Source organism: Polyangium sp. 15x6 (genome assembly GCF_029960785.1).
Classification (GTDB): Bacteria; Myxococcota_A; Polyangia; order Polyangiales; family Polyangiaceae; genus Polyangium.
Genome location: NZ_JASBQE010000042.1, coordinates 57672 through 103841 on the forward strand (window position 1 = coordinate 57672; position 46170 = coordinate 103841).

Annotated in this window: 32 protein-coding genes and 1 pseudogene (1 of these 33 cut by a window edge); 25 read left to right on the top strand and 8 right to left on the bottom strand. The window is 69.2% G+C overall.

The genetic code is table 11. From position 1 onward, the window contains the following. The 3 genes and pseudogenes from QHF83_RS27920 to QHF83_RS53510 all read left to right on the top strand — a co-directional run. Positions 1-1058 carry the 3' portion of a DHA2 family efflux MFS transporter permease subunit gene (locus QHF83_RS27920; protein WP_282421003.1) on the top strand. Its footprint begins 526 nt before the window's first position, so the window shows 1058 of its 1584 coding nt (coding positions 527-1584); its start codon lies off the left edge, out of view; it ends in the stop codon at positions 1056-1058. Beyond that, complete coding sequence (locus QHF83_RS27925; RefSeq protein WP_282421004.1) at positions 1055-1843, top strand: sigma-70 family RNA polymerase sigma factor; 789 nt, start codon at positions 1055-1057, stop codon at positions 1841-1843. Before QHF83_RS27920 ends, QHF83_RS27925 begins: the two co-directional genes overlap by 4 nt. A gap of 83 nt (positions 1844-1926) precedes the next feature. Then, a pseudogene (locus QHF83_RS53510) lies at positions 1927-2070 on the top strand (FAD-dependent oxidoreductase); the annotation flags it as partial. A 40-nt stretch (positions 2071-2110) separates the two neighbouring features. Here QHF83_RS53510 and QHF83_RS27930 read toward each other — a convergent pair. Both QHF83_RS27930 and QHF83_RS27935 read right to left on the bottom strand, forming a co-directional pair. Further along, positions 2111-2671: a sterol desaturase family protein gene (locus tag QHF83_RS27930; protein ID WP_282421005.1), complete on the bottom strand. Its 561-nt coding sequence runs from the start codon at positions 2669-2671 to the stop codon at positions 2111-2113. 186 nt (positions 2672-2857) lie between these two features. Continuing rightward, positions 2858-3214, bottom strand: a complete 357-nt coding sequence (locus tag QHF83_RS27935) for a hypothetical protein (protein ID WP_282421006.1) — start codon at positions 3212-3214, stop codon at positions 2858-2860. Positions 3215-3774: 560 nt separating this feature from the next. On the opposite strand from QHF83_RS27935, the gene QHF83_RS27940 reads away from it, so the two are divergent. The 10 genes from QHF83_RS27940 to QHF83_RS27985 are packed head-to-tail and all read left to right on the top strand — an operon-like array spanning position 3775 to position 21105. Beyond that, positions 3775-6408, top strand: coding sequence for a hypothetical protein (locus QHF83_RS27940; RefSeq protein WP_282421007.1), 2634 nt, complete (start codon positions 3775-3777; stop codon positions 6406-6408). 60 nt (positions 6409-6468) lie between these two features. Next, positions 6469-7557, top strand: coding sequence for a DUF2169 domain-containing protein (locus QHF83_RS27945; RefSeq protein WP_282421008.1), 1089 nt, complete (start codon positions 6469-6471; stop codon positions 7555-7557). Between the two features lie 3 nt (positions 7558-7560). Next, the gene (gene tssI, locus QHF83_RS27950; RefSeq protein WP_282421009.1) at positions 7561-9774 is read left to right on the top strand and encodes a type VI secretion system tip protein TssI/VgrG; all 2214 of its coding nucleotides are present in this window, start codon (positions 7561-7563) and stop codon (positions 9772-9774) included. Between the two features lie 12 nt (positions 9775-9786). Then, on the top strand, positions 9787-11967 hold the full coding sequence (tssI, locus tag QHF83_RS27955) for a type VI secretion system tip protein TssI/VgrG (RefSeq protein ID WP_282421010.1): 2181 nt from the start codon (positions 9787-9789) through the stop codon (positions 11965-11967). 11 nt (positions 11968-11978) lie between these two features. Then, on the top strand, positions 11979-14189 hold the full coding sequence (gene tssI, locus QHF83_RS27960; RefSeq protein ID WP_282421011.1) for a type VI secretion system tip protein TssI/VgrG: 2211 nt from the start codon (positions 11979-11981) through the stop codon (positions 14187-14189). Between the two features lie 9 nt (positions 14190-14198). Continuing rightward, positions 14199-14972 (top strand): hypothetical protein, encoded by a 774-nt coding sequence (locus QHF83_RS27965; RefSeq protein ID WP_282421012.1) that lies wholly within the window; start codon positions 14199-14201, stop codon positions 14970-14972. 25 nt (positions 14973-14997) lie between these two features. Then, complete coding sequence (locus QHF83_RS27970) at positions 14998-16782, top strand: PAAR-like domain-containing protein (RefSeq protein WP_282421013.1); 1785 nt, start codon at positions 14998-15000, stop codon at positions 16780-16782. Then, positions 16782-18302: a hypothetical protein gene (locus QHF83_RS27975; protein ID WP_282421014.1), complete on the top strand. Its 1521-nt coding sequence runs from the start codon at positions 16782-16784 to the stop codon at positions 18300-18302. The genes QHF83_RS27970 and QHF83_RS27975 overlap by 1 nt, the downstream gene beginning before the upstream one ends. Then, positions 18299-19333 carry a hypothetical protein gene (locus QHF83_RS27980; protein ID WP_282421015.1) on the top strand — a complete coding sequence of 345 codons (1035 nt, stop codon included), beginning with the start codon at positions 18299-18301 and terminating at the stop codon, positions 19331-19333. Before QHF83_RS27975 ends, QHF83_RS27980 begins: the two co-directional genes overlap by 4 nt. Beyond that, positions 19330-21105: a HEAT repeat domain-containing protein gene (locus QHF83_RS27985; protein ID WP_282421016.1), complete on the top strand. Its 1776-nt coding sequence runs from the start codon at positions 19330-19332 to the stop codon at positions 21103-21105. The genes QHF83_RS27980 and QHF83_RS27985 overlap by 4 nt, the downstream gene beginning before the upstream one ends. A 326-nt stretch (positions 21106-21431) precedes the next feature. On the opposite strand, the gene QHF83_RS27990 is transcribed toward QHF83_RS27985, so the two are convergent. Beyond that, positions 21432-21929, bottom strand: coding sequence for a hypothetical protein (locus tag QHF83_RS27990; protein ID WP_282421017.1), 498 nt, complete (start codon positions 21927-21929; stop codon positions 21432-21434). 73 nt (positions 21930-22002) lie between these two features. Next, positions 22003-24201, bottom strand: coding sequence for a DUF2169 domain-containing protein (locus QHF83_RS27995; protein WP_282421018.1), 2199 nt, complete (start codon positions 24199-24201; stop codon positions 22003-22005). 123 nt (positions 24202-24324) lie between these two features. Here QHF83_RS27995 and QHF83_RS28000 point away from each other — a divergent pair, with 123 nt between their 5' ends. From QHF83_RS28000 to QHF83_RS28010, 3 genes are all read left to right on the top strand, one after another. Then, on the top strand, positions 24325-25875 hold the full coding sequence (locus tag QHF83_RS28000; RefSeq protein ID WP_282421019.1) for a lysine 5,6-aminomutase subunit alpha: 1551 nt from the start codon (positions 24325-24327) through the stop codon (positions 25873-25875). A 2-nt stretch (positions 25876-25877) separates the two neighbouring features. After that, the gene (locus tag QHF83_RS28005) at positions 25878-26633 is read left to right on the top strand and encodes an OAM dimerization domain-containing protein (protein WP_282421020.1); all 756 of its coding nucleotides are present in this window, start codon (positions 25878-25880) and stop codon (positions 26631-26633) included. A gap of 202 nt (positions 26634-26835) precedes the next feature. Next, a complete protein-coding gene (locus QHF83_RS28010) occupies positions 26836-27843 on the top strand; it encodes a hypothetical protein (RefSeq protein ID WP_282421021.1) in 1008 nt (335 codons plus the stop codon). 24 nt (positions 27844-27867) lie between these two features. On the opposite strand, the gene fghA is transcribed toward QHF83_RS28010, so the two are convergent. The 3 genes from fghA to QHF83_RS28025 are packed head-to-tail and all read right to left on the bottom strand — an operon-like array spanning position 27868 to position 30594. After that, positions 27868-28746, bottom strand: coding sequence for an S-formylglutathione hydrolase (gene fghA, locus QHF83_RS28015; protein WP_282421022.1), 879 nt, complete (start codon positions 28744-28746; stop codon positions 27868-27870). A gap of 41 nt (positions 28747-28787) precedes the next feature. Further along, positions 28788-29876: an aldo/keto reductase gene (locus QHF83_RS28020; RefSeq protein ID WP_282421023.1), complete on the bottom strand. Its 1089-nt coding sequence runs from the start codon at positions 29874-29876 to the stop codon at positions 28788-28790. A gap of 58 nt (positions 29877-29934) precedes the next feature. After that, positions 29935-30594, bottom strand: coding sequence for a class I SAM-dependent methyltransferase (locus tag QHF83_RS28025; protein ID WP_282421024.1), 660 nt, complete (start codon positions 30592-30594; stop codon positions 29935-29937). Positions 30595-30782: 188 nt separating this feature from the next. On the opposite strand from QHF83_RS28025, the gene QHF83_RS28030 reads away from it, so the two are divergent. From QHF83_RS28030 to QHF83_RS28070, 9 genes are all read left to right on the top strand, one after another. After that, the gene (locus tag QHF83_RS28030) at positions 30783-31712 is read left to right on the top strand and encodes a hypothetical protein (protein ID WP_282421025.1); all 930 of its coding nucleotides are present in this window, start codon (positions 30783-30785) and stop codon (positions 31710-31712) included. A gap of 93 nt (positions 31713-31805) precedes the next feature. After that, a complete protein-coding gene (locus QHF83_RS28035; protein WP_282421026.1) occupies positions 31806-33083 on the top strand; it encodes a DUF1552 domain-containing protein in 1278 nt (425 codons plus the stop codon). Beyond that, complete coding sequence (locus QHF83_RS28040) at positions 33080-35488, top strand: DUF1592 domain-containing protein (protein ID WP_282421027.1); 2409 nt, start codon at positions 33080-33082, stop codon at positions 35486-35488. Before QHF83_RS28035 ends, QHF83_RS28040 begins: the two co-directional genes overlap by 4 nt. Positions 35489-35546: 58 nt before the next feature. After that, positions 35547-37097, top strand: a complete 1551-nt coding sequence (locus tag QHF83_RS28045; protein WP_282421028.1) for a hypothetical protein — start codon at positions 35547-35549, stop codon at positions 37095-37097. Positions 37098-37260: 163 nt separating this feature from the next. Beyond that, on the top strand, positions 37261-39198 hold the full coding sequence (locus tag QHF83_RS28050) for an MEDS domain-containing protein (RefSeq protein ID WP_282421029.1): 1938 nt from the start codon (positions 37261-37263) through the stop codon (positions 39196-39198). Positions 39199-39219: 21 nt separating this feature from the next. Continuing rightward, complete coding sequence (locus QHF83_RS28055) at positions 39220-40014, top strand: PhzF family phenazine biosynthesis protein (protein ID WP_282421030.1); 795 nt, start codon at positions 39220-39222, stop codon at positions 40012-40014. A 46-nt stretch (positions 40015-40060) separates the two neighbouring features. Next, on the top strand, positions 40061-42187 hold the full coding sequence (locus QHF83_RS28060) for a hypothetical protein (RefSeq protein ID WP_282421031.1): 2127 nt from the start codon (positions 40061-40063) through the stop codon (positions 42185-42187). Positions 42188-42356: 169 nt separating this feature from the next. Then, the gene (locus tag QHF83_RS28065; RefSeq protein WP_282421032.1) at positions 42357-43286 is read left to right on the top strand and encodes a PAS domain S-box protein; all 930 of its coding nucleotides are present in this window, start codon (positions 42357-42359) and stop codon (positions 43284-43286) included. 140 nt (positions 43287-43426) lie between these two features. After that, entirely contained in the window at positions 43427-44701 is a 1275-nt protein-coding gene (locus tag QHF83_RS28070; RefSeq protein ID WP_348980474.1) for an MFS transporter, read from the top strand. A gap of 110 nt (positions 44702-44811) precedes the next feature. Here QHF83_RS28070 and QHF83_RS28075 read toward each other — a convergent pair. After that, the coding region (locus tag QHF83_RS28075) for a hypothetical protein (RefSeq protein WP_282421034.1) at positions 44812-46170 on the bottom strand (1359 nt) is incomplete at its 5' end.

Here is a 46170-nt window from a genome sequence, read left to right on the forward strand (position 1 = left end):
GGTGGATCTTCTTCATCAACCTGCCGCTCGGCGTGCTCGCCGTGATCCTCTGCCTCTCGGCGCTCCCGCCCGACGAGCCGCACGTGACGCCTCCGAAGAGCATCGATTGGACGTCCATCGCCATGCTGGCCCTCGGGCTCGGTTGCCTGCAGACGTTCCTCGAGGAGGGAAACTCCCACGACTGGTTCGATGAGCCGCTGATCGTCGTCCTGTGCGTCACGTCGATCGTGTCGCTCGTGCTCTTCGTGCGTCGCGCGCTCGCCTCGGACGAGCCCGTCGTGGACCTGCGCGTGCTCCGGTACCGCTCGTTATGGGCAGGCAGCATCCTCTCGGTGGTCGTGGGCATGGCCCTGTACGGCGGGCTCTTCGCCGTGCCGATCTTCGCGCAATCGATCCTGCGTTACACGTCGCAACAGACGGGCCTCATGATGCTGCCTGGCGCGCTGGCCACGGCGGCGATGATGCAGGTCGCGGGGAGGCTGGCGCGCAAGATGGACCCGCGGCTCATGCTGGTAATCGGAGCGCTCGTCCTGGCGGGCTCGCTCGTGATGTTCTCCACGATGAACCCGATGACGAGCGGCGACGATCTCTTCTGGCCGCTCATCGTGCGCTCCCTGGGCACCGTGTTCATGTTCTTGCCGCTCTCGATGGCCTCGCTCGGCCCCATTCCGCGCAAGGACGTCGCCTCCGCGACGGGGTTCTTCAATCTGACGCGAATGCTCGGGGGCAGCGTCGGCGTCGCGCTGCTCTCGATGATGCTGACCCGGCGGCAGGCCTTTCACATGGCCGTGGTCGCGGAGAAGCTCGTGTCGAACGATCCCGCGACGATCGAGCGGGTCAACATGCTGACGGGCGCGATGATGGCCAAAGGCGCGTCCGCCGCGGAGGCGAAGCAACGCGCGCTTTCGCTGCTCTCCGGGACGGTGTCGCAGCAGGGCTCGATCATGTCGTTCGCGGACACGTTCTGGCTCGCCGGCATGCTCATCGTGCTGTTTTTGCCCCTGGTGATGCTGCTCGGAAAACCGCAGCAAGGGGTCAAGGTGGAGGCAGGGCATTGAGCGCACGACCCGACGCGCTGTCGATGTACCGCGCGGAGATCGCGAGGCGGCGGATCCTCTCCGCGGAGGTCGAGCGGGAGCTCGCGATCCGCTGGAAAGCGGGCGAGCGCGAGGCCGGGCGGCTGCTCGTCGAGGCGTGCCTGTCGTACGTGATGACGATCGCCCGCGAATACCGGCAGTGGGGCGCGCCGTTCGAGGACCTCGTGCAGCAGGGCAACATCGGCCTGCTGCAGGCGGCCGAGCGCTTCGATCCGACGCGCGGATACAGGCTCGCGACGTTCGCGAATTACTGGATCCGCGCGGAGATCCGCGATTACGTGACGCGGAATTACCGGATCGTGCGCCTCGGCACGTCGAAGGCGGAGCGGCGCGCGGTGCGCTTCTTTCGCCGGGCGTTCGCGAGGGATGCGGCGACGCTCGCCGAGAGGACGGGGTTGTCCGAGCAGCGCGCCCACGAATTGATCCCGCTCCTCGCAGGGCCCGACGCGCCGATCGACACCGGGGCCCAGAGCGACGGTCCGGCGGACAGCGCGCTCTCTCCCGAGGCGGAGGTTTGTCGGGCCGACGAGCACGCGCAGATCACGCGCGCCGTGAAGGCAGCGCTTTCGGAGCTCTCGCCCCGGGAGCAGCAGGTGCTCGAGCGCCGCATCATGTCGGACGAACCCGCGACGCTGGCGGAGCTCGGGGCGGCGTTCGGCGTGAGCAAGGAGCGCGTTCGCCAGGTCGAGGAGCAAGCCAAAAAGCGCATGCGTGGTCACCTGCGCACGCTCGCGGGGAGCCTCTGAGCTTCCGCATCATTCGAAGGTGATCGCAGCATCGAGCTGACCCCCCGGAATCCCGGGCGCACGGAGAGAGGAGCGTCGCGGCCATGGAAGAGCGCATCGTCATCGTGGGAGCCGGCCAGGCCGGTGGCGAGCTTGCGGCTGGATTACGAAAGCAGGGCTATGGGGGACGCATCCTCCTCTTGGGAGACGAGACGCATCCGCCCTACCAAAGGCCTCCGCTCTCGAAAGGATTTTTGCTTGGCAAAGTGGCGCTTTCGGACCTCTACCTCAAACCCCTCGCGACCTACGAGCGCTTCGAGTGTCCTCGTTCATCGAGCAGCTCCACCGCGAGCCGAAGTTCCACCAATAGAGCCGACGCGAGCTGTGGTGCACCGAGTGCACGCGCCACAAGGGGGCCCAGATATGCTCGAGTCGGTGGATCCAATACCAGGGCAGCTCGAACACCACCACGGCGAGCAGCGCTTGCAGCGGGAGGGGCCAACCGTGCGGCCAGAGGCGTGTGCCGAGCCGAGATGAAAGCGCCTCTCCGAGCGGGCCGAACACGCCGACGGCGACGAGCGTGCCGACGTCGAAGGCGCGATTGGAGAAGACGAGGTGCCAGAAATCGGTGAGCCGGTCACCGTGCGGCTTCGCCCAAACTCGCGAATACGGGATGATCCACTCGAGCAAGGTGACGAGCACCGCGGCCACCAACACGACCACAACGCCGACAGCCCAGGCTGGCCAATGCCGCGCGACGGCCCAGAGGCCAAACGCGACCGCTCCGCAGGTCATCGCCGGATATGCGAGATACGAGAGCGAGAGCCGCAATGTGTTCGTGAGCAACATCTTCTCGGAACCCCTTCACCCGGAGGAAAGAAGTCCCGGTAGCCGGCGCCCTTCAGCGACGCCCGTTCGAGCAGCCATACCCTGGGCAGCGAGTAGAACATGCGCACGGGGAGTGCGTCAAGCGACCTCTTCACCCATTGCGCCTGCGGATTGGTCATGTAATCGGCATGAATCCATGAACGACGATCAGGGCAGCAGGTAGCACACCTTGTCGACTCCGATGAGAGGATCACCGAAGGTATCGTTGTTGCAAGCAGCGCCGTCGGTCAACCATCGATAGACGAACGTGGGATATCTGCCGTAAGCCACCCTTCGCGTCCCCCGGAAACCGCAATATCTGTACTCGTTCGCGCACCACGTCCACGCCGGGAAGGCATCGAGCGGATCGGCCGGGCTGCGGGCATACGTCGTCTCCGCGCGGGTCACCGCGTGCGCGGAGGCGGCCGATGATTCCAGCGAATCCGAGGGCGGCCCGGCAACGCCGCCGTTCAGCATGGATAGGGAGGCGAATCCGAGGACGATCCCAATGCTCGCTCCGTACATGACGACCTCCTGCTTGTCTTTGGCTCCCAGCGCTCGCGCCGCGAGATCGCGATAACCGCGATTCGTTGCTCACGGCGGAGCGGATGATCGACGTCGATGAGCAAGGGGCGTACCGTCCGCGTTGCGCGCCGTCCGCACACCCGCCAAGCCGATCTCCACGTGGAATCCGAAAAGCTTCGCGTGAGCCGCGTCTTCAGGCGCTCGGGATGGCGCGACGTTCGGGGGTGCCGATGGCCGTACCGGTGCACGACTTCTTTTCGCAATGCCGTGGCGGCGCCATCGCGTGCGCCGTGCCAAACGAAGCCCGCGCGGGTCGCCGAGCGCTTCATCGATCATCCAGACGCTCACCATCCTCCGCCATCGCGGCCGCCGCACCTGGCAAGGCCCATGGCCCCTCTGGCGCTCGCCTCCGCGCGGGTCGCCGGGGAGCTCTCCCGGCCGACAAACCGCGCGGAGACGCGTCGCGAAGGTGATCTACCCCGCTCCCGCTCTCACGTCCGCTTCCTGCCCGTCCACCACTTCCTACCTCTCCGGCGTCCGCTTCCGGTACACTCGCGCCCATGGTGGCCCCCTCCCCGCAGCCCGCCGTCGAGGCCGCGATTTGGCTCGCTTTCGCTCCCGGCGGCGGCCACTTCACCGCCGTCGCGATCGGCCCCCACCACCTCCTCACCGTCGCGCGCGTCTGCGAGAACGCGCCTTACGTAAAACTCCTCCGCGCCAGCGAGCAGGTCCGCACCGCCGAGGTCGTGCAGATCCTGCCGCCCGAAGAAGGCGACCTCGCCATCCTCCGTTGCGCCGAGGAGCTGCCGCACGTCCTGCGGCTCATGCCGCCCGACGAGTTCAAGGACTTCGACCTCGACACCCCGGTCACCCTCGTCGGCTTCCGCGACAGCGTCGAGAACGCCCTCGCCAAGCGCGCCGTCGTCCTGCACTGGAGCAACGTCTCGCTCATCGCCGGCGAGCCCGAAGAGCCGCCGCCTCGCAAGTCCCAGCCCGACATCCTCCCGCCCCTCCCGCGCCTCCTCCAGGTCGTCCACGAGAACGAGGCCGGCGGGCCCATCCTCGACAGCCGCCAGCGCCTCATCGGCATCGCGGGCCGCCACGAGGCCGAGGGCGGCACCGAGGGCGTCGTCACCACCGTCGACCGCTTCTACGAGCGCAACCGCAAGTGGAAGATCCTCATCGGCCCGCCGACCGCCACGCGCGTCGCGAAGGCGCCGACCATGGCGCAGTCGTTCGTCCTCATGCACCTCGTCGCGGCCCAGCACGAGGAGCACGAAGGAACGAACCCCGGAACCCTCGTCGAGCATTACCGCGCCGCCCTCCGCCTCGACGCCTCCTCCGGCGCCGCGCACCTCGGCCTCGCTCACGCCAAGAGCGTCGCCGGCGAGATCGACGAGGACGTCTTCCGCAGCATCGGCCGCGCCTGCGAGCTCCTCCCGCCCTCCGAGTGGTCGCCCGAGTGCGCCGACGCGCGCCTCGCGAACCTCCTGCGCTCCTCGAAGCACCTGCACGGCGTCGTCACCGCCCTCCGCGCCGACCTCAAGAAAGGCCGTCCCCTCGCCGAGTGGGCCGCCCTCGGTCGCGCCGTCGCCGACCACGTCCACGCCCCGCCGCCCGACTCCGAGGACCCGAACCGCCCGCGCCCGCCCGAAAAAGCCGCCGGTCGCCTCCTCCTCTGGGCCGGCCAGCCTCGCAGCGTCATCGCCATCCCCTCGCGCGAACAGCCGGACATCTTGCGCGCCGCCGCCTTCCTCCTCGTCAACCACGCCGAGCAGGCCCTCTTCTGGCTCGACGATCCTCAGGAGGACGGGGAGGTCGAGTCGAGCCGCATGGAGACGACCCAGCAGCTCGTCCTCGCGCTCCGCTGGATCGCTCGCTGCCGCGAAGGCACGTACGACGGGCTCCTCTCGCGCGAGGTCGCCGAGAAGCATGGCGCCATCCTCGGCAAGCTCATGCCCGGCGGCGACGTCTTCTCCTGGCACGCCCACGCCGTCGCCAAGGCGTACCACGGCGAGATCGAGAGCGGCCTCGAGGACCTCGACCGCGCCATGCGCCTCCTCTCGCCGATGGCCCTGCCGGGCCGCTGGTCGCGCGAGTTCCCCGGCCTCCTGCCCACGCCCGCGCAGCTCGCCGCCGTCTTCGGCCGCGTCGTGCTCGATCAAGGCAAGCCCGAGCTCGCCCGCAAGGCGCTCGAAAAGCTGCCGATGCCGGGCTCGGACGACGCCCACGGCGCCGAGCTCATCAGCATCGAGAAGAAGCTCCGCGCCCTCGCCGGCGTCAGCGCCGACGTCGAGGTCTCACCCGACCGCGCCCTCCTCAAGGCCAGCCGCCAGGATCCACGCGCGGTGCGCCTCGCCCGCGTGCTCGCGTTCTTCGCCGAGGCGGACCTGCCGCGCGAGCGCCTCGGCGATCTCGGCGAGGCGCTGCCCATCCTGCTCAAGCTCGGCTTCTTGCGCGAGGAGGCCGACGTCGTCTCCTACGAGCCCGCGTTCCGGGCGCGCGTGCGCGACCTCCTCTCGCCCGATCAGCGCACGGCGGCCCTGCACGAGGCGCTCGACCTCCTGCTCATGGCCTACCTCGACGCGAGCGCGCGCGAGCGCACCGAGCTCTGGCCGCACGTCCAGGAGACCACGAAGACCGCCGTCGAGCACCAGGTCGAGTTCGTCCCCGCGGCCGAGCTCCTCGCCCGTGTGGGCAACCAGCGCGCGCGCGAACTGTCGTATGCCGAGGCGCGCGAGCTGCTCGAGAAAGCCCACGATCTCGGAAGCCGCGGCTCGGCGCCGGCCGATCTATGCGCCGAGATCGACATGGATCTCGGCTGGGTCGAGGTCCTCTCGGGCACGACGCCGCACTCGCAGGAGCGGCTCGAGCGGGCATTGAACTTCTACAACGAAATGGCCATGACCTCGACCGGTGCGACCCCGCACCGTCGAATGGCGCGTATCCATTACAGCCTCGCGCGACTCGCCGTCACCAAGAGCGATCGCGACGCCGCATACATGAACGCGTGCCGCGCGCTGGAAGAGGCCGATCGCGGCTTCGAGCCGGGCACGCGCAAGGCCGCGCAGCTCTACACGAGCCTGGCCCACCTCTTCCTCGACCTCGGCGATCACCTGCGCGCGCGCAAAGCCACGGCGCGTATCGCGCCGCGTGAGCGCGAGACCCGGACCGATCTCGCGTTCGATTCCTGATTCGTTCACGCCCGGAACGCTTGTGGCGCGGTGGCATCCGCGTTTACCATCCGTTCCGCAATGAATTTCGAGGCGCTCGTCGAGAACATCAGCTGGGCGAGCGTCTCTGGCGAGACGATGCTGGACCGTCACGGCCGTGACGTCGCCGTCGTCGTTGCCAAGGTCGCCTACAAGGTGAGCCGCGAGGGCGCGCCGAGGCTCGCGCTCGCGCCGGTGCGTCGCGTGGACGAGGGGGACGGCGGCGGGGGCGTGCGTTTTCCCGCGGATCTCGTGGCCGACGAGAAACCCGGCACCGACGTCGGCCTCGTGGGCCTCGCGTATCCGCCGCCGCGCTCGGCCGGGACCAAGGGGCGCGTCTATGCGTGGCTCCAGGTCGGCACGCTGCGCAAGGTCGTCGTGGTGCACGGGCCGCGCGTGTACGTGAAGAACTGGCGCGGCGCCGTCGCGCCCTCGGATCCCGCGCCGTTCGTCGAGCCCGTGCCGCTCCGCTTCGACAAGTGCCAGGGCGGCCTCGACCCCATCACCGGCGCGTTCGAGCCTGCGAACCCGATCGGGATGGGTTTTTCCAGCCAGCCCACCCGCCTCCTCGGCGAGCCCGCGCCGCCCCTCGAGCCGGCTTCGATCGAGGAAGGCGGCGCCCCGTCACACGCCTCGTATGGCGCCTTCGCGCCGATCCCGGCGCACTGGGAGCCGCGGCGCTCGCGCATCGGCACGCACGACGCGGCGTGGTCGAAGAGCCGCGCGCCCGTGCGGCCGCGCGATTTCGATCCGATGCACCACGCCTGGTCGGTCCCGGGTTTGCACAGCGCAGCGCCGCTCCTCGGGGACGAACCGGTCGAGGTGGGCGGCGTCTTGCCGGACGGCGTCTGGCGCTTCCGTTTGCCCCGGTACGCCGTGCAGTTCGGCAGCCAGATCGACGGCAAGAAGGTCGCGTACGAGACGCACCTCGACGGGTTTCTGATCGATACCGAGACCCGCGCCGTGGAGCTCACGTGGCGGGCGTCGATCGTGCTGCCGCGAAAATGGGAGCGGCTCGAGCGGATTTACGTGCTCGGGGTGGGCACGCTCCCGGAGGACGTGATCCGCGACCCGAGCCGGAGCGTAGGGGCGGGACGGGCCGCGGATCCGGCGCGCGCGAGGAGTGTGTAGGCCATGAGCAAGAAAGCGTTGCGGATCGAAGTCTTCTTGAGCATCGGCGACGCCTCCTGGCCGGCGCTCCGGCTGCGCGTCGAGGAGGGCATGAGCGAGCTCGGCGGGGCCTGGGTCGAGGTCGCGGTGGGCTCGGATCTCGACGTCGAGGGGCTGCTCGAAGAGCCGGCGACGGTCGAGATCTACTGGGACGGGCAGGAGAAGCGGCGGTTCTCCATGCAGCTCGCGCGGGGCCGCTTCCTCGACGAGAAGGACGGCCACCTGCACTACGAGCTCGAGCTCCGGCCCTCGCTCTGGTTCCTCGGCCTCGACAAGAACACGCGCAAGTGGCGCGACCAGCCCGCCGAGCCGATCGTCTCGAAGGTCCTCGACGAGGGCTCGGTGAAGCACGCATGGCGCACGACGCGGCAATCGGCGTCGCAGCCGTACTGCGTGCAGTATCGCGAGACGAACCTCGCATTCGTCTCACGGATGCTGGAGTTCGAGGGTTTTTATTACACGTTCGATCCCGACGGCACGATGGTCCTCGGCGACGCGTCCTCGGCCTCGCCCGAGGTCGAGGGCGGCGCGGAGTTCGAGCTCATCGATTCGGCGGGCGCGCTCTCGCACGGCGACTTCGGCGTCACCTCGTTCGAGCGCGGCGCGGTCGTGGGATCCGGCAAGGCCACGGTCAACGATCACAACTGGAAGACGCCGGCCTTGTCGCTCCTCGCCTCGGCCACGGGCGCGAAGGACACGCACCTCGAGGTGTACGATTACCCCGTCGGGTATCGTGATCCGGCGGCCGGCGAGGTGCTGGCCAAGCTCCGCGTCGAGGCGCTCTGCGCGGAGAAGCGCTTCGTGGAGGGCACGAGCACGGTCTTCTCGTTCGCGCCGGCGCGCATCTTCTCGTTCACGCACGAGGAGGGCGCGAGCTTCAGCGGCCGCTACCTGCTCGTGCACGTGGAGCACGAGTATCGGGAGGAGGCGGGCGTCGCGCACTACGAGAACCGGTTCCGCGCGATCCCCGCGGACGTCCCGTTCCGCCCGGCGGTCCGCACGGAGCGGCCCGAGATCCAGGGCAACCACACCGTGATGGTGCGTGGCCCCGCGGGCGAGGAGATCCACACGGACGCGTACGGACGCGCGAAGGTGCAGTTCCACTGGGATCGCGAGGCCAAGGGCACGGACGAGGATTCGCGCTGGATCCGCATGACGCAGGAGATCTCGACCTCGATCGCGCTCGCGCGTGTCGGCTGGGAGATCAGCGTCGCCTACATCGACGGCGACCCGACACGCCCCATCGGCCTCGCGCGGCAGATCAACGGGCAGATGGTCCCGATGTACAACCAGCCCTCGTTCCGCAACCGGATGACGATCCGCACGGAGACGTACCCGGGCAAGGCCGGGTTCAACGAGCTGCGCATGGAGGACTCGTCCGGCTCGATGCACATGGACTGGCACGCCCAGAAGGACTGGAAGAACGTCATCCGCCACGATCGCAACGAGACGATCGGCAACAACCTCACGGTCTACATCGAGACCGAGTCGAGCCGTACCGTCGAGAAAAACCAGACGATCGACATCGGCGCCGATCAGACGCGCACCATCGGCGGCGACGTCGTGGGCAAGGTGGAGCTCGACCGGAACCACTCGATCGGAGGCAACGAGACCATCACCGTCACCTCGGGCGGCGATCTCTCGGTGACGGGCAACAACGTGGAGAACGTGGGCGGCTCGCGCATCACGCGGGCAGGCAACGACGAGAACGGCGCGATCGATCGAGCCGTGCAGCTCTCGTTCACGCGCATCGTGGGCGGCGCGCACATCGCCATGGCGGGCGCCTCGATCGCCCACGAAGGCGGCGAGCTGCTCGTCGAGGCGGCGAGCGGCTCGAAGCTCACGATCGCCACGGAGCAGGGCATCAAGCAGGCCGTCACCGGGCGCCTCGGCACGTTCGTGAGCGGGTTCGTCCTGCGCAAATCGCTGAACGACATGAGCGTGTCGGCCAAGAAGACCACGGTCGACGTCGGCGCCTCCGCGACCTTCCGCTCCGCCGAGCGCATGGAGCTCCGGAGCCGTCACATCGAGCTCGTCTCGTCGGCCGCGATCACGCTCCGCGCCGGCGCGCTCTCCATCGAGATGACCCCGAGCAGCGTGACGATCAACGGGCCGGTGAAGCAGGAGAGCGGCACGAAGATCACCGTGCGGGGCAACCCCGAGAAGCTCACGCCGTAAGGAGATCGGGCCATGGAACTAGCATTCGCCGAGCTCGTCGTTTCGGGGATCGAGGTGCGCCGCGTGCTCACGGCGCGCGGAGAGGAGGCGCTCTCGACGTTGTTCCGGTACGACGTCGAGGCCGAGATCGAGCTGCCGCTGCCCGACGTCGACGTCGTGATCGGCGCCGAGGCGATCCTCACGCTGCGGGATCAGGCGCACAAGGAGCGCGTGGTCACGGGCGTCGTGGCCGAGGCGAGCGCGCGGGCGTTCGACAACGAGCGCGGGCGCATCGCCGTCGTCCTCCGGCCCATGATGTGGCGGCAATCGCTCGGGCGTGATTGTTATGCACTGCAGGACGTCGACGTGCAGAAGATCGTCGACGACGTCCTCGCCGACTACACGGGCAAGTACCGCTGGGCTCTCACGCGGAGCTACCCCGAATATCCGTACCGCGCGCAGTACCGCGAGGACGACTGGACCTACGTGAGCCGCGTCCTCGAAGAGGAGGGCATCCACTACTGGTTCGATCACGAAGCCGCGTCGATCGCCGTGTTCGCGGACGACTCGACCACCGCGCCCGACATGCCCGGCGGCGCGCTCCTTCCGTGGGTGCGCGAGAGCGCGCTCCAGCCGAAGCAGGACGCCGTGACGGAGCTCGGCTCGATGAGCGCCGCATCGACGGGGCGGTTCGCGGCAAAGTCGTTCGATCACAAACGACCGCTCGTGCCGATCCAGGCGAAGGCGGGCGCGGGCAAGCACGAGATCTACGACGCGCCGGGCGGCGGGACCGGGATGGAGGCCATCCTCGAAGCGCGCGTTTCCGATCAGCGCGATGCAAACGTCGCGGCGCGCGCGGGCGTGGCGGGGCTCTCGACGAGCGTTCGTCCCTTCCCGGGCGTCGTGCTCGAGGTCGACGGGCATCCGCTCGCCAAGATGAACGCGCGTTACCTCATCACGCGCGTCGCGGTCCAGGGCGACGAGCACCACCCGTGCTCGACGCGGTTCGAGGCGATCCGCCTCGAGACCCCGTTCCGGCCGCTCAGGCTCACGCCGGAGGCGAAGCAGGCGGGGCTCCAGCTCGGTCAGATCATCGGGCCCGAGGGGCAGGAGGTGCATCCGGACGAACTCGCGCGCGTGCGGACGATCCTGCACTGGGATCGGCTCGGGCCGCGCAACGAGAAGGGCGGCACGTGGATGCGCGTCGCCCAGCGCGCCGCGCCCGGATCGATGCTGTTTCCGCGCATGGGCTGGAACATCGCGACCTTCAACGAGGAGGGCGGCGTCGACGCGCCGAGCGTCATCTGGCGTATCCACGACGGCGAGCGCCTGCCCGAGTACAAGCTGCCGATGAACATGACGCGTGTCGTGTGGAAGACGGCCACGGTGCCGGCGAACGGCACGGCGAACGAGATCCATTTCGAGGACAGGTCGGGGCAGGAGGACATGTTCATCAACGCCTCGCGCGACATGAACATGCGCATCCTCGACGCGAAGTGGGAGACCACGCAAAACGACTCGACGCGCACCGTGGGCGTGAACCACGACCTCACGATCAACGACTCGCTCGACGAGCGTGTGGTCCTCGATCAGCGCATCACGATCGGCGGCAACGAGACGCTGAAGGCCGAGGGCATCCGGGTGTACACGGTGACGGGCAACCACACCGAGAGCGTCGGCGGCTCGCGCAACATCAAGGTCGGCGGCTCGCACCGGACGACCGTGAACGGCGACCGCACGCTCAACGTGGGTGGCTCGCTCATCGAGATCACGCCGAACAACATCCTCACGCGGGCGAAGGACGCGCTCGAGGTCGTGGGCGGCAGCGTCATCAAGATCGCGGGCGAGGACATCTCCGAGGCCGCACGCAAGGACTCGGTGCAGATCATCGGGGGCTCGAAGATCGAGGTGGCGAAGAAGGATCGCGCGCTCGACGTCGACACCGAGTGGAAGGAGACCGTGGGCGGCTCGATCGTCTGCGTCTCGAACGAGAAGTACCTCGACAACGCCGACACCACGTCGACGTGGACCGTCCGAGCTTCGGTCCTCGGGAGCGCGCCGGTCGTGCACATCGAGGCCGTCGAGTCGATCCGCCTCATGTGCGGCGACAGCGTGCTCACGTTGACGACCGAGTCGATCACCCTGACCGGCGCGGCCCTCGATCTCTCGGGCGCGCACCTCGACGCCGACAGCAGGCGCATCGAGCACAACTGAAGGAGGACGCCGTGGCTACCGAGGATCCGGTCCTTTATTTCATCGAGCTCGGCGGGACCACCTACCGGGTGACGACGGTCTCGGGCGAAGAGGCGCTCTCCCGGACGTACCGCTTCGAGATCACGCTGCACGTCGATCCCACGGACGCGCTCGATCCGGACGCGCTCGTCTTCTCCGAGGCCGCGCTCGTCCTCGCCCGCGAGGGGAACATCCGGCGCATCCAGGGCGTCGTGACCCGGATCAAGCGCGCCGCGACCCGCAAGGGCAACGCGGGCACCGGCAGGGTCACGCTCCTCCTCGAGCCACGTCTCGCCACGGCCCGGCATCGCGTGGACATCCGCATCTTCCGCGACAAATCCGCGCCGGAGATCGTGGCCGAGGTGATCGGCGCGCACGGCGTCACGGTCGACCCGCGCCTCGTCGGCTCGTACGTCAAGCGCCCGTACTGCGTGCAGATGCGCGAGTCGGACCTCGATTTCGCGGCGCGCCTGCTCGAGGACGAGGGGATCTTCTACATCGTCGACGACGAGGGCCGCATGGTGCTCGGCGATTTCACGAGCGCCTATCGCGACGGCCCGGGCGCGCTCGCGTTCCACCATGACACGGGCCTGCACGGCCAACGCGACGCGGTCTACGAGGTCGGCTGGGCGGGCCGCGCGACGGCGGGCAAGGTCTCGCTTCGTGATTTCAATCCAGAGCGCCCTCGCCTCGACATGGACGTCTCCGCGAAGGGCCCGACGTCGTGGGGGCCCGAATGGTACGATTATCCTGGCGAATACGAGTTGCCCGCGCAGGGCCAGGCCAAGGCGAACCTGCGCGCCCAGGCGCTCACCTGCCTCAAGAAACGTCTGGCGGGACGAACCACGGCGCCGGCCACGATCACGGGCGGGCTCTTCACGCTGGTCGACGCGCCCTCGGGCGTGGAGGACGGCGAGTACGTGGTGACGAAGATCGAGCACGCCTGGGATCGAGCCGCGAGCGCGTTCTCGCTCGCGTTCGAGGCGCTACCTGGAAGCACCGTGTACAGGCCGCCGGTCGAGACGTACGTCCCGACCTTGCCGAACCCGCTCACGGGCTTCGTCACGGGCCCTGCGGGCGCGGACATCTACACGGATCCGTGGGGCCGCGTGAAGGTGCATTTCCCCTGGGATCGGCTGCAGCCGAAGGACGACACCTGCTCGCACTGGATCCCCGTTTTGCAGGACAACACCGGCCGCTCCTCGGCGATGCCGCGCATCGGTTGGGAGCTACTCTGCCAGTTCCTCGAAGGCGATCCCGATCGGCCGGTCGTCCTCGGGCGCGTCTTCAATGCGTCCGATCCTTTCCTCGAGGAGCTGCCGCGCCGCAAGATGCGCACCTCGCTCCAGTCGCTCAGCTCGCCGCGCGAGCCCGACGGCCGCACGGGCTACAACATGATCCGCTTCGACGACATGGCCGGCGCGGAGGAGATCCACATCCACGCGCAGAAGGATCAGAACATCACGGTCGCGAACAACCAGGACGAGAAGATCGGCGCCGCCGAGGCGCGGCTCGTCAAGGGGAACGAGGCGATCCGCATCGGATCGAACGAGACCATCACGGTCACGAACGACAGCGTCGCGAAGGTCGACGGCAATCAGAACGTGTCGATCGGCGGCAATCGCAGCGCGACCGTGACGGGCAAATACACCGACACCGTGGAGAAGGATCACACGATGACGATCGGCGGCACGCACATGCGTGACGCGCACGAGGACGAGAACCTCGCCGTCGAAAAGAACCTCACGGAGATCATCTCGGGCCTCGTCTTCGAACATACCGGCAAGACGAACTCGGTCACGGGCGGCAAGACCTCGGTGCTCGTCGCGGGCGGGTCGATCATCGAGATCGCCAAGATGGGCAAGAGCGAGGGCACGGAGGTCGCGCGCGACGAAACCGTGAGCGGGCTCGTGTTCAGCAAGGCCGACGAGAAGCACGGCGCGCGCATCGAGGAGCTGCGCGAGACCAAGGTGACGGGCAGTTACGTGGTCACGTCGCTGAAAGAGCTGCTCCTCGCGGGGCTCGAAAAGCTCCGCGTGGAGTCGACGGACACGACCCTCCTCGGAGACGAGATCACGCTCAAGGTCGGCGACACCGAGATCCACCTGAAAAACGGCCGGATCGACCTCAAGGCGCCGAAAGAGATCAAGGTCGACACGCAGCAGGCGAACAACCTCGGCTCGACGACGTCGTCGCAGAACTAGGCGGGGACCATGGCCCACCCGAACTACGTTTATCGGATCCTCCACCGACCGGGCTCCCGCGCCCGCGCGCTGCTCAACGGAATCCCGCTCTACGATCGGGTCGTCATGCAGAACGTCGCGCCGTCGCAGCCCGTCACGCATTGGCTCGTGCAGGGCGAGAACACGATCACGGTCGAGCTCTCCCCGGCACCGCTCTCGCCGAACACGCCGTCCATGGGCGCGCATTTCGCGATTCTCATCCTGAACGCCGAGGACCTCACGAAGGAGGTCGAGAGCCCGGTCTTCAAGTGGGAATACCCGGCGAGCCTGCAAGGGCTCGGTTTGCCGCTGGATCTGCCGCTCGTGGGCGGCGGGGTCCTCCACATCCCGCACGACGTGCCGGAGGCGGCGTATCGCAGGGCCTCGCCCGAGGTGTTCCCCGAGGAGGGCACGCCCGAGCAACGCGCGGCCGTGCTCGAGCTCTACGACGCATTCGCCTCGCGCGACGCGGCGCGCTTCGAATCCGCGATGCAGCTCAAGGTGAGCGAATTCGAAAGGTTCTACGGCCCGCAGCCGCTCTCGCGGGCGCAGGCCATGCAGCGCTTGCATTCGCCCTGGGTCATGGAGCCGTTCGACGCGCACGATCTGCGCTTCGATCGGTATGCCGACGGCCGCGTGGCGTATGCGCGCCGCGCCTCGGGCAAACCCGCCGTCCGCGCGGTGAACCGGGACGAACCTTATCTCGGCTGGGGCACGAATTTCTACATGACCCGGCTCGACGGCCGCTGGCGCATTTTCTGGTGACCACTTCGGGGCAGAAGGACTGGCGATGGGCGCGACCGTAACGAACGAGGACCTCGGGGTCACCACGAAGACGAGCGATCACACGGCCGCGACCGTGGGGCCGACGGACGTGTGCTTCAATCCGCCGAAGACCGTCGCCGTCCCGCATCCCAATCACGTCACGACGGACAAGGCCGTCGAGCACACGAGCGGAAAGACGCTCTTCCAGAATGGCAACGTCGTGCGCGTCGGCGAGGCGATCACGCCGAGCGATCCGGCGCACGGCGACAGCGGCGGCGGCGTGGCGAGCGGGACGTACCGCGAAGAAGCGCGCGCGACGCGCGGCTCGCCGAACGTGCGCACGGAAGGGAAAGCCCCCGCCCGCACGGACGATCCGACGACGCAGAACCACGCGAACACGACGGGGAAGATCTTCCAGAACGTGCCGCCGGGGCTGCTCGACGACAACCCCGAGGAGTTCTTCAAGCGCTGCTCCTACGAGACGTCGAAGATCAAGTGCGAGCATCAAGAGTTCGTGGAGATGCCGCAGATCGACGTGAAGCGCGGCGACACGATCACGGTCGAGGCGAAACGCAAGAATGCCAAGGTGCCGGACGCGCCGCCCGAGTGCGCCCAGCCGCCGCACATGAAATGGCGCGTCACGCGCTCCGGCGGACAAACCTCCCTCGGCGCGCCGATCGAGCCGAAAGAAGAGGAGTTCACGGGCGACACGCTCACCGTGGCGGATTGGCTCCCCGAGCTCACGATGTTGCCCGACACCGAGGTGACCGTCGACGAGTCGGACACCGCAAAGCGCGCGGCGATCGCCGATAAAAACCGATACGCCCAGCAAAACGCGGCGGCGCGTGGCTCGTCCCGGGTCGAGAACCAGGACGGCCGGGCGGCGTATCAGCAGGTCGCAGCGGACCGCGAGCGCCGGGCGGCCGCGCTCGACGCCGCGCAGAAGCTCGCCGACTTCGCGCAGTTCCTCATCGCGTGGCGCGCCGCGCAGAACCCGATCCGCCTCACGATCACGGGCAGCGCGTGCAGCGGCACCGTGAGCTACGAGGTGCACGGGTATCCCGAGCACGAATACGAGTTCGAGATCCCGCTCGAAGGCCTCGTCCAGGCCGGGCGCTGGCTGAGCCGCGCGATGACCGTCGTTCGCAGCGTCGGTCAGCTCGCCAATGTCCAGGTCGAGAACACGCTCACGTGCCCCAAGGACGACGTCAAGATCACCCTCAAGTTCGAGTGGAAAGAGGGCGAGGACGAAGACGTCTATCGCATGGTCCGCGAGGCGTCGGTCAACGTCACGGGCACCTTGCTCGAATGGAAGTTCGAGGTCTCGGTCCCGCTCACGAACTTCCTCGCGATCATCCCGGTCCTCGGCGGCCTCGCGGCGCGCGCCGTCGGCTGGATCATCCAGCGCACCGGCTCCGAGGCGAGCATCGGCATCGCCGTCGAGGTGACGCTCTCGGCCGAGGCGACCCTCATGTTCAAGTGGACGAAGGCGCGAGGCTGGGAATGGGGGGAGGCGTCGATTCGGCTCCCCATCGATTTCAAGTTCTACCTCTTCGTCCGCATTCAAATCCGGGACTGGATGCACATGGAAGGGCGGGCCATCGTGCAGGCCGATCCCGCGCTCAAGCTCGAAGGCAGCCCCGCAGGTCTCGTGCTCAAGTCCGACAAGTTCGAGATCAAGGTAGGCTTCACCGGCATGATCCACGTCGACGTCTGGTTCTATTCGTTCGAGCAAGAGGGCGAGTGGTTCCCCGAGAGCTGGACGTGCAAGGTCGAAGAAGTCGACCTCTGGACCATCATCGGGAACTGATGCAGCACCCTCGGCCTTTTCGCCGCATCCTCGTCGCCGAGTCGCCCGTGCGGAGGCCCGGCGAGCGTCGGGCCAAACCTTTGCCTTGCCGCGTCGGCGTCCTGCCCTGGGTCGTCGATCGAAACTGGCTCACGATCATCGTCGGGGTCACGTTCCGCTTCGATCCGAGCGCGGCGGCGCGGCCCGTCCCGCTCGAACCCGCGCCGCCGCGCCCCTTTTTTGCAGGCCCGGCCGCGCCGAAGGAGGCGCCCCGCGTCGACGACTTCGTGCCGATGCGCCTGCTCGTCGACCTGACGCTGACGGGCCACGTCGAGGTGCTGCCGATGCCTTCGGGCACGTTCACGAAGGTCGTCCCGAGAAACGCGGCCGTCGGCCTCGGGGAGCGGCGCGTGAGCTTCACGGTTCGCGCGGACGAACCCGGCCGGATTCCCCTCCGCCCGCCGTTCACGCAGCGCTTCCAGGGAGGCACGATCGACCTCGGGCCGCAGCCTTGCCACGACGGATCGACGCACCATTTCCACCACCCCGAGAAGTTCGATCTGAGCGTGTACCAGGCCGCGATCCCCGACCTTCGTTACGAGGTCGACGACGTGACCTCGATCCGGCTCGCGGGGCTCTTTCCGGATCCCGAGGCCGCGCTCGATCTGGAGCTCCCGCGGCTCGTCCCGCGCGCGCTCGTGAACTACTCGCAGGCCCGGGTGCAGCGCGGCGACGTGCGGATGTTCGTCGATGGAATCGCGATCGATCTCGACGGCAGCACCGTGGATGTGACCTTCCGCGGGCTCGTGGAGACGACCGCGAACCCGCACGTGGACGTCGATCGGATCCTGATCGGCTGGGCGCCGCCCGCGCGCTGGCACGAGGATCCGTGGGGCGCCTGGGACGACAATCTCCGCGAGCTGCCGCGCGGCCGGTTTCGCTTCGCCGCGGAGCGCGACGACGTCGTACGGGGCGAGGAGCCACCCAAGCTGAGCGAGGAAGAGCTCTTGATGGCGCGCTACGAGACCTGGGGGCACCCGAACGCCGCGGAGCCGGAGATGCTCCCGCACGAGGCCGCTGCGATCGCGGCCGAGCTCGCCGAGCAACGCTGGCCGCGCGAAGAGGTCCTCCGGCGGCACGGGATCGACGACTACACGTGGGGGATCGAGGAGCGAGCCTGGGCGCAGCGGCTCGCGAGCGTGCGCGAGGAGCCCGATGGCGGGCCGAGCGCCGAGTACGCCCTCGCGTACCGGCGCGCCTCGGACGCGCTCGCGACGGCGCGCGAGGCCGAGATCACGGCCGCGGCGTACGTGGCGATCGCAGCGAAGATGAAGCGGGGTGATCCCACGAAGGTCCTCGCGGATGCAGGGATCGGGATCGCGGGGTTTGGTCGGATCGACCGGCGCTTCCGGGCGAAGGCGCAAGGCGACAAGGCGTTCGCCGCCGAGCTCGCGCGGCTCCGGGCCGACGAAGAGGCGCGGCATGGTGGCCCGCGTGATGGCTCGAAGGTGGAGGAGAAGAGCTTGGAGGGCAGCACGTGAGCAGCACGGGCGCCATCGTGGGCGTGGGCATGGCGACGCCGCTCGGGCTCGACGCGAGGCAATCGTCCCTCGTGCTCCGCGCGCGCAAGCTCTCGCCGGGGCAAACGCCGTTCCGGGACCGACGCGGGTTCGCCCTCGGGGACGTGCGCGCGAAGCGCATCGACGACGCGTGCGTGGGGCGCGCGCGGATGCTCGAGCTCGCAGCGCCCGCGCTCGCCGAGTGCGTGCGGGGGCTCGTGGGCGCGAAAGGTCCCTTTCCGCTGTTCCTCTCGCTGCCGCCGCGCCGCGCCGAGGCGGAGGAGCCGCTCGGCCCCGATTTCTTCGAGGAGCTCGGCAAACGCGCCGGGGTTCCGCTCGCGCCCGAGGCGTGTGAGCCCTTCGTCCTCGGCCACGCGGGTTTTGCCGCGGCGCTCGCGCGGGCCCTCGCGTTCGTGGCGCAGGCGCCCAAGGACGCGGCGCGCGGGACGCGGCCCTGCGCCATCGTGGGCGGCATCGACAGCTACCACGATCCCGTCGTGCTCACGGCGCTCGACAAGGAGCGCAGGGTGCACGGAGAGGGCGTGTGGGACGGGTTCATCCCCTCGGAGGCCGCGGCGTTCGTCGTGGTCGCGCCGGCGGGCTCGGCGCCGGCGCTCGCGCGGGTGCTCTCCGTGGGCACGGGCATGGAACGCGAGGACGACGGCGGTCCGAACCCGCCGATCGGCGAGGCAGCGACCGAGATCGTCCGCGCGGTCGCGGGCGCTCTGCGCGCGCCCGTGCCCTGGGTCTTGCCGGACGTGAACGGGGAGCGGCACCGCGTGAAGGAGTGGACCTTCGTGCGCATCCGGAACCGCGAACGGTTCGACGACGACAAGACGATCGAGACGCGCCTCTGCGACGAGCTCGGCGACGTGGGCGCGGCGAGCGGTGCGGTGCACGCGGCGTACGCATGCATGGCGTTTCGCCTGGGGTTCGCCCCGGCGCCGGAGGTGCTCGTCACGCTCGCGTCCGAGGGCCCCGCGCGCGGCGCCTTCGCCCTGGGGGCGCCATGATGCTGCAAAGTTTGCCCGGAACGACGTCGACGCGCCCGCTGCTCGAAGGCGTGCGGTCCGCGCTCGAGGAGAGCCTGCTCGCGATCGCCGATCGCTCGGACACGGCCGAGCTCGCCGAGGCGCTGCGCGAGGGGATCGCGCTCCTGAGCCGCCTCGTCGCGGACGAGCCGCGCGACGCGGACGCGCTCGATGCCCTGTCGCGCACCTCGGCCGCGCTGAAGGCGGCGCGCGAGCGGATCTCGCTCGACGAGGTGGTGGGAAACCGCATCGAGGCCGCGGCGCGCTGGCTCGCGGACGCGAGTGAGCGGCTGCGCGGACGGCTGCCGGCGCGGGCCTTGGGGGCGGCCGCGGAGGCCACGCAGAGCGAGGAGATCGTCGCGAGCATCGGCGTCCCGCGGGCGCATCCAGTCTTCGTGCCGCCGCCGCGGGTGCTGTCGCGCGAGGAGGCGATGGCCGCGCAGGGGGCGCGCGGGCGGGCCCTGCTCGAAGCGTCGCGGAGCGCGGCGGGGGATTTCGCGCAGATCAGCGCCATCGCGCGCGACTGCTTCGAGGACATCGCGAGCCTCGGCAGCCTGCGCAGGCTCTACGATCACGAGCCCTGGGTCGACGCCGGGCCGTTCGAGCAGCGCCTGCTCGACAACCTCGACGCGCTCGTCGCGCTCGAACGGCCGCTCGATCCAGCCGCGCCCTCGCTCGGGCTCGTGGAGTCGCTCTTCGCGTATGCGATCGAGTGGGTCGTGCCCGATTTCGGCCGGACGTTCGCGCTCGCCTTCACGCTCTCCTGTCTCGCCTCGGAGACGGCGATGCGCTGGGTCGTGCTGGCGCTGCGCCGCTCGCACCCGCGGACGTACCCGGCGTTCGTCGACGCGTTCGCCCTCGGCTCGAACGAGGCGATCGATCGTACCCTGGTCGAGCTCTGCCGCGAGGACGATCCCGCGCTCGTCGAGGTCGCGCTCGCAGCGATGGCGCGGCGCGGGCGCGTGGACATGGCAAGCGCGGTGCTGCTCCTCATGCGGCCCTCGCCGTCGCCGGGCGTGCTCGACAAGGCGATCGATCTCGCCGCGCGTTTGCCCGCGCAGGCGGCCGCGCCGCTCCTCGCGCGTCTGCTCGAGAGCCCGGATCCCGACACCGGCGCGAGCGCCGCCGCAGCCCTCACCACGCTCGGCGACGCCCGCGGCCCGAAGCACCTCCGCGCCGTGCTCCAGCGGCCGCGCACGGAGGACGTGCCGACGTTGCGCGCGCGTCGCATCGCCCTCGAAGCGCTGTGTCTCCTCGGGAGCCCGTTCGATCGGAACCTCCTAGGCACCGAGGCGAGTCTCGATCGCGAGGGTCTGCCCTGGCTCGGCTGGCACGGGCACCCCGATCACGTGCCCGTGCTCATCGAAGGCATCCGCCGCGCAGCCGCAAACGGGGCATTCGACGAGGCAGATCGAATCGGGCGAGCCCTCGAGCGAATCGGCGGCGGCTCGGCGCCGCGCCCAGGAGCACTCGCAGGCGGCGATTTCGAGGAGCGACTCGCGGCATGGCTGCGCGCATTCGAGGAGCGGCGGCCCCTCGACAACCCCCGCATGCGGTTCGGCCAGCCATGGACGCCATCCACGATCCTCACCGAGCTCTCCGCACGCGGAACACGCCATGGCGAACGGCCGCTCCTCGCACGCGAGCTCGCACTCGTAACCCGCAGGGCAGTGCACCTCGACGTCGCAGGCTGGATCGTCGTGCAAGAGCGCGCACTCGCGGCAGCCCGCGATGCATTGCCCCGGCAAGCGTGAGCGTCGCGCCGGGGTTTCACCCCGGACCCCGACCAGGGGTTGTCCACCCCTGGACCCGGACCAGCGCAAGCGCTGGACCCGGGGTCGATGAACTGCGCGATGCGCAGTTCATCGACCAGGTCGAGGCAAGACTGGAAACGACGCTGCCAACCAAGACCGTCGCGACCGGCAACGCTACGACGGGTCTTGCCACCGGCCTGCTGGAAAAACTGCGCGGAGCGCAGTTTTTCCACCTGAGGTCCAGGGCTTGCCCTGGTTCGGGTCGAGGGGCGAATAGCCCCCGCGGGGCCCGGGGCAGCGCCCCGGCGCAACGGCTGCCCGATGGGCTAGTTCAAGCGCAGCATGCGCCCGACGATCTTGTGCACGCCTTCTGCGCGGGACAGGATTCGCTCGGCGTATGTCTCGACTTCGCCGATCGCGCGTAGCACGACGGCTGCGGTTTGGGCTGAGAGCGAGAGCTCCTCGCCGGCGTCGAGTGCGATTCGCTTTGCCTTGATCGTGTAGGTCTCGGCTGCGTCCACGCCGGGCGTGGGCTGCGTGCGCAGTGCGCCGATCACGATGAGCGTGCCGTCTGCGCCTTCCTCGACGAGCACGCGCTCGCGTCGCGCGCGGGCGCCTTCGATCACCGTGGGGTGGACGGATGGATCGAGCTTCGCGGGTGCGGTCGTGGGGCCGATCCCCAGCACGACGCCGTCCTCGCGGACTGCGTGCACCTCGGCCGTGAACAGCGCTGGACGCCGGGCCGGCCCTGGCACGGGCTGGAGCCGCGGCCCCTGTTTCGCCGACGCTGCTTCGATCCCGCGCACGTTGGTTGCACGCTTCATGGCTCCTCCAGAGACCTTGGATTCTATACGAGTCCGCGGCGCGTGCGGATCGCTTCCTCGCGCGTCACGCGCTTCATGCGATCCCGCCGAGGGGCGGCGGCGCGACGCCTGGGGCCTTCGCGGCCTCGAATGCGGCGCAGAGTGCGAGGGCGAGGTCACACCGACCCTCGCGCGCCTCGCCTGCGAGGGCTTCTGCTTGCTGCCGCTCGTGCACGCGCCACGCGACTTCGTCGATCCCGTAGCGCGAGAGCACCTCGTGCAGCGCGTCGCGCGCGCCCCAGAGATCGACCTTGATCCGTGCATACCGCTCGATCGAGAGCTCCCCGCGCGACGCGGCTGGGCTCGCCGAGGTGCCGAGGGCGCTCTGCGGGGTGACGACGGCGCTATTTGGGATGACGACGGCGCTCGGCGGGGTGACGACGGCGCTATTTGGGATGACGACGGCGCTCGGCGGGGTGACGACGGCGCTCGGCGGGATGACGACGGGTTTTGCCGGTGGTGGTTCGGGCGGGATGACGACGGGTCCGGACGGGATGACGACGGGCTCGGGCGGGATGACGACGGGCCCGGGCGTCGAGAGGACGAAGAGCGGCGACGCTGCGGGGCTCGGTGTTCCGAACGGCAGCGCTGCGTCGGGCTGCAGCTTCGGCTTCCGCTCGGTCTCCGGATCGGACTCCTCCGCTTCGGGGGCGGGTGCCGGTGCCGGCGCCGACGCCGGTGCGCGGAACGGCAGCGCGGGCGACGCCGCGGGCTTCGCCGCGGGGATGAGCGTCCGCGTGCCTTCGTCGTCCGGATCGAGGGCCCGAGCCGCGACGAACGGCAGCGTCGCGGCCGCCACGGGCCTCGCCTCGGGGACACGCGTCTCCGTCCCATCGTCGTCCGGATCGAAGGGCGGCAAGGTCTTCGCCGCGACGGGCGCGGACGCCGGCTTGCTCTCCGCGAGCGGGCGCAGCGGCGAGCGCTGGAACGGCAGCGTCGAAAACCCCTCGGGTCTGCCCACGTTCCCGGTCAGCGTCTGCTCGTCGTCGTCACGCGCGAACGACACCGGCGGGCGCTCTCGCCGCGGCTCGGGCGGAGGCACCGCAGGCGTGCTCGAGGGCGCGAAGGGAAGCGCGGCCGCAGGCTTCGGGGCCGTGTTGGCCAGCATCGTGATCGTGCGTGGGCCGCGCGGCCGTTCGGGCACCGCCGGGGTCTGCGGGACACTCGGCGGAACGCTTGGCGGGACGCTCGGCGGAACGCCTGGCCGGACGCTCGGTGGAACGCTTGTCGCGACAGCGGGCCCCGGGCTCGGCACGACACTCGGCGCCGCGATCCCCCGCGTCGGCGCGATCAGCACGACCCCTTCTTCCTTCGCGTGCCGGAGCGGCACCGCCGCGCGCCACGTCACGCTGCAGACCCCTCGATCCGCATCGATGAGCAGCGTATCCCCGCGCAGCCACACTTCCTGCGGGCTGCCCCCGCTCCGCGTCACCACCGCCCGCGGCCGGACATCCTCGACCACCGCGATCATCCGCGAGAGCTCCGGATGCAGGTGCTCGAGGAGGATCTGCGCCTGCGCCGGCAGCTCGGTGATCTGCTGATCCTTTGGCGCCGCGTTCCAGTACGACGCATCCACGCCCGCGGGCAGCGGCTGCTCGTGCCACGCCTCGTGAGACCACGCGTTGCGGTGCGCGCGCAGATGCTCGACGCGCGTCGGCCACCGCGCCGCGATCGGCGCGAGTCCGACCGGCGGGATCTCCTGCGTGGGACTGCGCAACACGAAACCCATCGGCTCGAAATTCGGCGGATGCCCCGGCGCCTGCGCATCCATGCTCGGCGGGATCCCCACCGGATTCCACGATCTCGGCCCGCCTGCCGCGCGCATCCAGCGCAGCGGCATCCGCGTGAACGGCACCGCGTCCGAGAGCCTCCCTTCCGGCAGCCAGTACCGATCGCCGTACACCCCGATCGCCTTGTTCACGCCTCCCACCGCGATGCGCGCGACGAGCGACGGCACGGCCTGGCCATGGGGCGCCCACACGTGCCCCACGACCATCACGTCCACGTGCCGCTTGAACGGCGCGAGATCGTTCGGCAGGCGGATGCTGCGCGGCGAACCATCCTGCCAGTACACGTCGATCGTCTGCGGCGCGTCCGGCGTACCGAGGAGCTCGCATGGCCCGTTTCGCAGGGCGTACGTGGCCTTGCAGATGACCGTCATCACGAAGGCGTCGGGGCGTGGCTGCCAGACGAGCTTTGCCACGGCGAGCGGGGGTTTCGCGGAGACGTGCACGGCGTGAGCTTACCATCGCGCCGCTCGCTCGATGAGGCCTCGGATCACGCGCCGCGGCGCGGCTTGCGGGCCCGAGCGCGCGTCATTGACAATCGACCCCATCCGCGCCATCTCGGGAGCGCCATGGCCAAGGTCCCCCTCGATCACGCGACCGTCGACGCGTGCCGCGCAGCGGCGGCCGCGATCGCCGACGACGTCCAGCGCTTCATCGACCGCCACACCACCGTGGGCCTCGAGCGCACCGTCGCGCGCGCCTACGGCGTCACGGGCGCGGATCCCGAGGGCACGCCGCTCGCGAACGCGCTCGTCGACCGCATCCACAAGGCGGGGCACACGGGTCGCGGCGTCGCCTACTTCCTCGGACGCGCGCTCTACGAAGGCGCGAGCTCCGCGCAGGAGGCGGCCGAGCAGATCGCGTACGGCGGCGCCTCGCTCGACGTCGAGGGCGGCCCCACCACGAACGAATGCCGCGGCGCCCTGGAGCTCGAGACGCAGAAGGCGATCGCCCGCATCGACGAGGCCCGCCACGCGCGCGAGCGGTTCAAGAGCCGCTTCCCCGAGGCCGAGCTCCCGCTCAAATACGTCATCGTCGCGACCGGCAACATCTACGACGACGCGGTCCAGGCCAAGGCCGCGCGGTTCGCCGGGGCGGACATCGTCGCGGTCATCCGCGCCACGGCGCAATCGCTCCTCGATTACGTGCCCGAGGGCCCGACGACCGAAGGGTATGGCGGGACGTACGCCACGCAGGAGAACTTCCGCATCATCCGCAAGGCCGCGGACGAGGCGAGCGAGGAAACCGGAAAGTACCTCGCCCAGACGAACTACTCCTCGGGCCTTTGCATGAGCGAGATCGCGTGGATGGCGGCGGTCGAGCGGCTCGACATGCTCCTCAACGACGCGATGTACGGGATCCTGTTCCGCGACATCAACATGGAGCGGACGTTCGTCGATCAATACTTCTCGCGCCGGATCGTGGCGAGGAGCGGCATCGTCATCAACACGGGCGAGGACAACTACCTCACGACGGCGGACGCGGTCGAAAAAGCCCACACGGTGCTCGCCTCGCAGTTCATCAACGAGGCGTTCGCGCGGCGGGCGGGGCTCTCGGACGAGCAGATGGGCCTCGGGCACGCGTTCGAGATCGACCCTTGGCTCGAGGACAGCTTCCTCTTCGAGGTCGCGCAGGCGCAGCTCATCCGGCAGATCTTCGACAAGCACCCGATCAAGTGGATGCCGCCCACGAAATTCAAGACGGGCGACGTCTTCCACAGCCACGTGCACGACGCGATGTTCAACCTCGCGGGCATCATGACGCACCAGTCGATCGAGCTGCTCGGCATGTTCAGCGAGGCGATCCACACGCCCTTGCTCATGGACCGATTCCTCGCGCTGAAGAGCGCGAAATACGTCTTCGGCACGGCCAGGCACCTCGGCGACGAGATCCAGTGGAAGCCCGGCGGCATCGTGGAGCGGCGCGCAAAGGAGGTGCTGCACCTGGCGCACGAGCTCTTGGTCCAGGTGAAGGGCGACGGCATCTGGGACGCGATCGGCAGGGGCGCGTTCGGCGACGTGAAGCGCAAGCGCACGGGCGGAAAGGGGCACGCCGGCGTGGCGGCGCGTGATCCCGAGTATTTGAACCCGATCCTCGACGAGCTCGAAGGAGGCCGCTGACCATGGCGAAATGGCTACGCGCTTACGGGGACCGTGAAGGCGACGGGATGGTGCAAATGACCTTCACGCTCGCGATCCTGCCCGGGGATCGCGCGCGGGAGGCGGCGAAGCGCTTCGCCGAGGCCCACGGCCTGAAAGACCCGCTCGTCACCACGATGGAGCAATGCTCGCAGCAGCACACGTATTTCGTGGCCTACGGGCACTCCGCGCACCAGATCGACGTCGACACCATCGACATCGCCGAGCTCGCCGCGAAGCCGCTCTCCCGCGAGCAGATCGAGGCCATGGGCAAGGAGCTCGGCCGCAAGATCGTGGTGGTCGGCGCCTGCACCGGCTCGGACGCGCATACCGTCGGAATCGACGCGATCCTCAATTACAAGGGGTTCGCCGGGGAGAAGGGCCTCGAGAGCTATAAATGCTTCGACGCGCACAACCTCGGCGCGCAGGTCGAGAACGTCGAGCTCGCCGAGCGCGCGAAGGCGCTCGGGGCCGACGCGATCCTCGTCTCGCAGGTCATCACGCAGAGGAACTGCCACAAGGAGAACGCGGCGGCGCTCATCGATCTCCTGAAGAAACAAGGCGTCCGCGACAAGTTCCTGCTGCTGCTCGGCGGCCCGCGCATCGACAACAAGCTCGCGCTCGAGCTCGGCTACGAAGGCGGCTTCGGCCCCGGCACGAAGCCTTCGATGGTCGCCGCCTTCGTGGCCGAGGAGGTCATCCGCCGCGCCCGGGGGAAACAGGTCGATCCGAGGCGGTAGAGACGACCGTGTTGCGCGGTCGTGACACTGGTACGCCGCCGTGACGCCCGCCGTCACGCGGGCGTCACAACGCTCCCCTGCCGGCGCGCGCGCGCCTCGGAAATCGGCTTCTTCGACGGGTCACGCGCTCCGGCACGCTCGTTGCGATGCACTCGGTCACACGGGCCACGATGCAATGGCCACAACCGGGAGCACGATTCCAATGAGCAAGACGACCCTCACCAAGGCCGGCAGCCTCGCGTTGACCTTCCCCCTGCTTCTCGCAGCCTCCACGATGGCCTGCGTCGGCGTGGACACCTCGGAGAACGAGGCGTTCGTCGCGACGAAGGCCGATACCGAGTCCGCTCGGCTCAATGGCGACGGTGATTTCTACGGGCCGTCTGGGCACGCCCTCCCGGGGCCGGAGGCCCGCGACAACAGCGCCCCGTGTGGGGATCGGACCCTCGCCGTGGTGCATGCACGCTCCGGCGCCACGTACGTGTTCTGCGGCATGGGCAATGGGAAAACGGGCGTCCTGGAAGAGCTCCCCGCCGATGGGAGCGCGGCGAGCGTGCTCGATACGTACACGACGCCCGCCGAGGTCCTGCGCGCCGTGGCGCCCGAGGACGCGGCGTTGACCGACGACCTCATCACCGCCGTCGATCTGGGCGCCTTCACGAGGGAGGAGTACCGGCCGCTGAAGGCGATCACGCTCGGCGTCCCGAAGACGCCGCCGCCCATGACGATGGTGGGGAGCTACTACTGCGACAACCCGACCGAGTGGTCCTATACGTACGGCTGGAACAACTCCTTCGTCCCGTTCATCGAGGAGTACGTCGAGGACTATGCCGATTGCTCGCTTCACCTCTGGACGAGCTCCGACACCGTGACGGCGCACCAGCACACGGCGAGCACCAACCCGGTCGAGGACGACTACGGTCCGCCGTACGCCACCGCGTGCGCGGCCAAGGAGCACGTCCTCTCGTGTAATGGCCAAACGCTGTTCGAGGCGTTCCAGAAGGAGACGCCGTCGTCTTCCTGGGAGACCAAGCTCACCTACTGGGTCTCGGACGGGGGCGTCGCGACGTGGAAGCTGTTCGCGTCCGACTGCCAGGCGAGCAACGACCGCGACGATATGCGTTACAAGGGGACCAGCGACCCGGGCGCCTACCACCGCTACTCGAACATCTTCATCAAGTGGCTCGGGGGCATTGGCTGCGTCTTCAAGTGAGCCGCCAGGCAGGCGGGATCGGACTCATCGCAACGCCGCCGCGTGGTGCTCCACGTGGTCGCGCATGAACGTCGCGATGAAGTAATAGCTGTGGTCATACCCCGGCTGCATCCGCAGCGTCAGCGGATGCCCCGCGGCCTCGCACGCCTCCCGGAACAGCTCCGGCTGCAATTCCCGCGTGAGGAATTGGTCCGCGTCCCCTTGATCGATCAGAATCGGCAGCCGCTCCTTCGCCTCGCGCACGAGCGCTGTCGCGTCCCACGCCTTCCACGCCTCCCGGTCCGCGCCGAGATACGCGGAAAATGCCTTCTCGCCCCAGGGCACCCGGCTCGGCGCCACGATCGGCGAAAATGCCGACACCGATCGATATCGCCCCGGATGCTTCAACGCGAGCACCAGCGCCCCGTGCCCGCCCATCGAATGCCCGAAGATCCCGCGCCGGTCCGGAAGCGCCGGCAGGTGCGCCTCCACGAGCGCCGGGAGCTCCTCGGCCACGTATTCGTGCATCCGATAATGCCGCGCCCACGGCGCCTCGGTCGCGTCCACGTAAAACCCGGCGCCTTGCCCGAGGTCGTAGGCCGGATCGTCCGCAACGCCTTCGCCGCGCGGGCTCGTGTCCGGCGCGACCACGATGATCCCGTGGCGCGCCGCGTGCTCCTGCACGCCTGCCTTCGTCACGAAATTCTGCTCCGTGCACGTGAGCCCGGAGAGCCAGTAGAGCACCGGGCAGCGCCCGGACTCGGCCTGCGGGGGCAGGTAGACGCCCACGTTCATGCTGCAGCCGAGCGCGCGTGATTCGTGCCGCAGCACCTTCTGGTGGCCGCCGAAAGAGCGGTTCGTCGAGACCTGGGTGAAGGGGTTCGCAGGCGATCCGGAGCCCCGAGTGTCGAATGGGTTCGTCATGGCGGCCGCGAGACTACCCGAGAAAGCCCCCGCCGCGCAATTCAGAGCTCCGCGCTCGTCAACCACTTCGGGTTCTTCTCGGTCCCGTCGAACTGCTTCGTATTCTTGAACGGCTCGTACTGCCCGCTCCGGCCCGCCGGCGCTGTCCGCGCGAGCAACGCCACCTTCTCCTCGCTCCGCATCGGCTCGAACGTATAGGCCGTATGCAGCGCCTGCTCCAGCACGCCCGTCGTGTCACAGCCCGTGATCACCACCGACGTCGGCAAGGACATCGCATATCGCAGGCATTCCGGCGCGCTCACGGCGCCGCTCTCGAGCAGGAGCCCCGACGCCATCGGCTTCATCCCGAGCACGCCGATGTCATGCTCCACGAGCACCGGCAACACCTCCTTCTCGAAGCTCTTGTAATGCGGATCCATCGGGTTCAGCGGCATCTGCACCGTGTCGAACGTGAACCCATGGTCGAACCCCGCCTTCAACATGGCCAGCATGTACGCCGGATCCTTGTGCCCGGTAAAACCGATGTACCGCAGCTTTCCGGCCTGCTTCGCCGCGAGGAGCGCCTCCATCATCCCGTCCGGCCCGAAGACCCGCGCCGGATCACTGCCGCGGATCACCTCGTGGATCTGCACGAGATCGATCACGTCCGTGCGCAGCCGCTTCAGCGATTGTTCGAGTTGCTCGTCCGCCGATCGTCGCGTGCGGCCGTCGAGCTTCGTCATCAGGAACGCCTTCTGCCGGTATCCCTCCTGGAGCGCCAGGCCCATGCGGTGTTCGCTCTCGCCGTCGTTGTAATCCCAGCAGTTGTCCAGGAAATTGATTCCGTGATCCAGCGCCATGCGGATGATGCGGATGCTCTCCTGGGGGTTTTTCTGCATCCCGACGTGGAAACCCCCGAGCCCCACCATGCTCACGCGCTCGCCCGTCCGGCCGAGCACACGCGTCGGCATCGTCGCGCCGGCCGGGAGCGGGATGTCCCCTTCCCGCGGCGCGCCGGGGCGCGGCCCTTGCGGCGGCGCGTCCGATGAACCCGACGCGCCGCCATTGTCTCGCGTGGATGCACATGCGGCGAGCGCGAGGCCCGCGCCGACCGAACCGATGAACGTGCGCCGCGTAAATCGTGCCACCATGCGAGCCCCCGACGAGGCCGGCATTGCAGGGGGCGTGCCGCGGCGCGGTCGGGCGAGCTCAGACCGCGGCTGAAATCGATGACCCCGTCCGCTCGATCGACACGAGCCACGCCTCCGCGTATCCCTTGCCGCCGAGCATGTGCTCGAACCGCGCCGGCCGGATCTGCCGCACCTTCCATCCGGACGCGAACGCCGCCCGGATCTCCGCCTCCGAGAGCCGCCGCGGCCCCTCCGTGCCCGGCTCCTTGTCGCTCCAGACGAGCGCGTGATACATGCTGCCCGGACGAACCACGCGCGAGAGGCTCTCCACATATCGCGGCCGCATCTCGCTGCCGAACACGTGGAGCAGCCCCGAATCCAGCACCGTATCGAACGTCCGCCCGAGCATCTCGAGCTCCAGCGCATTGCCGCGCACGAATTGCACGGACACGGAGCTCCGCTCTGCGCGCGTCCGGGCCTTCGATAGCGCGTTCTCCACCATGTCGAGGCCCGTCACCGCGTGCCCCCGCGCCGCGAGGAAAATCGCGTTGTCGCCCGGCCCGCAGCCCACGTCGAGCACGTCGCCGTGGAAGGCCCCTGCCTCCGCCAGCGCCACGATGTCCGCTTGCGGCCGACCGATGTCCCAGGGCGCGTGCACGCCCTCCTCATAGGCACGGTGGAACGCGGAGGGCTCCGGCGGAGCCGCCATGTCCCTCGTTCCTTCGCCTTCGCTTGCCATCACACCCTCCTCGGTGTTTCCGGTTGGTCCCTCTCCATGCGGCGGCCTCGCCTCGGCGACAAGGTTTTGCGCGCGCGCTTTCGTGCGCGACCTCTTCGCGGCCGCCGCGGGGCGCTTCGACCGGAAGGCTCGACGCCGGCGAGCACGAGCGGTAGGTAAGAAGGCTCCGGCGTCGCCGACCCCGCGCCATGCGTCCCTCCCAAGCGCCCCTTTGCCTCCTTCCTTTTGCCCTCGCGGGCCTGCTCGTAGCCTGCCCGCGCGCCGCGGCGGCCGCGCCCGAGGAGTCCTCCGACGAGCAAAAACAGGCCTGCGCCGACGCTTCCGAGCAAGGCCAGGAGCTGCGCGATCAGGGCAAGCTCCTGGCCGCGCGCGGGCGCTTCCTCGCTTGCGCCGCGGAAGCCTGTCCGCCCATCGTCCGCAAGGACTGCGCCGACTGGCTCGCCGACCTCGACGAGCGCACCCCCTCGATCGTGCTCGAGGCCCGCGGCCCCGAGGGCCAGGACCTCACCGACGTCCGCGTCCTCGAAGGCGAACGCGAGCTCGCCTCGTCCCTCGACGGCAAGGCGATCCCCCTCGATCCGGGCGAGCACCGCCTCCGGTACGAGTGGCCCTCCGCCCCTCCCGTCGAGGAGCGTATCGTCCTCCGCGAAGGCGAACGCCGCCGCCGCCTCTCCGTTCGATTCGCGCCCGCCGCGCCTCCTCCGCCCAAAACCCCCACGCCCGTCGCGCCTCCGCCGCGCCCCCTACCCCTCGCGCCCCTCGTCCTCGGCGGCGTGGCCCTCGCGGGCGCCGCGGCATTCACCGGCCTCGCCGTGAGCGCGAAGAGCGATTACGACCACCTCGACGGGACCTGCGCCCCGCGCTGTACCGCCGATCTCGTCGATCCCGTACGCACCAAGCTCATTCTCGCCAACGTCTCCCTCGGCGTGTCCGTCGTCTCCCTCGGCGTCGCCACGTTCCTCTGGTTCACCCGCCCCCAGGCTCCGCCCGGAAAAACCCCCGCGACCGCTTTTGCCATCACGCCCCTCCCGGGCGGCGCCGCGGCCTTCCTCGGCGGCACCCTCCCGTTCGACGGATCGTCCCGCGCCAGGGTGATGGCCCCGATCACCCCCCCATGAACGCTCCGATCACCCCTCTCCCCTCGCCCCTGCGTTTCCGGCTGATTTCCTGATCCTCTCGCCCCGGCATGCCCGTTGCGATGCGGCCGGGGCATGAAGCACTGGAACCGTCGACGCTTCCTCTCGGGCATGGGCGCGGCCCTCGTCGCCGCCCCCGTCCTCGGCCTCCTCGAGCGCGACATTCGCGCCGAAAACGCGACGCCGGCCCGCCGCCTCGTCGTGTTTTTCTCGCCAAACGGCACCATTCACAAGCACTGGCGCCCGAGCGGCAGCGGGGCGAACTTCTCCTTCCCCGCGGGCAGCGTCCTCGAGCCGCTCGCCGCGCACAAGAGCCGCCTCATCGTGTGCGACGGCATCGATTTCCACGGCGTCGACAACCATGAAGCCGGCATGGCCGCCATGCTCACCGGCGGCGGCACCGTCGGCACGGAGACCGCGGGCAAGAGCCTCGATCAATACGTCGCCTCCCGCATCGGCCAGAACGATCGATTCTCTTCCCTCGAGCTCGGCGTGCAGACGAGCGCCTGGGGCGGCGGCATCCAGACCCGCATCTCGTACGCGGGCCCCGGCCAGTTCGTCCCGCCGGACGATAGCCCGAAGAGCGTCTACACCCGCATGTTCGGCGACGCCGTCGGCGGCCCGGGGGAGCTCGACGCGGCCCTCGCCCGCAAGAAGAGCATCCTCGACCTGCTCCGCGGCGAGCTCGGCACGCTGCGCGGCCGGGTCGGCTCGCAGGAGCGCGAAAAGCTCGACGAGCACCTCGCGTCTTTGAAAAAACTCGAATCCGGCCTCGAAGGCCCGCTCTGCGCCCCGCCCGCCGCTCCGCCCTCGGTCGGCACCTATGACAACGACGCGTTCCCGACGATCGGCAAATCCCAGATGGATCTGCTCGTCCTCGCGCTCGCCTGCGACATGACGCGCGTCGCCTCCGTGCAATGGAACCACACCGTCGGCCCCGTCGTCATGAGCTGGCTCGGCGTCGCGGAAGGCCACCACGGCCTCTCCCACAGCGACGACAGTAACTCCAAGGGCGTCGCCGAGTTCATCGCCACCGAGCGCTGGTATGCCGAGCAGTTCGCCTACCTCCTCGAGCGCCTCGCCACCACGGCCGATCCGCAGGGCGGCATGCTCCTCGATTCCACCGTGGTCCTCTGGTGCAAGGAGCTCGGCGACAGCCGCCTCCATGATTGCAAGTCCGTGCCGTTCGTCCTCGCGGGCGGCGGCGGCCTCGCCACGGGCCGGTATTTGAGCTTCGGCGGCGCGCCGCACAACCGCCTCCTCGTCTCCGTCTGCCACGCCCTCGGCCTCGACAACAAGACCTTCGGCGATCCGGCAAAAGGCTCGGGTCCCCTGCCGGAGCTCTTCGCGTGAAACCCCTTTCCAAAAACGTGGGAGCCATGGCCATGCTGCGCACTGTCCTTCGCTCGACTTCGATCCGGATCACGGGCGCCCTCGCCCTCACGGCCGCCTTCGCCGGCTGCCTCGGCGGGGACGACGAAAAAGAGGGGGTCAACGGCGTCGTCGGTTGTCCGGATGACCTCGCGTTCTTCGAGAACAACATCTACGCGCCCCTGCTCGAAAAGAAATGCTTCGTCTGCCACAGCGCGACGGGCATGGCCGGCAAGAGCCGCCTCGTCCTCACGCCGCGGAGCGAGCCGGGCGCCCTCGAAAAGAACCTCGAAGTGGCCCGCGCGCTCGCCGTCGACCAGCCCGCGGGCGTCTCGGTCCTCCTCTCGCGCCCCTCGGGCCAGCACCCGAATGGCCATCCCGGCGGCACCATCGTCGAGCCGGGCAGCCCCGATTACGCGACGCTCTCGCTCTTCGTCACGCGCACGACCCGCGGCGAAGGCTGCGCCGCGCCGTCCGCCGCTTGCACCACCGTACAGCCGGGCCCGCGTGTCCTCCGCCGCCTCACCCGCGGCGAGTACGACGCCACGATCGCGGAGCTCTTCGGCATCGAGTCGCAATGGGGCGCCTCCTTCGTCCCCGACATCGTCATCGGCGGCTTCGACAACAACGAGGACGCGCTCCGCGTGAGCCCGCTCTTCGCCGACCAGGTCCGCCGCGCCGCCGAGGAAATCGCCACGCTTGCCCTGACGAACCCTTCGAGCATCCTGCCGTGTGACCCCGTCGCCGACGGCCCCGAGGCGTGCGCGAAGACGTTCGTCGAGACGTTCGGCAAGCGCGCCTTCCGCCGCCCGCTCGGCGAGGACGACGCCCAGCGTTACCTCGCGCTCTACCAGACGATCGCCTCCAAGGAGGGCTTCAACGAGGGCATCGAGGCCGTGATCACGGCCATGCTCCAGTCGCCGCATTTCCTCTACCGCACCGAGCTCGGCGACGAATCCCTCGCCGGCGAGGGCGGCCGCGTTCGTTTGACCCCGTACGAGATCGCCACCGAGCTCTCCTACATGCTCTGGGGCACGATGCCGGACGACGAGCTCTTCGCCGCCGCCGACGCGAATGCGCTCGGCACGCCGGAGCAGATCGAGGCCCAGGCCAAGCGCCTGCTCCAGGATCCCCGGAGCGACGAGATCCTCGAGCGATTCGCCATTGCCTGGCTCGAGCTCGACCGGCTCGACGCCGCGCCCAAGGACGCCGCCACCTACCCCGAATGGAACGCCGAGATCCGCGCCGCCATGATCGAAGAGACGCGCCTCTTCGTGCGGCACGTCATCCGCAATGGGGAAGGCACGATCGCGGAGCTGCTCGATGCCCCCTACACCTTCGTGAGCCCGAAGCTCGCGGCTTTCTACGGTTTGCCCGCGCCCGCGGGCGCCGGGGGCGAGAACGATTTCGGCATGGTCGAGCTCGAAGGCTCCGGCCGCGCCGGCATCCTCTCGCACGGCAGCGTCCTCGCCACGCACGGAAAACCGGCCGGCTCCTCGCCCGTGCATCGCGGCAAGCTCGTCCGCGAGCGCCTGTTCTGCCAGCCCTTGCCGCCGCCGCCGCCCGGCGTCGTCGCCGAGCCGCCGCCCGTCGATCCGACGAAGAGCACCCGCGAGCGCTATGCGGCGCACACCACCGTCGACCTCTGCAGGAGCTGCCACGACCTCGTCGACCCCATCGGCTTCGCCTTCGAGCATTTCGACGGCATCGGCCGGTATCGCGCCGACGAAAATGGCCTGCCGATCGACGCCTCCGGCGAGATCCTCTCGGCCCCGTCCACCACGGGCTCGTTCGTGGGCGTCCCCGAGCTCGCCTCCGTCCTCGCGGGCAGCGCCGACGCGCAGGGTTGTTATGCGCGCTCGTGGCTCCGGTATGCGTACGGCCAGCTCGACGAGGGCCGGCTCGCTTGCCTTTCGAGCCAGGTCGCGGACGAATTCCAGAAAGGAAACCTCCGCGTCCTCGACCTCCTCGTCGCGCTCACCCGCACCTCGCATTTCACCGAGCGTGTCGCGGATCCGCCGGAGCCCGGCGGCAATCCCACGGGCTCGGGCGGCTCCGGCGCCGGCGGCGCGGGAGGTTCTGATCCCACCGGCTCCGGCGGCGCGGGCGCGAGCGGCGGCGATCCCGGCCCCACGCTCCCGTACGTCGTGGCGACCACCGTCGATAGCGATTGGGGCAGCGGGTATCAGCTCACGGTCGAGGTCACGAACATCGGGAAAGAAAGCCTCACCTGGTCCATCCCGATGCAGGTCGACGGCACGATCGACAATATCTGGAATGCGAGCTACACGGTGACGGACGGCACGACGCACTTCGTCGGCGCCGCACACAATGCCACCCTCGCGCCAGGCCAGGCCACGAGCTTCGGCTTCGTCGCGACGCGCTGAACGAACGAGAAGGCCGACTTTCGATCCGGACGGGCGGGCCCTACGGTTCGCGGAGACCATGGTCCCCGCGCCGCCCGCCCTCGCCGATCCCGTCGTGGATCTCCCCACGGCCTGGTACGGCCCTGCCATCGCGCGTTTCGAGGCGGAGTTCCCGGGCAATCCCTACGATCCCGAAGAAAACGACGTCCGCGTCGTCTTCCTCTCCGCGAATGGCGAACGCTTCGAGCGTATCGCCTACCCGGACGGGACCTCCGCCTACGCGGCCGTCCTCGTCGCGCCTCGGCCCGGATCGTATCGACCGCTCCTCTATCGCAATGGTGTCCTCCAGCCCATCGAGGCCCGGAGCGCGTACGTTCGTCTCGACAATCGCCTGCCGCGCGGCTTTCTCCGCGTCGACGCGCGCCATCCAAACCGCTTCGTGTGGGACGACGGCACGCCGTATTACCCGCTCGGCTTCAACCTGGGCTGGCAGATGCCGGACATGCCGCCCATGGCCGAGCAACTCGCGCGCATGGGCGCCGCCGGGATCCAGTGGACGCGCATCTGGGCGAGCTCGTGGGACGGGAAGAACCCGTTCTGGGCCGTGAACGATCCGGCGGCGCCGCGGGACCGTCTCTGGCCGCCGGCGCTCGCGAAATGGGATGCCCTCTTCGAGGCCTGCGAAAAAGCGGGCATCTCGATGCAAATGGTCCTCTTCAACCACGGATCCTTCAGCACCCTCGTCAACCCGAACTGGCCCGATCATCCCTGGAATGCGGCCCGCGGCGGATTCTTGACGGACGCGGCCGACGTCTTCGCGGACGCCGAGGCGAAACGGCGCATGAAAATGTGGATCCGCCACGCCGTCGCCCGCTTCTCGCATTCTCCGTCCCTCTTCGCCTGGGAGCTCTGGAACGAGGTCGAGTGGACGGACGCCTCGTTCGCCGGGCGATTCTCGGACATCTCGGCCTGGCACGAGGAAATGGCGCAATACATCCGCGCCCTCGATCCGTACGGCCATCCGGTGACCACGAGCGCGCTCCTCGCGCCGCCGTCCACGTGGCGCGCCATGGACTTCCTCCAACCCCACCTCTACACGGACGCCGTCACGCTCTTCGCCCGCCTCGGCTGGCTCCCGACCCGCGCGCCGGCCTTCTTCGGCGAGATCGGCCCGTCGCACCCCGCGCGCGTGAACCTGCGTGCCTTCCTCCGCGACGCCATTTATGCCGGCATGCTCCGCAATCAGGCCGGCACGCCCATGTTCTGGTACTGGGATCTCGTCGAGAAGCACGACCTTTATGGCGAATTCCGGACCGCGGCGAGAGTGCTCGACAGAAGCCGCCTGGCCTTTCATCCGCGCGCCGAGAGCCGCCCCGTCGTCGTGATCCCGCCGTCACCCGCGCTCGCGCTCGGGGAGCGAACCTGGTTGACAATCCGGATCACGGCCCCTTCCCCGCGGAGCGTTCGTATCCTCGGCGCGCGCCTCGACGAAGGCGCCTACCATCGCACGACCATCGACCTCGAAACAGGGCAATCGTTCGAGGATGTGGTGCATGTCGGACAGACCGGCATCGAGGTCGTCCTCCCGGCGGCCGACGTGGTCATGGTGCTCGACAAGTCAACCCTTTGACCTCGTACGTTTGCCCGCCACCCCGAAATTCATGACAAAACGTACAGTGCTACCCTTCAAAAAGCGCGTGCATCCGGGAGGGACACCCATCGCCGGAAAACGTGGAGCGCCTTTGCGAAATAAGGGCGTTGCCGGGCTCCTGGTAATTCCGTACCATTCTGCCATGGCTGTCCGGATGCCCAAAACGGCGCTGGGCGCGGCTTCCGGCGGAGCACCTCCGCTCGGCGAGCTGCCGTGGGGGGCGCACGTCTGCCAGTTCTATCGGAGCCAGAAGGAGCTTCTCGACACGCTGATCCCGTACTTCCAGTTCGGGCTCGCCCATGGCCAGAAATGCCTCTGGATCGCCGCCGAGCCCTTGCGGGCGACCGATGCGCGCGAGGCCCTCCGCGCCGCCGTCCCCGACCTCGAAGACTACGAACGCAAGGGCCAACTCGAGCTCCTGGACCACACGGACTGGTATCTCCGTGAAGGAAACCTCTCCCAGGATGCCGTCCTGCAGCGCTGGCTCGATCGTGAGGCCGAGGCCCTTCGCCGCGGCTTCTCCGGCCTTCGCCTCACCGGAAACACGAGCTTCGTCGAGCCCAAGGACTGGGACAGCTTCGTCTCCTACGAGGCCTGCGTCCACCAGGGATTCCACGGTCGGCGTATCATTGCGGTTTGTACATATTCACTCAGCCGCTGCGCGCCCAATGGAATCCTCGACGTCGTCCGCAATCACGACATCGCGCTCGCCCGCCGCGCGGGCTCGTGGGATTCCATGGAGTGTGCCACGGTCGCGCTCGCGCACCTCGCGGAAAGTGCAGGGGCGAACGCGACGGCGGAGCCGATCTTCGAGGAGCTCACAGAAAAGGAGAAGGCTGCGCGGAGGATCGCCGAGCAGCTCGCGCGCCTGCAAACCATCACGGCGGCGCTCTCCGAGGCCAGCGCTCCTGCGGCCATCGCGCAGGTGATGGACCGCGACATCCGCGCCAGCGTCGGCGCCGATTTCTGTTCCCTCGCGCTCATCGACGCGGAGACGGCCGATCTTCGCCTGCTCGGAGATTGCATCGAGGACACGGAGCCACTCGTCGCGACATTCCGGGCTGGGACCGCCTCGTTTCTCTCGACGCCCCATGCCATCGCCGAGCGATTCCCGCAGGCGGGCGCCTCGACGTCTCGGGCCCTCGTCGTCCTCCCGATCAGCGCGAGCGGCCGCAGGCTCGGCGCGGTCGCCTTTGGTTACCACGACGAGCGGCCCTTCGCTTCGCACGAGCGCGCCCTCTTCGACGACATCACGCGGCAGCTCGGCATCGCCCTCGATCGGGCGCGCCTCTACGAAGAGGCGAACCAGGCGCGCCGACGGGCCGAGCAATCCGACCGCGCCAAGGACGAATTTCTCGCCATGCTCGGCCATGAATTGCGCAATCCCTTGTCGCCGATCGTGACCGCGCTCGAGCTCTTGCAAATTCGGGGCTCCTCCGGCGCCGAGAAAGAGGTCACGGTCATCAAGCGGCAGGTCCGGCACCTCGTGAGCCTCGTCGACGATCTGCTCGACGTCTCGCGCATCACGCGCGGCATGGTGGAGCTCACCCGCGAGCACATCGAGATGAGCGAGGTCGTGGGACGGGCCGTCGAAATGGCGAGCCCGCTCCTCGAGCAACGTGCGCACCGCCTGACGCTCTCGGTCCCGCGCGAGGGGCTCGCCGTGCACGGGGATCCCCGGCGGCTCGCGCAGGTGGTCTCGAACCTCCTCACGAATGCGGCGAAATACACCGAGCCCGGCGGGCAAATCGTGGTGACGGCCTCGCGCGAGGACGCGGACGTCGTCTTGCGCGTGAAGGACAGCGGCATCGGGATCGCGCCGGAGATGCTCGTGCAGGTCTTCGACCTCTTCACCCAGGAAAAACAAGCGCTCGACCGCTCGCAAGGCGGGCTCGGGCTCGGGCTCGCGATCGTGCGCAGCATGGTCACGCTCCACGGCGGGAGTGTCACGGCCCATAGCGACGGCAAGGGCAAGGGCAGCGAATTCGTCGTACGTTTGCCGGTGGACGGGGCGCATGTGCCCGAGGCGCTCGCCCTCCGCGCGAATGCGACCGATGTCTCCTCCAACGTATCGTGGTAAAGGTCTCCTCGGAGGAGACCCGTGACCGAGATCCCGCTCTATCAGATCGACGCCTTCACGCGCCGCCCCTTCGCCGGCAACCCCGCCGCCGTCTGTCCCCTGCCCGCGTGGCTCCCGGACGCGACGCTCCAGGCGATCGCCGCGGAGAACAACCTCTCGGAGACCGCATTCATCGTGCGAAAGGGCGAGCGCCACGAGTTGCGCTGGTTCACGCCCTCGGTCGAGGTCGACCTCTGCGGACACGCCACGCTCGCCGCGGGTTACGTGGTCCTCGAGCTCCTCTCGCCGGACCTCCCTTTCGTCTCGTTTCACACGCGAAGCGGCGAGCTCGTCGTGCGGCGCGCCGAGGGCCTGCTCTCGATCGACCTGCCCGCGCGCCCGCCCGCGCCCGCGCACGTGACGGACGCGCTCGCCGAGGCGCTCGGCAAGCGGCCGATCGCGGCCCACGCCGCGCGTGACATCGTGGCCGTCTTCGAGAGCGCCGAGGACGTGCGCGCGCTCCGGCCCGACATGGCGAAGATCGCAGGGCTCGACACGTTCGCGGTGGGCGTCACCGCGAAGGGCACGGGAATCGACGCGGACGTCGATTTCGTGTCGCGCTTCTTCGCGCCGGCGAAGGGCGTCCCCGAGGATCCCGTGACGGGATCGCTACATTGCACGCTCGTGCCCCTCTGGGCCTCCGCGCTCGGCCGCGCGCGGCTCCGGGCGCGGCAGGTGAGCACGCGTGGGGGCGAGCTCGACTGCACGCTCGCAGGCGATCGCGTCCTGCTCGCGGGCGGCGCGGTGCTCGTGATCGAAGGCCGGATGCGCCTCTGAACCGGCTTCCCTGACGCCGCGCGGCAAGGTATCGTGCCGGCGGCCCATGATTCCCGTTCTGCGGTGCACCGACCTCGAGCTCACCGATCTCGCCGACGACAAACCCGCGCTCGTCGATCCCGAGACCGGCGAGCCCTCGGGCCTCTCCCTCGTGCAGTGGCTCGGCTCCGGCGGAATGTCCGCCGTATTCCTCGCCGAGCGTGACGCGGATTCGGCGGCGCCCGGACTCTCGGAGCTCGCGCCCTCGCGGGTCGCGGTGAAGCTCGTCAAGCCCGGGACCGAGCAGGGCCTCTCGCAGATGGGCATGACGAGCCGGGATCTCGCCCGACGCGAGATCGAGGCGCTCGATCGGGTGAAGAACCTCGTCCCGCCCAGCGAATTCGTGATCGGCTATTACGGGCACGGCAGCGCCCTCGTCGCGCTCGATGGGGAATCGCCCCTCGTGCTGCCCTGGATCGCGCTCGAATACGTCGAAGCGTCGAGCGAGGGCGCGACGCTCACCGACCGCGTGTACAAGGCTCGCGAGACGGGCGTGGATCCGGTGCGCGCGTTTCGCCTCGCGCGTGGCATGCTCGAAGGGGTCCGCGTCCTCCACGGCCTCGGCATCCTCCACCGCGACCTCAAGCCCGACAACGTATTCGTCGCGGGCCCGCTCGACGACGAGACGCCGAAGATCGCCGATTGTGGCATCGCGCGCGTCGACGGCCTCACGCTCGCCACGGTGCAGGGGATCACGCTCGGGTATGGCGGCCCCGAGCAGGCGCTCTCGTCGGTCGCGCCCGCGCGGCGCAATCCGCTCGTCGGCCCGTGGACCGACGTACACGCGCTCGCCTCCACGATCTGGTTCATGCTCACGGGCGAGGAATGGTGCCGCTCGATGCCCTCCTGGTACGTGGGCGAGCGTCGCAGCCTGCGCACGGCGAAGAAGCTCCACCGCGGCTTTCTGGCGGCCGAGGAGCTCCTCGGCGCCATCGATCTCGCGCTCCGGCAGGGCGCCTCGCCTGTATTGCCCGAGGGCACGTGGGATCTCGACGGCGCCACGTTTTACGAGCCACACGCTCGCAAATTGCTCGGCGCATCCATGTTCGAGGGCTCGCCGCCGCGATTCCCCTCGATCGAGGCCTTCGCCGAGGCGCTCCTCCCGCCCCTCGAAGCGGCCGCCGCGCGGTGGATCGAAATCGCGGCGCGCGAGCATCAGCCGATGACCTCGTTCCGCAAGACGCGCATTCTGCCGTCCGAGGAGGAGGTCTTCGCGGCGATGGACGCGCTCGCGCCGCCGCGGACCACGAGCGAAAAACCGCTCCTCCTGGAGCCGGGCGGCGTCGTGTTCCTCCCGGGCCCCTGGGGATTCGCGCGCTCGGGCAGCGAGCTGCATGGTTTGTCCAAAAAGGAACCGCGCACGTTCTCGGTCGACGTCCCCCGACCCTATCGAGCGCAGATCGCCGCATCGCGATGGCTCGTGCGTGGCCCGGGCGGCGGCATCGCGCTCGTCGGCCCGGCCCACGTCCTCTTGCAGCGCGGCGAATCGTTCGTGCAGGGCATGTTGCCCAGGCGCGCGGACGAGGGGCCCGTCGGCCCGATCGTGGCGGCGCTCGGCGACGGCCGCGCCTTCGGGGTCGTGACGGCCGACGCGGGCGAGGGCGGGCCGGAGCTCTGGCTCTCGAATGACGGCGTGCGTTTTGCCGAACCGCTGCTCTTGCCGCTCGGCGGCGAGGTCTCCGCGATTGCCTCGGGCCCGCTCGGCTTCTTCGTCGCGGGCAGCTTGCGCGGCAAGAAGGCGCGCGCCTTGTGGATTGGATACGACCAGGAGGTCCGCTCCTCCGCGGCGAGCTTGAACGACAAACCCGCCTTGCTCCTTTGCGTGGCGGGCGCCGAGGGCGAGGCGTGGGCCGCGGGCGTCGGCGTCATGATGCGCTTCGATCGCGGCGGCTCCGCGGTCGAGGCCTCCGAGGCGGAGGGCATCCCCGTGGCGATGGGCCTCGACGACGAGGGCGTCCCTTGGCTCGTCACCGAGCGGGAGGTCTTTCGGCGGCACGGCGGCGGCGTCTCGCCGGTGTGGAAGCGTTATCATACACAACCGAAGGGCGCGCCGCGGCTCGTGGCGATCGGCTTTCCCCCGGGCGGGGTGCGCGTCGTGGACGCGGTCGGAGGCGGGGCGGTTCTGCGGACGTAGGAATTTCAGCCTTTCTGCAATTGTCATCTTCGTCAATGGTTTGGCAGAAAGTAACCACACGAATTCCGCAACCGCAGGCGCCATCGTACTAAACATTACCAATTCAGACAGTTCCTGAGGCGCGCAAGGGGGTGTATCCTGGGCCGACATTCCTCGCCGCACCGGGACCATGAGCACCAACATCCTCAGCTACAGTGCGCCCAGTTACGTCGAGTTGGAGCGCCGCAATACCGAGCTGCTCGCCGAGAACCAGGCGCTCCGCGCCCAGGTCGAGGAGGCGCGCCTGCTCATCGAGGAACACGCGCTCGCCGACCGGGAGCGGCACCTCAATGCCGAGCGATTCCAGCAGATGTTCGACTGCGCGCCCATCGGGCTGACCACGGTCAGCCTCGAAGGGCGGTTCATCAGCGTCAATCGCGCGCTCGCCGAGATGCTCGGATACACGTCCGAGGAGCTCCTCGCGCTCCGCTTCCAGGACATCACGCACGCCGATGACCTGGAGACCGACATCGAGCTCGTCGGCAAGACCATCCGCGGCGAGATCCCGCGTTACAAGCTCAAGAAGCGGTACATCCACCGGGACGGCTCGATCATCCACGTCCTGCTCCACGTCGCCCTCGTGCGCGACGAGGACGGCGCGCCGGTCCATTTCATCTCGCAGATCCTCGACATGACCGAGCAGAAGCGGGCCTTCGAGGCGCTGCAGACCAGCGAGGAGCGCCTGCGCCAGCTCTCGACACCCCTGGTCCCGATCCGCGACGACGTCGTGGCCATGCCGCTCATCGGCGCGATCGACGCGAACCGCGCCGACCGGGTGCTCGAGGTGCTCCTCGCGGGCATCAGCGGCGGGCGCGTGCGCGTGGCCATCCTCGACGTCACGGGCGTCGTCGACCTCGACGAACAGGTGGCGGCCGCGCTCGTCCGGACCGCGCACGCCGTGCGCCTGCTCGGCGCGCAGATGATCTTGAGCGGCATTCGCTCCGAGGTGGCGCGCACCCTCGTGGATATCGGCGCTGACTTTTCGGGTTTCGTCACCTGCGCGAATTTGCAGGCGGCGATCACCCATGCGTTCCGGCTCTCGCGCGGCCGCGCAGCCTGAGGCTTCAGCGCGGGAGGCCGACCTCGCGCCGGCGCTGGCGTGCTTGTTGCTCATCCACGACCACGCATGATGCGCGCCTGTACACCTGAGGGATCTGCCTCGTGAGCTCGAAGGCGCCCGGCGAATCGACGCTGCGGGCCATGGGACGGGCGCTCCTGCACCGCAATTATCGGCTTTTTTTCTTCGGGCAGGGCATCTCGCTCATCGGCACGTGGCTCACGCGCGTCGCCACGAGCTGGCTCGTGTATCGCCTGACGGACTCCGCGCTGATGCTCGGGCTCGTCAGCTTCGCGGGCCAGATCCCGACGTTCCTCCTCGCCCCGTTCGGGGGCGTGCTCGTCGACCGCTGGAACCGCCACCGCATGCTCGTCGTCACGCAGGTGCTCGCGATGGTGCAATCGGCCCTGCTCGCGTTTTTCTCGCTCACCCACACGATCACGGTCGCGCACGTGCTCGCGCTCTCGGCGTTCCAGGGGCTCATCAACGCCTTCGACACGCCGGCCAGGCAGGCGTTCGTCGTCGAAATGGTGGAGGACCGGGCGGATCTCGCGAATGCGATCGCCCTCAATTCCTCCATGGTCAACGCCGCTCGGCTGCTCGGCCCCTCCGTCGCAGGCGTGCTCATCGCGGCCGTCGGCGAGGGAACCTGCTTTTTGATCGACGCCATCAGCTATCTCGGCGTCATCGCGTCGCTCCTCATGATGCGCTTGCGGCCCGCGGCGCCGGCGGCCGCGCGGAGCCGCATCCTCGCGGACCTCGGCGAAGGCTTCCGCTACGTGGCCTCGTTCGCGCCCATTCGCGCCCTCCTGCTCCTGCTCGCGCTCGTGAGCCTCGCGGGCGTGCCGTACACCGTGCTCATGCCCCTCTTCGCCGCGCGTGTCCTCGGCGGCGGCCCCCATTCCCTCGGCCTCCTCATGGGCGCCTCGGGCATCGGCGCCGTCGCGGGCGCGCTCCTCCTCGCGTCGCGCCGCAGCGTGCTCGGCCTCGGGCGCATGCTGGTCATCGCGGGCGCGCTCTTCGGCGCGGGGCTCGTCGCATTCTCGTTCTCGAGGTGGCTGCCCGTCTCCATCGCGCTCATGGCCGTGGTCGGCGGCGGCATGATGGTGCAGATGGCGGCGAGCAATACGCTGCTGCAAACGCTCGTCGACGAGGACAAACGTGGCCGCGTGATGAGCTTTTACACGATGGCCTTCTTCGGCATGGCCCCCTTCGGGAGCCTCGCGGCGGGCTGGCTCGGCGCGCGTCTCGGCGCGCCGATGACGGTGCGGCTCGGCGGCTTCGTGACGCTCGTCGGCGTGGCGGTTTTTTTGCGGAAGTTACCCGCGCTGCGCCGCGCGGCGAGGCCGATCTACGTCAGGCTCGGGATCCTGCCCGAGATCGCCTCGGGCCTCGGCCAGACGACGAACAAGCAATGACGGGGATGCCTGTGCGCGGCTCACCGCCGCGCCGGGCCTGACAAACCCCCGGCGACGGCGACAAACCGTACGCTCTCACATCTCGGATCGGCTTACGAGGGACGGCGACGTCAGTTCCCGACGGGCAGGAGGAGGAGCACGCCGTCGTCGTTCCCGGGGCCCATGCCCACGGACTTCGTCCCGACGATCGCCGCGTGCTTCTGGTCGGGCGACAGCGCCACGCCCCAGAACATATCGGCCGCCCCGCCGAGATCGTATTGCTTCCAGCCGTTCGGCGCGAAGGTCGTATCGACCGCCCCGTTCTCGGTCAGCACACCGACCATCGCGTCGACGTTGTCGGCCGTGGGCCTGCCGCCGCCCACGAGCAGCGAGCGTTTGTCGCCGAGGCTGATCAGCGCGCGGCCGTTGTCGTTTTGACCGGCCAGGTCGACGCGGACGTACCCATTCTGGCCGTACGTCGTATCGAGCTTGCCGTCGGCCGTGATGCGGAGCGACAGCCAGTCGAGGTTATCGCCGCCGCCATTCGAACCGTAGCCCACGGTCACGAAGTTCGACCCTTGCGGCACCACGTCGTAAGCCTCGGCGACCGAAGCGAGCACGACCTGGTTGAACACGCCGCCCACGCCGAAGGTCGTATCGAGCTTGCCCGCGCCGTCGAGCTTGTAGATCACAGGGGACACGATATTGTCCGCGTCCCGGTTGTACCCGGCGAGGATGACGCTGCCATCGGCGAGGATCCGGCCCGACTTCGGGGTCGCGTTCTGCTGGGCGATGTCGAGCAGCGCGACGCCGTTCGTCCCGAAAGCATTGTCGATCGCCCCGTCGGCGCTCAGGCGCACCGCGGCGAAATCGGTGTCCGTGCGGCCGGGCGCCTTCTGCGCGCCGACGACGAGCAGCCGATCGTCCGTGTAGACGTTCAGGCCCCACTGCGTATCCGCGACGTAGGTATTGCCCACGAGCTCGCCCTCGCTCAGATCGAGCACGGCGACCCCGTTCGTCCCGAAGCTCGTATCGAGCGTCCCGTCGGCGTTGAACCGCGTCACCGCGATGTCACGATCCCGCGCGTCCGCCGCGCCTGCGTGCTCGATCGTGCCGGCGACGACGATCTTCCCCGTCGATTGCACCACGATCCCGCGCGTCACCTCGCCGTTCGTCCCGACGGCCGCGTTGTGCGTCGCGATGCCGCCATTGCCGAACGTCGTATCGATCTCGCCGGTCGGCTTGAATTTCACGACGATCGTCGAGAAATCCGCGTCCGCGGCCGTGCTCGCCGCCGTGTTGCCGGCCGCGTAGATGTTGCCCTGCGCGTCGAACGCCACGCCGTACAGCCGATCGTGTCCCATCTCCGAAATGGGCACGGTCACGGGCTTCGCCTCCTCGGAGCCGCCCCCGCCGCCCGCGCCGCCTGCGCCGCCCGCGCCGCCCGTGCCGCCCGTGCCGCCCGTGCCGCCCGTGCCGCCAACGCCGCC

What these genes read in the sequence shown, in the direction of transcription:
- QHF83_RS27965 (WP_282421012.1), top strand. Translation starts at nt 14,199, where the DNA reads ATGGCCCACCCGAACTACGTTTATCGGATCCTCCACCGACCGGGCTCC.
- tssI (WP_282421009.1), top strand. Translation starts at nt 7,561, where the DNA reads ATGAGCAAGAAAGCGTTGCGGATCGAAGTCTTCTTGAGCATCGGCGAC.
- QHF83_RS27985 (WP_282421016.1), top strand. Translation starts at nt 19,330, where the DNA reads ATGATGCTGCAAAGTTTGCCCGGAACGACGTCGACGCGCCCGCTGCTC.
- tssI (WP_282421010.1), top strand. Translation starts at nt 9,787, where the DNA reads ATGGAACTAGCATTCGCCGAGCTCGTCGTTTCGGGGATCGAGGTGCGC.
- QHF83_RS28035 (WP_282421026.1), top strand. Translation starts at nt 31,806, where the DNA reads ATGAAGCACTGGAACCGTCGACGCTTCCTCTCGGGCATGGGCGCGGCC.
- QHF83_RS28000 (WP_282421019.1), top strand. Translation starts at nt 24,325, where the DNA reads ATGGCCAAGGTCCCCCTCGATCACGCGACCGTCGACGCGTGCCGCGCA.
- QHF83_RS28065 (WP_282421032.1), top strand. Translation starts at nt 42,357, where the DNA reads ATGAGCACCAACATCCTCAGCTACAGTGCGCCCAGTTACGTCGAGTTG.
- QHF83_RS27975 (WP_282421014.1), top strand. Translation starts at nt 16,782, where the DNA reads ATGCAGCACCCTCGGCCTTTTCGCCGCATCCTCGTCGCCGAGTCGCCC.
- QHF83_RS28010 (WP_282421021.1), top strand. Translation starts at nt 26,836, where the DNA reads ATGAGCAAGACGACCCTCACCAAGGCCGGCAGCCTCGCGTTGACCTTC.
- QHF83_RS27930 (WP_282421005.1), bottom strand. Translation starts at nt 2,671, where the DNA reads ATGTTGCTCACGAACACATTGCGGCTCTCGCTCTCGTATCTCGCATAT.
- QHF83_RS28050 (WP_282421029.1), top strand. Translation starts at nt 37,261, where the DNA reads ATGGCTGTCCGGATGCCCAAAACGGCGCTGGGCGCGGCTTCCGGCGGA.
- QHF83_RS28025 (WP_282421024.1), bottom strand. Translation starts at nt 30,594, where the DNA reads ATGGCAAGCGAAGGCGAAGGAACGAGGGACATGGCGGCTCCGCCGGAG.
- QHF83_RS27970 (WP_282421013.1), top strand. Translation starts at nt 14,998, where the DNA reads ATGGGCGCGACCGTAACGAACGAGGACCTCGGGGTCACCACGAAGACG.
- QHF83_RS28060 (WP_282421031.1), top strand. Translation starts at nt 40,061, where the DNA reads ATGATTCCCGTTCTGCGGTGCACCGACCTCGAGCTCACCGATCTCGCC.
- QHF83_RS27935 (WP_282421006.1), bottom strand. Translation starts at nt 3,214, where the DNA reads ATGTACGGAGCGAGCATTGGGATCGTCCTCGGATTCGCCTCCCTATCC.
- fghA (WP_282421022.1), bottom strand. Translation starts at nt 28,746, where the DNA reads ATGACGAACCCATTCGACACTCGGGGCTCCGGATCGCCTGCGAACCCC.
- QHF83_RS27945 (WP_282421008.1), top strand. Translation starts at nt 6,469, where the DNA reads ATGAATTTCGAGGCGCTCGTCGAGAACATCAGCTGGGCGAGCGTCTCT.
- QHF83_RS28045 (WP_282421028.1), top strand. Translation starts at nt 35,547, where the DNA reads ATGGTCCCCGCGCCGCCCGCCCTCGCCGATCCCGTCGTGGATCTCCCC.
- QHF83_RS27940 (WP_282421007.1), top strand. Translation starts at nt 3,775, where the DNA reads ATGGTGGCCCCCTCCCCGCAGCCCGCCGTCGAGGCCGCGATTTGGCTC.
- QHF83_RS27990 (WP_282421017.1), bottom strand. Translation starts at nt 21,929, where the DNA reads ATGAAGCGTGCAACCAACGTGCGCGGGATCGAAGCAGCGTCGGCGAAA.
- QHF83_RS28070 (WP_348980474.1), top strand. Translation starts at nt 43,427, where the DNA reads ATGGGACGGGCGCTCCTGCACCGCAATTATCGGCTTTTTTTCTTCGGG.
- QHF83_RS28005 (WP_282421020.1), top strand. Translation starts at nt 25,878, where the DNA reads ATGGCGAAATGGCTACGCGCTTACGGGGACCGTGAAGGCGACGGGATG.
- QHF83_RS28020 (WP_282421023.1), bottom strand. Translation starts at nt 29,876, where the DNA reads ATGGTGGCACGATTTACGCGGCGCACGTTCATCGGTTCGGTCGGCGCG.
- QHF83_RS28030 (WP_282421025.1), top strand. Translation starts at nt 30,783, where the DNA reads ATGCGTCCCTCCCAAGCGCCCCTTTGCCTCCTTCCTTTTGCCCTCGCG.